Source organism: Verrucosispora sp. ts21, assembly GCF_002879555.1.
Classification (GTDB): Bacteria; Actinomycetota; Actinomycetes; order Mycobacteriales; family Micromonosporaceae; genus Micromonospora; species Micromonospora gifhornensis.
Genome location: NZ_PNOZ01000014.1, coordinates 1 through 57,029 on the forward strand (window position 1 = coordinate 1; position 57,029 = coordinate 57,029).

Consider the following 57,029-nt stretch of genomic DNA (forward strand, 5'->3'; position numbering starts at 1 on the left):
CGTGGGCGTGGGGGTGGGGTGGGTGGGGGTTAGGAGGTGGGGTCGGGGCGGCCTTGGCGCCAGTAGCCCATGAAGGCGACGGCGCGACGGTCGAGGGCGCAGTCGGAGACCAGGTGGCGGCGCAGGGTACGGATGACGCCCGCCTCCCCGGCCAGCCAGGCGTAGAGCGGGGCCGACGGCGGTACGTCGGGGACCTCCCAGAGGATCGTGGTGTCCACGTCCACGTCGTCGACCGGCGCACCGTCGGCCGCCCCGGCGCCGGCCATCGCCCCGGCGACGGCCACGGGCACGCCCGGCTGTGGGGTGGACTGCTGGTGCTGGCCACCGCCTGACGCGGCGAGCAGGTCACGGGCCGCGTCGGCGACGGCGCCGATCAGCCGGTCACCGTGCGGTGCGCCGTTGCGGGGCAGCCAGATGACCTCGACGCCGGGGGGCGCGACCAGCGGCAGGACGTCCGCCGCGTCGGGAACCTCCAGCAGCACCCGGCCGCAGGCGTCCAGCGGCAGCCGCTCGCAGATGCCGCTGATCGCCGGGACCGCCGTCTCGTCCCCGGCCAGCAGCAGGCACCCGGTCGACGGCGGGCGGAACTCCAGTCCACCGTGGTCGCCCTCGTAGCCGGCGTCCGGCCCGGCGATGGCGATCTCGTCGCCGGGGCGGACCTGCTGCGCCCACCGGCTCGCCGGGCCACCGTCGCCGTGCAGCACCAGGTCGACGTCGAGTTCGTGCAGGTGCGGCCGGACCGCTCGGGCGGTGTAGGTGCGGATCGGGTTGCGCTGGTGCTCCGGCAGCGCCCGCCACTGCGCATACCAGTCGGGGCCCTGCGGCAGGTAGACCGCCCGCTGGCCGGGCAGCGGCAGGGCCAGCTTGATCCGCTGGTCGTAGCCGTTGTCGGCGAAGCGGTCCAGGTCCGGGCCGGTGAAGGTGACCCGGACGAAGGACGGGCTGAGCCGGCGTACCGCGCGGATCTCGACGGAGAACAACCGCCACGGTGCGACGGGCAGGGTGTTGGTCATGCTGCCTTCCAGGGTGCGGGCCACGCGGACCGGTTACCGGGACTGAGGGGCTGAGGCACGCGAGCGCCACAGCAGCCAGACGAAGTACGGGGTGCCGATCAGGGCGGTGACCAGACCGGCGGGGATCTGTGCCGGGGCGATCACGGTGCGGCCGAGGGTGTCGGCGACGCTGACCAGGGCCGCGCCCAGCAGCGCGGCGACCGGAAGCACCCGGGCGTGTCGACCGCCGACCAGGGCGCGGGCGGCGTGCGGGGCGACCAGACCGACGAACCCGATCACGCCGACGGCGGAGACCGCGGTGGCGGTGAGCAGCGCCGCCGCGCCGAGCGCGACCAGTCGGGTGCGTTCCAGCCGGACTCCGAGCACCCGGGGGGTGTCGTCGTCCAACGCCATCAGGTCCAACTCGCGGCGGGCGGCGACCACGGCCGGGGTGAGCACCAGCAGCGCGATCGCCACCGGCAGCACCTGGGTGGCGGTACGGCCGTAGGTGGAGCCGGACATCCAGGTCAGCGCCTTGCCCGTGTTCCACGGGTCGTGCGAGACGATCAGGAAGGTGATCAGGGCCATGCCGCCCTGCCACGCCCCGAACCCGATCAGCACCAGCCGATCGGAGCTGAGCCCACCGCGCCACGCCACGCCGTAGACCAGGGCGAAGGCGAGCATCGCGCCGAGCCCGGCCATTCCGGAGACGGCCCAGACGCTGGCCAGCGGCACGAAGGTGATGAGCGACACCGCGCCCAGTCCGGCGCCGGCGGTGATGCCGAGGATGCCGGGCTCGGCCAGCGGGTTGCGGCAGACCGCCTGCACGGTGGTGCCGGCCACCGCCAGTGCCGCGCCGGCCAGCAGGGCGGCGGCGACGCGAGGCCATCGCTGGTCAAGCACGAAGGTGTACGCCGGCCCGGTGTTGCCGTTGACCCAGTTGACCAGGTCACCGAGGAGCACCCAGGTGTCCCCGGCCAGCATGCCGACCACCACCCCGACGGTGGCGACCGTGGCCACCACGACGACGACGGTGCGGTGGAAGGCGGCCGAGCGGACGGCGGCGTGACCGCCCGGCGGTCGGCGGGTGGGGCCGGCGTCGCGGTGCCGTCGGGCCAGCCAGATCAGGATGGCCGCGCCGAGCAGGGTGGTCACCACGCCGGTGGGAATGTCGACACCGGCCTGGGCACCCATCGCGGCCCGCAGCAGCACGTCGGAGCCGAGCACGATGACCATTCCGGCGATGCCGGAGAGCGGCAGCAGCACCCGGTGACGGTGTACGCCGGGCACCAGCGGCCCGAGCAGCCGGACGATCACCGGCGCGCAGAGGCCGACGAATCCGACCGGCCCGGTGAGGGTGACCGCCGCAGCGGAGAGCAGGACGGCCAGCACAGTGACGATCAGCCGGGTACGCCGCACATCGAGACCGAGCACGGAGGCGGTGTCGTCGCCGAGGGCGAGGATGTCGAGGCGGTGGCCGAGCAGCATCAGCGCCACGATGGCGAGGCCGATGATCGGGGCGAGCTGGGTGAGCGCGTTCAGGTCGCTCTGCACCAGCGAACCGTTGCCCCAGGCGAACAGGCCGATGGTGGCCTGCTCGAAGAGCAGGAGCAGCAGCATGGACACCGAACTGAGCGCCAGTGCGGTGGCCGAGCCGGCGAGGATCAGCCGGGTGGTGCCGGCCTGCCCGCCGGAGGACATCGCCATCACCAGTCCCGCCGCCGCGAGGCCGCCACAGAAGGCGAGCCCGCCGGCGGGCAACGCGGGCAACGCGATGCCGAACGCGGCGACCGAGACGATGGCCAGGTGGGCGCCCGCGTTGACGGCGAGGGTGTCCGGCGAGGCCAGCGGGTTGCGGGCGATGGACTGCAGGGCCGCACCGGCGAAGCCGAGCGCGACACCGATGGTCAGCCCGGCGAGCAACCGGGGCATCCGGGAGGCGACGAGCACCCGTACGGTTTCGTCGTCACCGCCGGTGAGCAGGCGCAGCAGGTCGAGCGCGCCCACGGCGGAGGTGCCCTGGGTGAGGTGTACGACGGCGACCACGAGCGCCAGCGCGGTGGCCGCGATGAAGGCCCCGACGATGCGGGTACCGGGGAGGCGTCCGGCCGGAGCCGGCCCGAGGGCCGACTCCGAACGCGGAGGCGCGGACAGCTCGGTCACACCGCGTAGGTGTTGACGAACTGGTCGATGTACTGCTTGGCGGAGAGCGGCCCGCCGAAGGTCCAGATGCCGTCCGGCATCCGGTGCAGGTTGCCCTGCTTGACGAAGGGCAGCGACTTCCAGATCGCGTTGTCGGCGAGGCCCTCGGCGAAGACGTCGGTGCCGTCCGAGGCGTTGTAGAAGAAGTGCAGGTCGGGGCTCTTGAGCCCGGTCAGGCCCTCGACGTCGGTCTGGCCCAGGCCCCATACCTCGTCGACCTTGCCGGTCCAGGCGTTGGTGAGGCCGAGCTGGATGCCGAGCTGGGAGACGAAGGCACCCTGGCCGAACATCCGGATGCTGACGGTACTGCCTTCCTTCCAGCCGTCGGCGATGGCGAACGGCTTGCCGGCGGCACCGGCGTCGGCGATCTTCTTCTTGCCGTCGGCCAGGGCGGCGTCGAAGTCGGCGAGCAGCTTCTCCGCCTCGGCGGTCTTGCCGACCGCCTTGGCGATCATGTTGAGGTCGGCGCGCATCCGGCCCACGTTGTCGGTGGCGTCGCTGCTCTTGGTCACCAGCACGGGGACGTACTTCTCCAGCTGGTCCAGCAGGGCGGCGCCGCGACCGTCCGAGACGACCACCAGGTCGGGGGCGAGGGCGACGATCGAGTCGACGCTGGGTTCGCCGCGGGTGCCGACATCCTTGACCGCGGGGTCGAGCTTGGCGGCGGTCACCCAGGTGGCGTAGCCCTTGGGGTCGGCGACACCGACCGGCATGACGCCGAGGCTGACCAGCATCTCGACCTCGCCCCACTCCAGGCCGACGACCTTGGTGGCGGGGCTGTCGAGCTTGATCTCCTTGCCGCGGCTGTCGGTCACGGTGACCGGTCCGCCGGCGGCGGAGGCGGAGGGTGCGGGCTCGGCGGTGTTCTCGGTGGTGCCGCAGGCGGCCAGCAGCAGCGCGGTGGCGGTGGCGGCGACCAGGGCGGTGACACGGGTACGGAACATGGTGTTCTTTCTCGTTGCAGGACCGGTCCGGGTTCAGACCGGGATTCGGGTCAGGTGACGTCCCACGGGGCGGGTGGTCACCAGACCGGTGAGGGGATCGGTGGCGACCTCGATGCGAATGCCGTACGTCTCGGTCAGGTCGGTCTCGGTGAAGACCTGCGCCGGGGTGCCGGTGGCACGGATCCGGCCGTTGTGCAGCAGGACCACCTCGTCGGCCACCGCGGCGGCCTGGTTGAGGTCGTGCAGCACCACGCCGACCGCGACGCCGTGCTCGTCGGCCAAGTCGCGCATCAGGTCGAGGATCTCGATCTGGTAGCGCAGGTCGAGGAAGGTGGTGGGTTCGTCGAGCAACAGCACCGCGGTGTCCTGGGCCAGGCAGGTGGCCAGCCAGACCCGCTGGAGTTCGCCGCCGGAGAGTTCGTCGACGGGCCGGTCGGCCATCGCGGTCACCCCGGTGACCGCCATCGCGCGGGCGATCGCGGCCGGGCCCTCGGGGTCGTCGGTGCGCCAGCGGCCCCGGTAGGGGTGGCGGCCGTAGCCGACCACATCACGGACGGTGACGCCGTTGGGCACCGGTCGGCTCTGGGCGAGCAGGGTGACCCGGCGGGCGAACTCCTTGGCCGGCAGGCTGGCCGCGGCGATCCCGTCGGCGCAGACCACCGTGCCGGTGTCGATCGGGTGCAGCCGGGCCAACGCGCGCAGCAGGGTGGACTTGCCGCTACCGTTCGGGCCGACGAGGGCGGTCACCTTTCCGGCACGTAGCCCGATCGAGGCGCCGTGAACCACTGCCGTACCGTGATATCCCAGGCAGAGGTCGACGCCACGTAGGCGCTGGTCAGCGTCGTTCGACGCCAGTCCGCTCGACATGCGGTTAGGTTAACCTAACCTAACTTCGTGTCAAGACGCGGACCCCCTTCACGTCCCGCGGGGCCCTGTCCCGGTCGGAGAACATCGATGCCGCCGACCGACTCCGACCCCCTTCGGTCGCCGGCCGGACACACTCGGCAACCCTCGCTGCCCACACCTGCGAAACCGCCCCTCGGGGAACGCGAAAACGTACCGGGGTGGGACGACAGATCGACACGAGCGGCGGTAGCGTTGCGCGTCATCGCCGCCGGGTCGCCGGTGCGCCGATCCGCGATCGTACGGAGGATGAGGCATGTCCATCGGCGAGGAGCCGTACGCCATCCGCGACGACCTGGCCTCACGGCCGACCTTCGAGGTGACCCTGCGCGGTTACGAGAGAAAGCAGGTCGACCGCTATGTGGAGCAGTTGGACGGTCAACTCAGCACGGTCTCGGCCGAGCGGGACCGGGCCCTGGGGCGCGCTCGGGAGCTGACCGCCAAACTCCAGGCGGCCCAGGCCGAGGTCGCCGATCTGCGGCAGCGACCGGCGCAATTGGACAAGGCGACCTTCCAGGATGTGGGCCCGATGGTCGGCCAGATCCTGGACCTCGCGGAGAAGCAGGCCGCGGCGATCATCGACACGCACACCCAGCGGGCCAACAAGCTGCAGGCGGAGGCGGAGAAGACCCTCGCCAATGCCCGGGAACGCACCGTCAAGGCGCTTGCCGACCTCGAAGAGGAGCTCGCCGCCCGCCGCGCCGAGCACGACAAGAAGTACGAGGAACTCCGGGCGGCCGCCGATGCCGAGCTGGCGGAGAGCCGGGAGCGGGCCGACAAGCTGCGCGCCGACGGCGAGGCCGCACACGAGCGCGCCCAGCAGGAGGCCCACCGCATCGGGGAACAGTGCCGCCAGCAGGTGGAGCAGGCCCGCGCGGCGGCGGAGGCGTTGACCACCTCCGCGCGTACCCAGATCCACCAGGAGATCCAGGCGGCCCGGTCGAAGAGCCAGCAGGAGCTGGCCCAGCGGCGAACGGCCGTCGAGGAGGAGCTGGCCGAGCGGCGCGCCGCGGCCGAGGAGGATCTGGCCGAGCAGCGCGCGACCGTCGAACGCGAGCTGGCCGCCCAACGCAGCGCCGCCGAGCAGCGGGTCAGCTCGATGATCGCGGACGCCCAGCAGTACTCCGCGGAGATCCGCAAGCGCGCCGACGAGCAGGCCGCCGAGGTCCGCAGGCACAGCGACGAGCAGGCCGCAGCCGCCGAGGAGCACCTGCACGCAGTGCAGCTGGAGATCGGCGAGCAGCAGGACGCGTTGGCCGGGGTGCGGGAGGAGCTGGACACCGCCCGCCGGCAGCTCGACGAGACGCGGCGGGGCAAGGAAGCCACCGAGGCCGAGCTGACCGGGCTGCGGCAACAGCTGGAGGAGACTGTCCGGGATCTCGCGGCGGAGAGCCAGCGACTGGACGAGGTGCGCCGGGCCGTCGAGGCCGCCGAACGGCACGCCAAGGAGACCCGGGCGCGGGTGCAGCGGGAGGCCAAGCGGGTCGCCGACCTCGCCGCCGCAGCCGTGATGGCCGCTGCGGCCGGTGGTGGCGAGACCGCCGAGTATCCGATGGTCGGTGCCCGCACCGGGCACCGACCGCCGACCCCGGCACCGGAGTCCGAGCCGATCGTGCCCGACGCCACGGCCGAACGCGGTGCCCGCGAGGCGACCGCGGGTGGCGCCGGGGCCGACGGCCAGCCGACGCCGGGGACGGCTGCTGAGACCCGCCCGGCCCCGCCGAGTCTGGAGGCACCCGGCGGCAGCGAACCGGCCGTCGAGGGCGATCGGGCAGGGCAGGCGCACCTCGGGCCGACCGTACCGATGCCGACCGCCGCGCTGGCGCGGGCCGAGGCGGCGCTCGCCGGCGGTCCGGCGGGCATCAACTGGTTCGCCGGGCAGCCCGAGGACCAGGAGGACGACGCGGCCGATCGCGCGCCGCAGCCGTCGACACACTGATCACGAGCCCGGCCCTACGCCGCTGTGGAGCGTGGGGCCGGGCGTTTCGCGCCTCCGGCACCGCTGAACGTGCTCGGCGCGTCAGGCGTCCGCACGATGGTCACCGGCGGTGCACGGTGCCAGAATCGCCCCATGCGGCGTGCGCTCGTCGGCCGGGACGAGGTATTCGACCAGGCCTGGCGCTCGCTGGGCGAGCCGGGGCAGGTGCTGCTGGAAGGCCCCGCCGGCATCGGCAAGACCGCGCTGTTGCGGGCGCTGACCGCCGAGGCGGCCCGGTCGGGTTGGCTCGTGCTCTCCTGCGCGCCGACCGAATGCGAGGCCGAACTCCCCTTCGCCGCCCTCGCCGACCTGCTCCGCCCGCTGGCCGACCTGGCGGCGGAGCTGCCGCGTCCGCAGCGCATCGCCGCCGAGACGGTCCTGGTCACCGGCGACAGCGACGAGACGATCGACGAACGCGTGATCGGGGCGGCCACCCGGTCGCTGCTGGAGGCGGCGCTCGCCTCGGGCCGGCCGGTGCTGCTGGCCGTGGACGACGCGCCCTGGCTCGACCGGCCGAGCGAACGTGCCCTGCGGTTCGCCCTGCGCCGGGTCGGCCCGGGACCGGCCACCCTGGTCAGCAGCCGCAGCGCGAGCGGGCCGGCGGTGCCGGCGGCCCCGCTCGGGCTCGACGCGGGTTCCGGCCGGCTGACTCGGCTGGAGGTGACGCCGCTGGGTGTGAACGCGCTGCATCATGTCCTGCGCGAGCGGGTCGGTGCCGGTCTCGACCGCCCGCTGCTGGCCCGCATCGCCCGGGAAGCCGGCGGCAATCCGCTTGTCGCCATCGAGGTGGCCCGCGCGGTGCAGCGGCTGCCGAAGCCACCGGAGCCGGCACAGGAGCTACCTGTCGCCTCGTCCATGCATCAACTCCTCGCCGACGTGCTCGCCGAACTGCCGGCCCGGTGCCGCGACGCCGTCCGGCTCGCGGCGCTGCTCAGCGTCCCCCTGCTGCGGGACCTCACCGCGGCGGGCGTGGGGCCACGCGCGTTCGACGCCGCCGAGGAGGCCGGGCTGCTGGCGGTGACACCGGCCCGGGTGGAGTTCACCCATCCGGTGTACGCGGCGGCGGTGCGGGCCGGCATTCCGCCCGGTGTCCGCCGAGGGCTGCACCGCAGGCTGGCCGGGGTGGTCGCCGACCCCGACGAACGGGTACGCCAGCTGGCCGCCTGCACCACCGGGGCCGATCCGGTGGTGGCCGACGCCCTCGCCGCAGCCGCCGTGCGGCAACACACCCGAGGTGCGCCGGACGCGGCGGCGAACCTCTACGAGGCAGCCGCGCGGCTGACCCCGGCCGACGACCGCCCCACCCTGGGGCAGCGGCTGCTGGCGGCGGCCCGGTGCCGGTTCGACTGTGGCGACCATCCGGGTGCCCGGACGGCCGCCGATGAGGTGGCCGCCAGCTTCACCGGTCACGTCCGCGCCGAGGCGCTGCTGCTGCGCGCCGTGGTCGCATGGAGCGCCGACGAGCCGGGCGGCACCGCGCTGGCGGCCGCCGGGCGGGCCCTGGCCGCCACGCAGCCCGATTCCCTGCTCGCCGGCCGGATCCACGCCCACCTGGCCCTCTTCGTCGACCTGCCGGACCCGGCGCGTACCCACGCGGAGTCGGCCATCGCCCTGCTCAGCGGCCCGGGTGGGGACCGGGAACTGCTGGCCGCGGCGCTGCTGCACCTGTTCAACAGCGAGGTACGCGCCGGTGCGCCACCCCGCACCGAGTTGCTCGACCGGGCACTGGCCATGGAAGGGCCGGAACCGTCCTGGTTGGCGGGCACCATCCCGGCGGTCTGGTGGAAGGGGATCGACGATCCCGACCGGGCCCGGGATCGGCTGACCCGGCTGTTGGACCGGGCGGCGGCGCGCGGTGACGAACCCTCCCAGTACGAACTGCTCAAGCATCTCGGTGAGACCGAACTGCTCGCCGGACGCTGGTCGATGGCGCAACGGCACATCGCGGCGGCCCGTGACCTCGGTGAGCTGCTGGGCACCGAGTTGACCGCGGAGACCTGGCTGACCGGGCTGCTCGACGCCCTGCGGGGGCGGCTCGACGCGGCGGCGCAGGTGGCGGAGGCGGGCGTACGCCTGGGCGAGGACCTCGACGACGACTGGTGCCGCCGGATCCACCTGCAACTCGGCGCGTTCGTCGCGCTCTGCGCCGGCCGGGTCGCCGACGCGGCGGCCGGTTACGGTCGGCTGGCCGCGTTGGTGGACCGGATGGGGCTGGCCGAGCCGTTGGCGCAGCGCTTCGAGCCGGACTGGATCGAAGCGTGCGTGGCCGCCGGTGATCTCGCCACCGCCCGCGTCGCCCTGCACCGGCTGACCGAACGGCACCGCCGCCTGCCGCGACCGTGGACGCTGCTGGGCCTGGCCCGCAGTCGTGCCCTGCTGGACAGCGCCGAGGGCGGGGACCCGTCGGCCGCCCTCGACGACCTCGCCGCCGCCCGCGCGGCGGTGGCGCCGCACGTGCTGCCCCTGGATCGGGCCCGCTGCCTGCTGGTCGCCGGAGTGGTGCATCGGCGGCTGCGCCGTAAACGCCCGGCTCGGGAGGCGCTCACGGCGGCAGCGGCCGAATTCGACGCGCTGGGCGCGGCGGCGTTCGCCGCGCGGGCCCGGGCGGAGGCGGCCCGGCTGGGTGGGCGGCCCCCGGCGCCGTCGGCGTTGACCGCCACCGAGGAGCGGGTGGCGCGGCTCGCCGCGCTCGGACGGACCAGCCGCGCCATCGCCGACGAACTGTTCGTCAGCCCCAAGACGGTGGAGACGAACCTGTCCCGCGTGTACCGCAAGCTGGGCATCTCCCGACGGGCCGAACTCAACGCGGCACTGGCCCGGGTCAGCGCCGACGCGGTATCGGCCGGCGGCCACAAAGGCTAGGGAAACACCGGATTCCTTCCCCGGGGGGCGGCCGTACCGTCGAGTGCACCCCGACTGTCGCAGGTGCTGATGCGCAGCGCTGCCGGCCGGGCGGAGGAGGGGGAACGGACCGGTGCGACGACTGATTCTGCCTGTGCTGCTCGCGACGGCGCTGGCACTGACCGGCTGCGGCGACAGCGAACCGGCGACACGGGGCGCCGGTCCGGACGCCGGGTCGGATGCCGGTTCGGACGCCGATCTCGACCTGCCCGTCGACGGTGCCGACGCGGTCCGGCCGGCCTGCCCCTTCACCGCCGAGCAGGTCACCGGGATCGTCGGCCAGCAACTCGACGACAAGGGCAACTGCAGCTTCGGTGACGGCATCGCCCTGCTCACCGTGACCACCGCGTCGCGGGTCGCCGGTGAGATGACCTACGACTACCAGCGCCAGCAGGCCGACCAGATCTACCAGTCGGTGACCGACCTCGGCGTCGGCGACAAGAGCTACCTGGCGGTGAAGGACATCGAGGCGGAAGCGGTGGTGATCAACGGGGCGGGCAGCTTCACCGTGACGCTGAGCAGCTTCCAGCGTCTCGGCGCTGAGCCCGACGGATATGCCCAGGCGATGCGCAAGCTGGCCGACGCCCTGCCGAACTGAAGCCCCGACGAAGGAGACACCGTGCGGCACCTGACCTCCGTCGCCCGACTCGCCGCGGCGGCCACCGTTCTCACCGTCCTGGCCGCCTGCGGCGGTACGGAGCCTGCGGCGGCACCGCCGGCACCGGCGCAGCCGTCGGAGCCCGCGCCACCGACCGAGGCCACCGAGGCACCGGAGCCCCCCGCCGCGGCGCCGGTCGACGCCTGCGCGCTGGTCTCGAAGGAGGATGCCGAGAAGCTGGCCGGTACGCCGCTGGATGACCCGCTGCCGAGCGGGGAGACCTGCTGGTTCACCGGGCCCGTCTCGGGGCCGGTGGCGCAGGTCGAGGTGCACGTCGGCGACGGGGCGAAGAAGATCCTGGACATCGACCGCGACCTGAAGCACGAGTTCGAGACGCTGTCCGGCATCGGGGACGAGGCGTACCTCGAGGAGGGGATGGTCTTCGTCAACGTCTCCGGGGTCTGGGTGGCCATCCGGCTGGTCCGCACCGACGACATGGCCAAGTACGACGAGCGGCTGACCGAGTTGGCGCGGACGGTCGCCGGCCGGCTCTGATCCGCCCCGGTCGGTCACGCCGGGCGGTCGGTCACGTCGGGTCACTCTCGGTGGTCTCGTGCTGCGCGTCGAAGCGTTTCCGGATCACGCCGCTGGCTTCCTCTTCGTCACAGCCGAGGCTGCGCAGCAGGTCGGTGGCGACGGTACGGATCTGCGCCACCACCACGCTGCCGGAGAAGCCGACCCCTTCGGCGTACGCCTCGGCGGCCCGGTCCACCGCCTTGAGGATCAGCTGTTCGGACCGGTCGGTGTGACGCCCGCTCTCCGCCTCGACCTGGAGCAGCGCGAGGGCGTCACCGAAGTAGTGCACAGCGGCGGCCAGCCCGGGTGGCACCGGCTCGTCGTCGCGGATCGCGGTGGCCGCCCGGCGCAGCATCTCCTGGCCGCCTCGGATGGCCAGGGCGAGGTAGCGGGTGCCGCGTTCGTAGTGCTCGAACTCGCTGCGCCGGTGCCACCGCGCCGGTGAGATGGCCACCGCCTCCCCGGCTCCGGAGACCGCGTCGTTGAGCAGTTTGAGCTGCGGGTCCAGGCCGCCCAGGGCGTCCCGGGCATGTGCCACGGCCGGGTAGTCACCGTGGGAGATGCCCTCCGCGGCGTCGTGCAGGTGCTGGATCAGGGCAGCGAAGAGCGGACGCGCCGCCCGCTGGATGATCCGTACCGGGTTGACCGGCAGGACGGCGACCACCACCACGGCGGTCACCCCGCCGATCACGGCGTCGACGATGCGGGGCACCTCCAGTCCGCGCTGCACCGGTGCCAGCGTGGCGATCAGCACGGCGGTGCCGCCGGCCTGGGTGACCACCTGTCCGCCCCGGCTCAGGCTCAGCGCGAGCAGGATGGCCAGGGTGACCACGGTGCCGGTCTGCCAGGGGCCGGTGCCGATGACCGCGATCAGGGCGTCGCCGACCAGCAGCCCGGCCAGCACGCCGAGCAGCAGTTCGACGGTACGCCGGGTGCGTCGGCCGATGGCCGCGGCGATGGTGCCGACGGCGGCGGTGGGGGCGAATACCGGTGACGGATGGTGCAGCAGGTTGTGCGCCACCCACCAGGCGAGCGCGGCGGCCACCCCCGCCTGCACGGCGAGGATCGCGTACAGCTCCAGGGTCCGTCGCCGCTCCCGCCAGTCGGCCCGGACGCTGAGTGCGGCAACCGTGCCCGCGACCCGGTCCCTCGCCGAGCCGGCGGCGCCACGCGCCCAGCTCCCGATCCGCTCGCCCGCCGCCACGCGGCCGACTACCCCGACGGGCCACGCTCATTCACACCGCCTGTTCCCGAACGCGTCGCACATCCAGGCGACACGGCCGAATTGCGAACTGCCGTGCCACCTGCACAGAAGCCCTTTACATCGCGGTACGTCGATTGACAAAGTTCATGATCCCAACTTATTGTGCGAGCCGGCCGGATGTTGCCGGCGGTCCGGTGACACGCGGCCAGCCACCCGTCGACACCATCACCACACGAGGAGCGTCATGGCCGGGCTGCGCGGCACACTACGAAGGACACGATGGCGACTGGGCGTGGTCGGCGCCGGGGTCGCCGCCCTGCTGGCCGGGGTCGGGTTGGTCAGCGCGGGCGCCGCCCACGCGGCGGCCGGCTGCCGGGTGGTCTACTCCGCGCCGAGCCAGTGGCCGGGCGGTTTCACCGCGAACGTCGACCTGACCAATCTCGGCGACCCGCTCAACGGCTGGCGGCTGACCTGGACCTTCCCCTCCGGTCAACGGGTGACGCAGGCGTGGAACGCCACCGTCACCGCCGCCGGTAACGACGTCACCGCCGCCAACGTCAGCTACAACGCGGCGCTCGGCACCAACCAGACGGTGTCGTTCGGCTTCAACGGCTCGTGGTCGGGCAGCAACACGGCCCCCACCTCGTTCGCGCTCAACGGGGTCACCTGCACCGGCAGCGTCGGCCCGACCACCCCTCCCCCGACCACGCCGCCGCCGACCGACCCGCCGCCGACGACCCCGCCGCCGACCGGTGACGCGATGGCCTACGTGGCCGCGATGCAGCCGGGCTGGAACCTCGGCAACACCTTCGACTCCGTCGGTGACGACGAGACCGCGTGGGGCAACCCGCGGGTCACCGAGGCCCAGTTGGACGCCATCCGGGCGCAGGGGTTCAACAGCATCCGGATCCCGGTCACCTGGAGCAACCGGCACGGTCCGGCGCCGTCGTACACCATCGACCCGGCCTGGCTGAACCGGATCAAGGAGGTCGTCGGCTGGGCCCTGGACGACGGCTTCTACGTGATGATCAACCTGCACCACGACTCGTGGCAGTGGATCCACGAGATGCCGACCAACCGGACGACCGTACTCAACCGGTACAACGCGCTCTGGACCCAGATCGCCGCGGCGTTCCGGGACGCCTCACCGAAGCTGCACTTCGAGAGCGTCAACGAGCCGCAGTTCGCCAACAGCTCCGGTGACGCCCAGAACGCGCAGCTGCTGCACGAGCTGAACGTCAACTTCCACCGGATCGTGCGCGCCTCCGGTGGCAACAACGCCACCCGGATGCTGGTCCTGCCGACCCTGCACACCTCCTCCGAGCAGGCCCGGATCAACGAGCTGACCACGACGATCAACCAGCTCAACGACCGCAACCTGATCGCCACCGTGCACTTCTACGGCTACTGGCCGTTCAGCGTGAACGTCGCCGGCGGCACCCGCTTCGACGCCACCACCCAGCAGGACCTCGTCGACGCCTTCGACCGGGTCTACAACGCCTTCGTCACCCGAGGCATCCCGGTGGTCATCGGCGAGTACGGCCTGCTCGGCTTCGACCGGCACACCGGCACCATCCAGCAGGGCGAGAAGCTGAAGTTCTTCGAGTACTTCGGCTACTACGCCCGGCACCGACAGCTCACCACCCAGCTCTGGGACAACGGCCAGCACTTCAACCGGACCACCTTCGTCTGGCGGGACGCGGAGCTGATCAACCAGATCAAGTCGAGCTGGACGACCCGCTCCGGCACCGCCTCCTCCGACCAGGTGTACGTGCCGCGTACCGGCTCGATCACCGCCAGGACGCTGACCCTCAACCTCAACGGCACCACCTTCTCCGGTCTGCGTCAGGGCAGCACCGAGCTGGTCCGGGGCACCGACTACACCGTCTCCGGCAACCAGCTGACGCTGACCGCCAGCGCGTTGACCCGACTGGTCGGCAACCGGGCGTACGGCGTCAACGCCACCCTCCAGGCGCGCTTCTCGGCCGGCGTACCGTGGCGGATCGACGTGATCAGCCACGACCCGCCGGTGTTGTCCAACGCCACCGGCACGACCGCCTCCTTCGCCATTGCGACCCAGTTCCGCGGCGACCAGCTCGCCACCATGGAGGCGCGGTACGCCGACGGCAGCAACGCCGGACCGCACGACTGGACGTCGTTCAAGGAGTTCGACGTCACCTTCTCCCCCGACTACACCGGCAACCGGATCACCCTGACCGACACCTTCTTCGGTGAGGTACGCGACGGCAGCCCGGTCACCCTCACCTTCCACTTCTGGAGCGGTGCCCAGGTGACCTACCGCGTCACGAAGTCGGGCACCAGCGTCACCGGCCAGGCCGGCTGACCCGCCGCGCGCCACCGGCCTCCCCGGCCGCCGCCTGTGGGGTGCCCGGCCCTCCCCCGGGGTCGGTGGCGCGCACCGGTCATGATTGGTTCATGATCCGATTCGTACTGAACGTGCTCTGGCTCATCTTCGGCGGCGGGCTCGTGCTGGCGATCGGCTACGGCATCGCCGCTCTGATCTGCTTCGTCCTCGTCGTCACCATCCCCTTCGGGGTGGCGTCGCTGCGGCTGGCGTCGTACTCGCTGTGGCCCTTCGGCCGCACCCTGGTCCCCAAGCCCGGCGTCGGTGTCGCCTCCGGCGTCGCCAACGTCATCTGGGTCGTGCTCGCCGGGTGGTGGCTCGCCCTGTCCCACATCGTCGCCGGCGTCAGCCTCTGCCTCACCGTCATCGGCATCCCGTTCGGGGTGGCCAACTTCAAGCTCGTCCCGGCCGCGATCTGGCCGCTGGGCCAGGAGGTCGTCCCCGCGCCGTAGGCCCGAACGACACAGCCGTCGCACGGAGCCGGGGCCGCTGGTTTCCCGACGACCCGAGCGGTTTCCCGGTTCGCCTGCCCGCCGGGCCGTCGCGAAGCGCCAGAATCAGCAGATGGACCGGGTACTGGCGGGGATCGCCGCGCTGCCGCCGTTGGTCGTGCTGGCTCTGGTGTTCCTGCTGCCCGCGCTGGAGTCCTCGACGCTGCTGGGGCTGCTCATACCCGGTGAGACCGTCGTGCTTGTCGGCGGCGTGGTGGCTCACCTCAGTGGGTTGCCGCTGTGGGCGGTGATCGTCGCCGCGGCCGTCGGGGCCTGCCTCGGCGACCAGGTCGGCTACCTGCTGGGCCGCCGGTACGGGCCCGGGGTGCTGGCCCGCGCGCCGGCCGTGCTCCGTCGTCGCCTCGACCTGAACCGGGCCCGACGCCTGGTCGCCGACCGAGGAGCTGTGGCGGTGGTGATCGGCCGGTGGGTGGCCGTGCTGCGGGTGCTGGTGCCGCTGGTGTCCGGTGCCAGCGGCATGCGGCGCAGCACGTTCGGCTGGGCCAACGTCACCGGCGGGCTCCTCTGGGCGGTGGCGGTGGCGACGCTCGGTTACCTCGGCTCGGCCTCCTACCGCTATCTGGAGCGGGAACTGGGCATCGGCACGTACACGCTGCTCGCCGTGATCGTGGTGCTCGCCCTGCTGGCGTTCTGGCGGCACCGCCGGCGGGCGCACTGACCGAGCCCACCCATTGTCAGGCGGGCGGGCTCACCAGAGGGTGGACCAGTAGTCCCAGAAGCGGACCAGGATGGCCAGCATGATCAGCACGTACCAGGCGACCAGGATGAGGCTGTGATAGCCGGCGAGACCGGAGAGCCGGGCCAGCGGCGACGTCGGCGCGACCGCGCCGAGGTTACGCAGGCTGGTGTAAAGGAAAATCGCGATGGTGACGACCCAGACCACCATGCAGTACGGGCACAGCGCCGAGATCACGTAGAGGCTCTGGTAGATGAGCCAGTGCACGAAGACGACGCCGAGGGTGGCCCCGGCCTGCAGGCCCAGCCAGCACCAGCCGGGCAGCCGCACCCGGGCCAGCAGCAGGACGCCGAGCGTGGTGACCACGGCGAAGCCGGCGATGCCGAGCAGTGGGTTGGGAATGCCGAAGGCGGCGGCCTGCGGCGTGGTCATCACCGAGCCGCAGGACAGGATCGGGTTGATGCTGCAGGTGGGCACGTAGTCGGCGTCGGCCAACAGGTTGATCTTCTCGACGGTCAGGGTGCCCGCGGCGAGCAGTCCGATGCCGCCGCCGACGGCCAGGACCCAGGCGGTGACCCGGGCGACGAATCCGGCCTGCGGCGTCTCGGGACGGCGGGCGACGGTGGCGGTCACTGGGCGAGCGCGGCGTCGATGGCGGCGACCATGTCCGACTGGGTACGGACTCCGGTCAGCTCCCGGCCGTTGAGGAAGAAGGTGGGAGTGCCCCGCACCCCGACGGTCTCACCGTCGGCCCGATCCGCGGCCACCCGTTGGGCGGTGGCCGGAGCCTCCAGGTCCTGCCGGAAACGGTCCACGTCCAGGCCGAGATCGCGGGCGTACCCGACGAACCTGTCGGTCTGCGCGGTGCTCTGGTGTCCCCACTGCGCCTGGTTCTCGAACAGCGTGGCGTACATCTCGGGGAACCGGCCCTGCTCGGCGGCGGCCTGCGCGGCGCGGGCGGCCAGGTCGGCGTTGGGGTGGCTGGCGATCGGGAAGTAGCGCACCACGAAGGTGATCCGGTCCTGGTAGGTGTCCAGGATCTCGGTGATCGACGGGTAGACCGCGCCACATGCCTCGCACTCGAAGTCGAGGAACTCCACCAGGGTGACCTTGCCGTCGGCCGCCGTGCTGAGCCGGTGGCTGTCGTCGCGGACCAGCACGGCCGGGTCGACCGGCGCGCCGCTGGCGGCGGGCCGGTTGGTGTTCCGGTTCACGGCGATCACAACGATCATGGCGAGGATGAGCACTAGGATCATCGCCAGGGTCAGTCGCGTATTCCTCGTCATGCCGGAGCCAGCCTTTCGGTGCGGGTGCGCCCCATGCTGGCCGGGTTTCCTGTCAGCTTCCTGAAAACCACGCGCCTCAGCTGAGTGACAGCCCGCGCCGCCGGCCCCGCACCGGGCGGTCGTGGCTCCGCCCGGATGTCACCAGTGCGCGCCGTGGCACACGTCTTCGGCGTCCTGCGGCTCCACCTGGAGGGTGGCGTGCTCGATGGCGAAGCGGTCGTGCAGGATCTGCCGGGCGCTGCTGAGCACCCGGCCCAGGTCCGCCCCGGCCGTCAGCTTCAGGTGCGCCGAGGCCACCTCCATGCCCGAGGTCAGGGTCCACACGTGCAGGTCGTGCACGTCGGCGACGCCGTCGAGGGCGCGCAGTCCGGCCCGTACCTCGGCGATGTCCACGTGTGGCGGCGCGGCCTGGACGAGCACCCGCAGGGCGGCCCGGCCCAGCTTGTAGGTGCGGGGCAGGATGAACACGCCCACCGCCACGGCGACGATCGGGTCGGCGTACCACCAGTCGGTCACCGCGATCACCACGGCGGCGACGATCACGCCGACCGAGGCGAGCAGGTCACCGAGGACCTCCAGGTACGCCCCGCGCACGTTGAGGCTCTCCTTGGAGCCGGAGCGCAGCAGCAGGAACGCCACGACGTTGGCGACCAGACCCGCCACGGCGACGATCAGCATCGGGCCGACCAGCACCTCCGGCGGTTCGTCGAACCGGCGTACCGCCTCGACCACCACGTAGACGGCGACCCCGAACAGCAGCACCGCGTTGGCCAGTGCCGCCAGCACCTCCATCCGGTACAGCCCGAAGGTGCGTTGGCCGTCGCGGGAGGCCTTGCTGGCCGCGGTGATCGCGGCGAGGGCCATGCCGATGCCGAGCACGTCGGTGAACATGTGCCCGGCGTCCGACAGCAGCGCCAGCGAGCCGGTCACCCATGCTCCGACCGCCTCCACCACCATGAAGACGGCAAGCAGGGCGAAAGCCGCCCACAACCGCCCACGGTGCTTCTCTCCGGCGCGCAGCACCTGCTGCCCGTGGTCGTGCCCGGCACCCATCGTGCGACCTCCCGCCCAGCCGTCGGCGATCAACATATGCGGGCATTGCAATAAGTGCAACTTTAGTGGTCGGTGGGCGGCCGGTACCGCGGTTCGCGCAAATTGCTGCGGGGCCGGCCCCGGCGTGACCAGCATGGTCACGCCGGGACGTCAGTGCGCGCCGCGCAGGTTGAGCAGGACGACGCCGGCGATGATCAGACCGACCCCGACCACCTTGGTGACGGTCAGCGGCTCACCGAGCACTGTCGCGCCGATGGCCACGATCGCCGCGGTGCCCAACCCCGACCACAGGGCGTACGCGACACCGACCTCGATGCCCTTCACCGCCTGGGCGAGCAGCGCGAACGCCGTCAGGTAGGCCACGGCCAGCCCGAGCGTCGGCCACAGGCGGGTGAATCCCTCGGTGGCCTTGAGCAGGCTCGTGCCGGTGACCTCGGCGGCGATAGCGAGCAGCAGGAAAACGTACGCCACCATGCACTCCGTTCCACTGCGGTTGAGCCGACGGCTGTCACTGTGCCGGTCGGGCGCGGCGAACACCAGCGGCGCGCCTCGTCACCGGGCCCGCAGGTTCGCCCGCAGCGCACCCAGGATGACCCCGGGCCTGGCCAGCGAGTTCGGGTGCTCGCACAGGGACACCACGTCGTTGAACCGGCGGGCGGTGGCGATGTCCGTGATCGTCGCGTCGACGATCTGCCGGCTGACCCAGCGGGAGAACCGGTAGCCACGCGGGTACGGACCGTCGACGTGCGGCAGGGCCAGGTCGGCGGAGGTCGACATCGACCACGCGGCGTCGACCACGACCTGCTGCAGGGCCAGGAACTCGCGGGCCGGCTGCCGCAGATCCGGCCCGGTGCGCAGGTACGTCGACAGGCAGGCGGCGTGCAGGGCAGCCGCCGTGATGCCCTGCCCGTACACCGGGTTGAAGGACGCGACGGCGTCGCCGACCGGGACCAGCCCGGCGGGGAAGCGGCTCAGCCTGTGGAAGTCCCGCCGCCGGCTGTCGGCGTGGCGGTAGGTCTGCACATCGCCGAGCAGTTCGCTGTCGGCGACCTCGTGGAACTCGGGCGGGAACTCGCGCAGCCGGCGAACGAAGTCCTCGGGCGTGCGGCCCGGACGATTGTCCGCGTACCCGGCCATCATCGCCATCCACCTGCCGTCCTCGATGGCGAAGAACGCCGCCCCGGCCACCGCCGCCGAGGTCCGCGGGCTGTTCAGCGCCAGCACGACGGTGTGCTGCGGCTTGTCCTCCCGCCGCCGGAACAGCGCGGTGGCGTAGTTGAGGTGCACGCTCATCCGCCCCATCTCGGGCCGTTCCCAGCCCGCCTGCTCCAGCCAGTCGGAGAGCCGGCTCGACCGGCCCATGGCGTCCACCACGAGATCCGCGTTCTCCGTGCCGGATGCGCCACCGGCCTCGTAGCGGACCCCGGTGGTGACGACGCCGTCGAAGACCAGACCGGTGGCGCGGGCGGTGATCGTCTTGACGTTTGGCAACCGCAGGACCTGCTGCCGGATCAGCCCTTCCAACAGCGGCCGGCTGCCGGCCAGGCTGTCGGCGTCGTCCGGCACGACGATCTTCAACCGCCCGTCGAGGTAGGAGCGGCGGGCCTCGGGCGGCGCCTCGATCGCTCCCTGGGCCACGGCCTGCCTGCCGAACCCGGGGAAGAGCCGCTCGAGTTGCAGGAAGCCGCCCGGCAGCAGGGCATGCAGTTGCGTCCCCTGCGGAACGCCGGGCCGGTGGCCCGGGACGTGCAGGTTGTCCCGATCGATGACGACGACGCTGTGCGCGTGCTCCGCCAACGCCCGCGCGGCCAGCAGACCGGCGACACTGCCGCCGAGCACGACGGCCTTGTCGATGAACGGCGACGGCTGGTCGAGAGGTCGCACCGCGTTCAACGTGGCGAAGACCTGGGCCGGAGAGAGGGACATGGGCTCTCCAAAGAGGGGTCCGGGACGGTGCTGCCCGCGCACGCCTGCCGTGGCGTCACGGCAGCGACAGAACGGCGGAAGCGGGTGATGGCATGAACGTTCAACGATCGTTGTACCCGCACGGGGCGTCACCCGTTGCCCCGCGGATTGTCAGCGTCACGACAGTCGCCTACCTCAAACGGCGGTGGCACCGCTTGCAGAGGTGCTGGTCCGGGTGCCGACGCGATTCACCAGATAGCCGAAGGCGGCGGCGGTGAAGAACATGACGACGCCGTAGACGGCTGCCGGGATCGCCATCTGGCTGCTGTTGAGCAACGCCGGGCTGAGCGCGATCGTGATGGCCAGCGTGCTGTTGTGGATGCCGATCTCGAATCCGGCCGCCTTGGCGGCAGCGCGGTCGGTGCCGGCCAGCCGGGGCACTCCGTAGCCGATCCCGAGGCTCACCAGGTTGAACGCGAGCACGGCGAGACCGACCGAGACGAAGTAGTCGGCCAGGTTGTCCCGCTCACCGATCACGGCACCGGCGATCACCGCGACGAGCACGACGACGGACAGGATGCGCACCGGGCGGTTCAGGCTCTCGGCGACGCGGGGAACCCAGGCGCGGACCAGCATGCCGATGGCGACCGGGACGAGCACGATGGCGAAGACCTGGAGCACCTTGTCGAACTGGAGACCGATGCTGCGCGCGTCGCCGAGGAAGTACGCCGCCGACAGGTTGACCACGATCGGCAGGGTGAACACGGCGAGCACCGAGTTGATGGCGGTCAACGTGATGTTGAGCGCGACGTGCCCGCCGAAGAGGTGGCTGTAGAGGTTGGCCGTGGTGCCGCCGGGCGATGCTGCGAGCAGCATCATCCCGACGGCCAGTTCCGGCGGCAGACCGAAGGCGAGCACCAGGCCGAAGCAGAGCGCCGGCAGCAGCAGCACCTGGCAGGCCAGCGCGATCACGGCGGCCTTCGGATGGTGGGCCACCCGGCGGAAGTCGGCGACGGTCAGGCCGAGACCCAGACCGAGCATGATGACGCCGAGGGCGATGGGTAGTCCGATCAGGGTCAGGGCGGAGTCCATGACACAACATCGTTACCACCCGGTAACGCATTCACCATCATCCGTGTGGCCGGATACTGCGGCAGTTGTCAGGACCACCGCTCGCAGCTGAGCGTGAGCCCCGTCGGCACGCTGCTGGTCGCGGCCAGCAGACCGAAGGTCGTCGACGCACTCGGTGCCAGGACGCGGTTGTACTCGGCGTGCCGCGCCGTCACCTCGGTCGACGTCGTCTCCACCACCGCGTTCCAGATCGACTGGACGCTGCCGCCGCCGGGCCAGCTCAGGCGCACGCGCCATCCGTTGAGCTGGTCGGCACCGGTGTTGCGGACGGTGACCGTGGCGACAAAGCCGCTTCCCCATCCACTGTCGACGGTGGCGGTCGCGGTGCACGGTGCCGGCAGCCCGGTCCGCGCCGGCCCGCCGATGACGTACCGGTCCCGTACGCCGTGCGCGTCGCTGATCCGGAACCAGTACTCGGTGCCCGGGGTCAACCCGTCGATGGTGACCGTGCCGGAGCGTTCCGGTCCCGAGGTGCCCTGGGCGATCGGGTTCTGCCAGTCGATGGCGTCGTCGTGGCTGCCGAACAAATGGAACGTGATCGGCGGGTCGTAGCCGCAGGGCGGGACGACGAACGCGCTGTAGGTGATGGACACGCTGGTGGCGGTCGTCCCGGTCACCATGGCGTTGATCGGCAGCACCGGTGGGCAGACCGGGGTCGGCGACGGCGTCGGGGTCGCCACGGGTGCGGTCTGCGCGACGGCGGGCGTGACGAGCCCGGCGGCCAGGGTCAGGGTCGCGGTGGCCAGCACCACGCCGAACATGCGTTTCATCCGTACCTCCCGAGTCGGCCACCGCTCGCGGCGGCCGGTTGTTCCTACTGGAGGAGGACGGCCCGGCACGGGGTTTTCCCGTGCGTCCCCTTGCCCTGTAACGAATCGCGCGGCTCCCCACGCGATCCGCACCAAGTCTTTCAGTCGACGATCGTCGATACAACGGTTGTCGTGACGACGATCCGGGGCCCGACCGGAGACGGCCATCGACCGAACGGGCCTTGCGCCGGCCGCATGGTCGCCGGATCAGGGCAACAGGACGACGTGCAGAGTGCGTGGCCCGTGCACGCCCTCCACCCGGCTGAGTTCGATGTCGCTCGTGGCCGACGGACCGCTGATCCAGGTCAGCGGCCGTTGCGGGGTGAGCCGGGCGAGCGCCTCGGGCACGGTCGCCACCACCTGGGCCGTCCGCAGCACGCAGACGTGCCGGTCCGGCAGCAGGCTGAGCACGCGCCGCCCCTGGTCGGGCGAGCCGTCGAGGACGACCGTGCCGGTCTCGCCGACGGCGACCGCCGCAGCGGTGACCACCGCGTCCGCCGCCGCGATCCGTCCATTGTCGAGGTCGTGGTCGGGTCGGACGGTCACCGTCGACGGCAACCAGCCCGACGGCAACCCCGGCGGTACGACGACTGTCGCTCCCGCCGGCAGGATCGCGGCGATCGTGTCGGCGACGGCGTCCTCACTCACCCGGTGTACCTGGGCCCGGTAGTCGATCAGCCGCGCCACGAACCGGTCCAGGTCGAGCGGGCCGCCGTGCCGGTAGTCCCGGGGCACCTCGACGGGGACTTGCGGGCCGCCGGCGGCGAGGGCGGCGCGTAACCGGCCGAGCAGCAGGTCCCGGGAGCTCATCGCCCGGCCCACCACTGGCGGAACGTCTGCGCCGGCGGGTCGGGCAGATCACGACTTGCGGTCCAGCCGTCCAGGGGCGGTGGCAGCGCGCGCCCACGCCGCCCGGCGAGCCGGCTCAGCCGTACGGCCCGTTGCGCCGCCTCGTACAGCCGCGGATGGTCCATCGTGTACGCGGCCGCCGCCATCGCCGCCGCCTCGGCGCGCGGGTGGGGCGCCTGGTCCCGCAACTGCACAAGCAGCTCCGGGATGTTGATCTTCACCGGGCACGCGTCGTAGCAGGCGCCGCAGAGCGACGAGGCGTACGGCAGCGACGCGTTGTCGGCCACCCCGGTCAGTTGCGGGGACAGCACCGCCCCGATCGGCCCCGGGTAGACCGACCCGTAGGCGTGTCCGCCGGTGCGCTCGTACACCGGGCAGACGTTCAGGCAGGCCGAGCAGCGGATGCAGTGCAGCGCCTGCCGGCCGGTCGGGTCGGCCAGTACGGCGCTGCGCCCGTTGTCCAGCAGCACCAGGTGGAACGCCTGCGGCCCGTCACCCGGCGTCACGCCCGTCCACATCGAGGTGTACGGGTTCATCCGCTCCCCCGTCGACGCGCGGGGCAGCAGTTGCAGGAACACCTCCAGGTCCTGCCAGGTCGGCACCACCTTCTCGATGCCCATCACGGTGATCAGCGTCTCCGGCAGGGTGAGACACATCCGTCCGTTGCCCTCGGACTCCACCACCGCGAGGGTGCCGGTCTGCGCCACGGCGAAGTTGGCCCCGGAGACGGCCACCTTCGTGGTGAGGAACGTCTGCCGCAGGTAGTTACGGGCGGCGGCGGCCAGGGCGGCCGGCTCGTCGGTCAGCCCGGGATCCACGCCGGGCATGGCCCGCAGGAAGATCTCCCGGATCTCGGCCCGGTTGCGGTGGATGGCCGGGACCAGGATGTGGCTCGGGCGGTCGTCACCGAGTTGGACGATCAACTCGGCCAGGTCGGTCTCCACCGGCGCGATCCCGGCGGCGACCAGTGCCTCGTTGAGCCCGATCTCCTGGGTGACCATCGACTTGACCTTGATCACCCGCTCGCTGCCGGTGGCCCGCACCAGGTCGGTGACGATCCGGTTGGCCTCGGTGGCGTCGGCAGCCCAGTGCACCACCGCACCGGCCTCGGTCACCCGCGCCTCCAGCTGCTCCAACAGTTCCGGCAGACGGGCCATGACGTCGGTCTTGATCGCCCGGCCGGCCTCGCGTAACTGCTGCCAGTCCGGCACCTCGGCGATCATCCCGGCCGATCTGGCCCGGATGGTCGCGGTGGCGTGCCCGAGGTTACGCCGCAGCTGCGGGTCGGCGAGGCTGCGCCGGGCCGCGCTCGGGAACGGCTCCGTGCCGCGCAGGTGCCCCACGCCGGGCGGCGCGGTCGACGGCATGCCGAGGAAGGTGTGGGTCACGGCCGCACCGCCGTGCGCTCACCGGTGATCGCGCTGCGCTCGGTGGCGGCCAGGATCTCGGCGAGGTGCACCGTCCGGACCCCGGTACGCAGCCGGGACAGGCCGCCGCCGAGGTGCATCAGGCACGAGGCGTCGCTCGCGGTGCAGACGTCCGCCCGGGTGGACAGCACGTGACGCATCTTGTCGGCGAGCATCGCCGTCGAGGTGTCGGCGTTCTTCACCGCGAAGGTCCCCCCGAATCCGCAGCACTGCTCGGCGTCCGGCAGCTCGACCAGGTCCAGACCGCGTACCGCGCGCAGCAGTCGCAGCGGCCGGTCCCCGACCCGCAGCATCCGCAACGAGTGGCAGGTCGGGTGGTAGGTGACCCGGTGCGGGTAGTAGGCACCCACGTCGGTCACCCGGAGCACGTCGACAAGCAGTTCCGACAGCTCGTACGTCCGCGCCGCCACGTCCTCGGCCCGGCCGGCCAACCGGTCGTCACCGGCTCGTCGGGCCACCAGCGGGTGCTGGTGGCGCACCGACCCGACACACGACCCCGACGGGGCCACGATCACGTCGTACGGATCGAAGGTCCGTACGTGTCGACGGATCAACGGCAGCGCCTCGCGTTGGTAGCCGGTGTTGACGTGCATCTGCCCGCAGCAGGTCTGCTCGGCCGGGAAGACCACCTCGTGACCGAGCCGCTCCAGCAGCCGTACCGTGGCCTTCGCCGCCTCGGGGAACACGGTGTCGGCCAGGCAGGTCACGAACAGCGCGATGCGCATCTCCCACCTCCCGCCGGGTGACCGGCCGCGCGGCGGTGCGGCCGCGCGATCTCCATGAGTCTGCCGCACCGACCGCCGCCAGGCGAGCGAGGCGGCTCCGCGTGACGGTGCGGCCGGGACGGCTATTGACCGCAGGCGATGATCCGCCTAGCTTCATCAATCAGGAAGGTCTCTTTACTGATTTCGCTTCATCCCTCGTGGGAGTGCCGATGCGACCGTTCCGCCACCGCCGCCTCACCGCCCTCGTCGCCCTGACCACCCTGCTGATCACCGCCGCGCCGCCGAGCACCGCCAGCGCGGGTGAGCACCGCCGTGCCGGGTACCACCGGGTCGGCTACTTCACCCAGTGGGGCATCTACGGCCGGGCCTTCCCGGTCAAGAAGCTCGACACCTCGGGTGCGGCCGCCCGGCTCACCCACATCAACTACGCCTTCGGCAACGTCAGCGAGGACGGTCGCTGCTTCGTCGACGGTGGACCGGGCGAGGGCGACGCCTGGGCCGACTACCAGCGGCCGGTACCGGCCGAGGAGAGCGTCGACGGCGTCGCCGACGCCTGGGGCGAGCCACTCAACGGCAACTTCGGCCAGCTGGCCAAGCTCAAGGCCAAGCACCCCGACCTCAAGGTGCTGATCTCGCTGGGCGGCTGGAGCTGGTCGACGTACGTCTCCAACGCCGCCCGCACCGACGCGAGCCGCAAGGCGTTCGTGGCCTCCTGCATCGACCTCTACCTCAAGGGCAACCTGCCGATCCTCGACGGCGGCAGCGGCGGACCGGGTGCCGCCGCCGGAGTGTTCGACGGCATCGACCTCGACTGGGAGTGGCCGAACTGGCCCGGCGAACCGGGCAACGTGATCCGCCCGGAGGACCGGGAGAACTTCACCAAGCTGCTCGCCGAGTTCCGCCGGCAACTCGACGCCTACGGTCGCACGACCCGCAGGCACCACCCGCTCACCGCGTTCCTGCCGGCCAACCCGGCGACCATGGACGCCGGGTACGAGGGCCGCAAGATCTTCAAGTACCTGGACTTCGCCACGGTGCAGGGTTACGACTTCCACGGCACCTGGGAGACGGTGACCAACCAGCAGTCGGCGCTGCGGGTGCCGCGCGGCGCTCCGGGCAGCCCGGACTTCTCCGTCGAGGTGGCCGTCGACGGCTGGCTCGCCCGCGGCGCGCCCCGGGCCAAGCTGGTCCTCGGCATCCCCTACTACGGTCAGGGCTGGACCGGCGTCACCGGCGGCGGCAACGGCCTGTTCCAGCCCGCCACCGGGCCCGCACCGGCCGTCCACGGTGCCGGCTACGAGGACTACAAGCAGCTGAAGACCCTGACCGGCAAGGGCTTCGCCGTGCACCGCGACCTGCGCGCCGGGCACGCCTGGCTGTTCGACGGTACGACCTTCTGGACGTACGACGATCCGGCGGTGGTGCTGCAGAAGACGCTGTACATCCGGCGGACCGGCCTGGGCGGGGCGATGATCTGGTCGCTGGACGGCGACGACGACAACGCCACCCTCACCAGGACGATCAGCCTCGGACTGACGACGCGGTAGCCGTCACCGGGGCCGGCCGGCATCGCTGGCCGACCCCGGTCTCCGGCTACCATCGCCCGATGGATCTTCGAGGAACGGTCAGCCCTGATCGCCCGCTGCTCGTGCTGGCCCTCGCGGAGGAGGCCGCCCACCTCGATGCGCGCCTGCCGGTGCTGCTCACCGGCATGGGCAAGGTCAACGCGGCCTCCGCCGTCGCGGCGACCCTGGCCCGCACACCGCTGCCCGCGGCGGTGATCAACCTCGGCACCGCCGGCGCACTGCATCCCGGCTGGGCCGGCACCCACGAGGTGGGCAGCGTCCTGCAACACGACCTGGACACCGACTTCCTCCGCCGGTTGACCGGTCAGTCCGTCGGCGCGCCGCTGGCCCTCGGCGACGGTCCGGTGCTCGCCACCGGCGACCAGTTCATCGCCGACGACACCGCCCGCGCCGCCCTGGCCACCCGCGCCCACCTGGTCGACATGGAGGGCTACGCGGTCGCCTCGACCGCCCAGCGGTTCGGCGTACCGGTCCGTCTGATCAAGCAGGTCAGCGACGAGGCCGGCGACGGGGCGGCGCGTACCTGGCAGGAGTCGGTGGACCACTGCGCCCGGCTGCTCGCCGACTGGGTCCGCGACCACCTCTGAGCCACCCGGCGGCGGCCGACGCCACCGGGACGCGGCCCGGGCCGGTCAGAGCGCCATGCAGCTGGCCTGGTTGCCGCCCGCCCGCTTGGCCGCGTACATCGCGCTGTCGGCGTGGCTGATCGCCTGATCCAGGCAGTACGCCGGGCCGTGGGCGACCCCGACGCTCACCTGCGCCGGCCAGGCGGTCAGGCCGGCGACGGCCTCCACGGTCCGCTGCGCCACCAGCCGGGCCAGCGTGGCGTCCGCGCCCGGCAGGATGGCGACGAACTCGTCCCCGCCCAACCGCGCCACGAAGTCGCCCTGCCGCACGTTCGTCGTGAGCAGCTGCGCCACCGCCCGCAGCACGTCGTCGCCGGTGGAATGGCCGAGCGAATCGTTTATGTGCTTGAACCTGTCGATGTCCACGGCCAGCACCGCCACGGGGTGGTCGGCGGCGTCGGGACGGGCCAGGTCACGCAGGAACTTGTCGAGACCACGACGGTTCGCCACACCCGTCAGCGGATCGGTCCGCGCCGCCCGCTCGGCCTGCTCGTGCTGCCACCGCAGCGCGTCGTACGACTGCATCGTCATCGCGGTGTGCAGCCAGTGATGCCGTTGCCGCCACAGCAGCTCGGCGAGGGTGTCGCCGTAGGTGAGCCCGGGCCGCGCACCGGCCGAGCCGGTCGCCGCCAGCAGCACCGCGTGGGTACGGTGCACCGCCGCCGAGATCAGGCAGTCGGTCTCGGGTGACAGCAGGGCGACGGCCTCCTCGATGACGCGCAGCGCCTCCTCGGGTCGCCCGGACCGGCGCAGCGCGACGGCGTGGAAGGGCCGGCACAGCAGGATCTCCTGATGCTGTTCGGGCAGGCCGTGGATGCGCAGCAGGTTGGTGTAGCGGGGGATGTCGACGGCCGCACCGGCCGGGTCCTGCCGGTCGGCGCGGGAGCACGCCTCGTACAGCAGGGCCGAGAGCCGCCACACCTCCGCCTTGGGGCCGGACGCCTCGGCGACCGCCCGCGTCGCGTACTCCTGCGCGGCGGCGCTGTGCCGTTCCGCCTCGGCGATCCGACCGACCTGGTACAGCTCCAACGCCCAGATCAGGTTGAGTTCGGCGAGGTTGCACAGCCACATCGCCCGGTTGCCGTTGTCCGGATAGGACGCGTGCCGGGTCGCCTGGTAGGCCGCCTCGAACTGGGGTGCGGCCAGTTCGTAGAGGCGAAGCTGGGCGTAGCCGATCGCGATCCCGGTGTGCGCGTTGCCCGTGATCACCGGGTTGGGTTCGTCGGCCAGCAGGGCGGTTTCCGCGCTGACGAGGTCGCGGAGCACCGCTTCGATGTCGTACTCGGCGATGTCCTGACCGCCGAGGCGAAGCCGCCGGGTCGCCCGCAGCGACAGCGCACAGGATCGCCAGCCGGCGCTGCCCTCACGGTCGGCGGCGGCCAGCATCAGGTCGGCGGCGTCGATCGCGGCCCGCAGGTCACCCAGGCGGGTCAGGGCCACCACGCGGGCGAAGTGCATCGCCGCCGGGCCGTCGCCGATCTGCCCGGTGGGTTCGCGGAGCGCCGACTCGGCGGCGGTCAACACCTGCGCCGCCCCGCCGGCCTGCGCCTCCTCAAGGAGGCGGAGCGCCCCGAGGGTCACCTCGTCCATGCGGCCTCCGCACCGGCCAGGTAGGAAATCAGCCCGATGGTACGGCAACGGCCTCAGTTCGGGGAGCCACCGACATCGACAACTGGGGACCGTCCAGGCGCGACAGTTGTCATTCCGGTGACGGGGGCGGTGGCAACGGCAGTTCGACGGCGGCGGGCTCACCGAGCCGTACCGCGGAGTGGGCCGGTGGCTGCTTCTCGGCCCGGGGCAGCCGGCTGTGCACCCGGCCTCGTCCGGTCGGATCCGGCCGGGCGGTCACCTCGCAGGTCACCATTTGGATCGGTGGCGGCGGTGGGGTGAAGCGGCCGGTGCCCCATCGCAGCCAGAGCGGTATCCGTCCGGCTTCCGCCTCGGCGAGCAGCTTCTCCCAGGTGCGGCGGCGCGTGCCGTGGTCGATCTCGACGACGACCGGTGGCCCGTCGGGGCGGGCACAGGCCACGTCGAGCACCGACTGCTGGGCGGACATCGGCGGCGGCAGCGGCAGCACGCTCGGCGCCCGCCGGTAGACCCGCCAGCCGCGCCCCTGCGCCCAGTCGGCCACGGTGTCGGCCAACAGCGCGGTGACCTGGTCAGTGGTCAGATCGGTGAAGACGAGCCGGTCGACCCGCTCCGCCAGCCACTGCCCCTCCTCGCCCACCCCCGCAGCCTAACCACTCCCCCATTCCCACCCCGCCCACTGGTTGTGGCAGTGGAGCTGGTCGGCACCCGATGATGCGGACCCCACTGCCACAACGACGGCTGCGGTGGGTTCAGGGCACCTGTTGGATGCGGACGAGGTTGCCGGCGGGGTCGCGTACGGCGCAGTCGCGTCGCCCGTACGGCTGGTCGGTCGGCTCCTGGACCACCTCGACGTCGGCGGCCTGCAGCCGGTCGAAGGTCTTGTCCAGCTCCGGGGTGGCCAACAGGATGCCGGCGTAGGTGCCCTTGGCCATCATCTCGGCGATGGTGGCACGTTCCTCGGCGGTGATGCCGGGATCGACCGCCGGCGGCGTCAGGACGATGGAGGTGTCGGGCTGCCCGGGCGGACCGACGGTGATCCAGCGCATCCCACCGTGCCCCACGTCGAGGCGGACCTCGAAGCCGAGGACGTCGCGGTAGAAGGTCAGTGCCGCCTCCGGGTCGGTGTGCGGCAGGAAGCTCGCGTTGATGGTGATGTTCATGCTGGTCACGCTAATCGCGCCCGGACCGGTGCCGCTTCTCGATTCCTGACCACCTGCCTCACCGGCCGACATAGCCGGCCAGGTGCTCACCGGTGACGGTGGAGCGGGTGGCGACGAGATCGGCGGGGGTGCCCTCGAAGACGACCCGGCCGCCGTCGTGGCCGGCGCCGGGACCGAGGTCGATGATCCAGTCGGCGTGCGCCATGACCGCCTGGTGGTGCTCGATGACGATCACCGACTTGCCGGCGTCGACAAGCCGGTCGAGCAGCCCGAGCAGGTGCTCGACGTCGGCCAGGTGCAGGCCGCTGGTCGGCTCGTCGAGCACGTAGACGCCACCCTTCTCGGCCATGTGGGTGGCCAGCTTGAGCCGCTGCCGTTCACCACCGGAGAGGGTGGTGAGGGGCTGGCCGAGGCTGAGGTAGCCGAGCCCGACGTCGGCCAGCCGGGCCAGGATGGCGTGCGCGGCCGGGGTACGGGCCTCGCCGGTGCCGAAGAACGCCTCGGCCTCGGTGACGGACATGGCCAGCACCTCGCTGATGTTCCGCCCGCCGAGGTGGTATTCCAGCACCGCGGGCTGGAACCGCTTGCCCTCGCAGTCCTCGCAGGTGGTGGCGACCCCGGCCATCATGGCCAGGTCGGTGTAGATGACGCCGGCGCCGTTGCAGGTCGGGCAGGCGCCCTCGGAGTTGGCGCTGAACAACGCCGGTTTCACCCCGTTGGCCTTGGCGAACGCCTTGCGGATCGGTTCGAGCAGCCCGGTGTACGTGGCCGGGTTGCTGCGCCGCGAGCCGCGGATCGGCGTCTGGTCGACGGCCACCACGCCGTCGCGCCCGGACACCGAGCCGTGGATCAGGGAACTCTTGCCCGAGCCGGCCACCCCGGTCACCACGACCAGCACGCCGAGCGGGATGTCCACGTCGACGTCGCGCAGGTTGTGCGTCGCCGCGCCACGGACCTCCAGCGCGCCGGTGGGGGTCCGTACGCTCTCCTTGAGGCTGGCCCGGTCGTCGAGGTGCCGACCGGTGAGGGTGCCGCTGGCCCGCAGACCCTCGACGGTGCCCTCGAAGCAGACCGAGCCGCCGGCCGTACCCGCGCCGGGGCCGAGGTCGACGACGTGGTCGGCGATCGCGATGGTCTCCGGCTTGTGCTCGACCACGAGCACCGTGTTGCCCTTGTCCCGCAGCCGCAGCAGCAGGTCGTTCATCCGGGCGATGTCGTGCGGGTGCAGCCCGACGGTCGGCTCGTCGAAGACGTAGGTGACGTCGGTGAGCGACGACCCGAGGTGCCGGATCATCTTGGTGCGTTGCGCCTCGCCACCGGAGAGGGTGCCCGACGGCCGGTCGAGGGAGAGGTAACCGAGGCCGATCTCCACGAACGAGTCGAGGGTGTGCCCGAGCGAGGTCAGCAGCGGTGCCACCGACGGCTCGTCCAGCGACCGGACCCATTCGGCCAGGTCGCTGATCTGCATCGCGCAGAGGTCGGCGATGTTGCGTCCGTCGATCTTCGAGGACCGGGCCAGCTCGCTGAGCCGGGTGCCGCCGCAGTCGGGGCAGGTGCCGAAGGTGATCGCCCGGTCGACGAAGGCGCGGATGTGCGGCTGCATCGCCTCCCGGTCCTTGGACAGGAAGGACTTCTGGATACGCGGGATCAGACCCTCGTACGTCACGTTGACGTTGTCGACCTTGATCTTGGTCGGTTCCTTGTAGAGCAGGTCGTTCAGCTCGCGCTTGGTGAACTTGCGGATCGGCTTGTCCGGGTCGAAGAAGCCGCTGCCGCCGAAGATCCGGCCGTACCAGCCGTCGACGCTGTAGCCGGGGATGGTCAGGGCGCCCTCGTTGATCGACTTGCTGTCGTCGTAGAGCGCGGACAGGTCGAAGTCGCTGATCCGGCCCATTCCCTCGCAGCGGGGGCACATGCCGCCGGTGACGGTGAAGCTGCGCCGCTCCTTGGTCGTGGTGCCGCCGCGCTCGATGGTGACTGCACCCGCGCCGCTTATCGACGCCACGTTGAAGGAGAACGCCTGCGGCGAGCCGATGTGCGGCTGACCGAGCCGGCTGAACAGGATCCGCAGCATGGCGTTGGCGTCGGTGACCGTGCCGACCGTCGAGCGGACGTTCGCGCCCAGCCGTTCCTGGTCGACGATGATCGCGGTGGTCAGCCCGTCGAGCACGTCGACCTCGGGGCGCGCCAGGGTCGGCATGAACCCCTGGACGAAGGCGCTGTACGTCTCGTTGATCAGCCGTTGCGACTCGGCGGCGATCGTGCCGAACACCAGCGAACTCTTGCCCGAGCCGGAGACCCCGGTGAACACCGTCAGCCGACGCTTGGGGATCTCGATGCTGACGTCCTTGAGGTTGTTCTCCCGTGCGCCGTGCACCCGGATCAGGTCATGGCTGTCGGCGACGTGCGACGACGGGGCGTCGGCGCTCGTGGTCCTGCTCATCGATCTCTCCATCCCCGTAAGCGTTCGTGTGCGCCGGTCACGCTAGCTGCGGCCGGCCCGCCGACGCTTCTCGAATCCTGATCGGCCGGGTCACCTGCTTCGACACGCACGCGGGCAGCTCGGCGGCGCCGGCGAGCGCCTGACGCCGGTAGGCGCTCGGCGGCACGCCGACCAACTCGGTGAACCTGGTGCTGAACGTGCCCAACGAGCCACAACCGACCGCGAAACAGACGTCGGTGACGCTGAGGTCGCCGCGACGCAGCAGCGCCATCGCCCGCTCGATGCGCCGGGTCATCAGATAGGAGTACGGCGACTCGCCGTAGGCGAGCCGGAACTGGCGGCTGAGGTGACCGGCCGACATGTTCACCCCACGGGCGAGCGCCTCGACGTCGAGCGGCTGAGCGTACTCACGATCGATCCGGTCCCGGACCCGACGCAGCCGAGCCAGGTCCCGTAGCTGCTCGGCCGAGGCTCTGCTGGTCACCCGCGGAATCGTGCCACGGCGCACCGACAGTTGCCCACTTCCGGCGACGGCCCCGCCGTGTCGTCTTCATGCCGGCCGGTGGCGAGGGGTCAAGAACCGGATCGCGCAGGTGAGGCGAAGACACCAAAAGGTTTTGTGTGGTTCCTACAACCGGGCCGCGCAGGGTTGGGCGGTTACGGCATGGCGCTGCCCGCTCTCAGGCAGAACAGTGTTCACTGCCGGGGCTGCCATCCTCGGCGCACCGTACGTCACAGGTCTACCGGAGGGGTCGGTCGGGTGTTCAGCCGTATCGCCATCGTCAACCGTGGTGAGGCCGCCATGCGGCTCATTCACGCGGCCCGAGAACTGGCTGCGCAGACCGGGACACGGATCGAGACCGTCGCCCTCTATACCGACGTCGACCGCACCGCCACATTCGTACGCGAGGCGGACCTGGCCTACGATCTCGGCCCCGCCTCCGCGCGGCCATACCTCAACCTGGCGACCCTGGAGCGCGCCCTGGTGGCGACCGGGGCCGACGCGGCGTGGGTCGGTTGGGGCTTCGTCGCCGAGGATCCGGCCTTCGCGGAGTTGTGCGAGAAGATCGGTGTCACCTTCATCGGTCCGAGCCCGGAGGCGATGCGCCAACTCGGCGACAAGATCGGTGCGAAGCTGCTCGCCGAGCAGGTCGGTGTGCCGGTCGCGCCGTGGAGCCGGGGCGCGGTGGAGAACCTCAACGCCGCGCGGGCCGCGGCTGCCGAGATCGGCTACCCGCTGATGCTCAAGGCGACCGCCGGCGGTGGCGGGCGCGGCATCCGGGTGATCACCAGCGAGGCCGAGCTGGCCGACGCGTACGAGCGCACCAGCCAGGAGGCGGCGCGGGCCTTCGGCAGCGGCGTGGTCTTCCTGGAGCGCCTGGTCACCGGCGCCCGGCACGTCGAGGTCCAGGTGATCGCCGACGGTCAGGGCACCGCCTGGGCGCTGGGCGTACGCGACTGCTCGGTGCAGCGGCGCAACCAGAAGATCATCGAGGAGTCGGCCTCGCCGGTCCTCAGCACGGAGCAGGCCGCCGAGCTCAAGGCGTCGGCCGAGCGGCTGGCGCTGGCCGTCGGCTACCGGGGAGCGGCGACCGTCGAGTTCCTCTACCACCCCGGTGACCGGCTGTTCGCCTTCCTGGAGGTCAACACCCGGCTCCAGGTCGAGCACCCGATCACCGAGTCCACCACCGGCTTCGACCTGGTGAAGGCACAGCTGTGGGTGGCGGCGGGTCGACGGCTGGAGGGCGAGGCGCCCGTCGAGCGGGGGCACGCCATCGAGGCCCGGCTCAACGCCGAGGATCCCGACCGCGATTTCGCCCCCTCCCCCGGCCGGGTTGCCCGGCTGGACCTGCCCGCCGGGCCGGGCATCCGGGTGGACACCGGCATCAGCGAGGGTGACACCATCCCCGCCGACTTCGACTCGATGATCGCGAAGATCATCGCCTACGGTCGGGACCGCGACGAGGCGCTCGGTCGACTCCGTCGGGCGATGGCCGAGACCACGGTGATCATCGAGGGTGGCGCGACGAACAAGAGCTTCGTGCTCGACCTGCTCGACCAGCCCGAGGTGATCGACGCCAGCGCGGACACCGGCTGGATCGACCGGGTCCGTGGTGCCGGCGGGCTCGTCGGGCACCGGCACTCCGCCGTCGCCCTGGCCGCCGCCGCCATCGAGGCGTACGAGGAAGAGGAAAGCGGCGAGCGGCACCGGCTGCTGGCCACGGCGGCCGGCGGACGCCCGCAGGTGCAGCACGTCGGCGGCCGACCGTTGGACCTCAAGCTGCGCGGCGTCGGCTACCGCATGCGGGTGGCGCGTACCGGTGCGCACCGGTTCCGCGTCGGGATCGAGGCCGGCGGCGAGGTCCGTACCGCGGACGTCGAACTCGACCGTTTCGACAGACACACCGGGCAGATCGTCGTCAACGGCGCTCAGCACCGCCTGCTCACCGCCACGCACGGGCCGATCCACCTGGTCGAGGTGGACGGGGTGACGCACCGGGTCAGCCGGGACGAGGGCGGCGTGCTCCGGGCACCCATGCCCGCGCTTGTCGTCGCCACCCCGTTGGCGGTGGGCGCGGAGGTCGAGGCGGGCGCGCCGGTGCTGGTGCTGGAAGCCATGAAGATGGAGACGGTGCTGCGGGCGCCGTTCCGGGCGCGGCTCAAGGAGTGCGCGGTCTCGGTGGGCAGTCAGGTGGAGGCGGGCGCGCCGCTGCTGCGGCTGGACCCGATCGCCGACGACGACGCCGAGCCCGGTGCCGAGACGGCCGGCCCTGCCGTCGAACTGGATCTGCCGACCGCCCCCGGGCAGGTCCCGGCGCTGGCTCGCGCCCGGCGCGGCCAGGAGGATCTGCGTGGTCTGCTGCTCGGCTTCGACGTCGACCCGCACAACGACCGGCGGGTGCTCGACGACTACCTGGTCGCCCGGCAGGAGGCCACCGAGGACGGTCACCGGCCGCTGGCCGAGGAGATGGACCTGCTCAACGTCTTCGCCGACCTCGCCGAGCTGAGCCGCAACCGTCCCACCGGCGAGGACGGCGGCAGCGCCCACGTGCACAGCGACCGGGAGTACTTCCACACCTACCTGCAGAGCCTCAACGTGGAGCGGGCCGGCCTGCCGGCCACCTTCCAGGGCAAGCTGGCCCGGGCCCTCGCCCACTACGGCGTGACCGAACTGGACCGCTGCGGCGACCTCGAATCCGCCGTCTTCCGGATCTTCCTCGCCCAGCAGCGGGCCTCCGCCGACGCCGCCGTCGTCACGGCGTTGCTGCGCGCGTGGCTCCAGGAGCCGCCGCCGGAGGAGTCGCTGCGCGAGCCGATCGGTCTGGCCCTGGAGCGACTGCTGGCCGCCACGCAGGTCCGCTTCCCGGTGATCGCCGACCTCGCCCGGGGAGTGGTCTTCGCCTGGTTCGCCCAACCGCTGCTGCGCCGCAATCGGGCCCGCGTCTACGCGGAGGTCCGCAAGCACCTGCGTCACCTGGACGCCCACCCGGACGCGCCGGACCGGGCCGACCGGATCGCCGCGATGGTGCGCAGCACCGAGCCGCTGGTCCGCCTGCTCGGCCAGCGTCTGCTGCGCGACCACCTCGACAACACGGTGATGCTGGAGGTGCTGACCCGCCGGTACTACGGCAACAAGCAGCTCATCGGCGTACGCGCCCACGAGGTGGGCGGCTGCACCTTCGTGGTCGCCGAGCGGGCCGACTCGTCGCTGGTCTCCGCCGCGGTCGGCTTCGACGCGCTGGGCGACGCGCTGCGCGGGCTCGCCGAACTGGCCGCCGACGAGGAGGCCGTCAACGCCGACATCTACCTGGCCTGGGAGAACCAGCCGGAGGACTTCGACGCGATGGCGGCGGCACTGCTCGCGGTGATCAACGCGCAGCCGTTGCCACCGCAGGTACGCCGGCTCACCGCCACCGTGGCGGGCAGCGGCGGGGCGGTCATGCACCACCACTTCACGTTCCGTCCGGCGAGCACCGGGATGGCCGAGGAGCGGTTGATCCGCGGCCTGCACCCGTACATCGCGCAGCGGATGCAGTTGGAGCGGCTGCGCAAGTTCGACCTGACCCGGCTGCCGTCGGCGGACGAGGAGGTCTACCTGTTCCAGTGCGTGGCCCGGGAGAACCCGTCCGACGACCGGCTCGTCGCGTTCGCGCAGGTACGCGACCTGACCGAGCTGCGCGACCACGACGGTCGACTGGTCGCGCTGCCGACCACCGAGGACGCGGTGGCGGCCTGCCTCGACTCGATCCGTCGGGCCCGGGCCCTGCAACCGTCGAAGACCCGCTTCAACACCAACCGCATCGTGATCTACGTGTGGCCGCCGAGCGGCCTGACCCGCGCCGAGATGGAGATGATCGCCGGTCGGGTACGCCCGACGACGGCGGGTGCCGGGCTGGAGGAGATCCTGTTCATCGCGCGGCAGCGCGACCGCGCCACCGGTCAGCTGACAAAGGTCGGGATCCGGATCACCTTCGACGCCACGGGTGGTGCGGAGCTGACCGTCGGTGAGCCGCCGATCGACGCGATCGAGCCGCTCGACGACTACCGGCTGAAGGTGCTGCGGGCCAGCAGCCGCAACACCGTCTACCCGTACGAGCTGACCCGGCTGCTCGGCGACTTCGTCGAGTACGACCTCGACGAGACCCACACGCTCGTGCCGGTGGACCGGCCGAAGGGCCGCAACAGCGCGGCGATCGTCGCGGGTGTGGTCAGCACGAAGACCGCCCGGCACCCGCAGGGCATCAGCCGGGTGATCCTGCTCGGCGACCCGACGAAGGCGCTGGGCGCGTTGTCGGAGCCGGAGTGCCGCCGGGTGATCGCCGCGCTGGATCTGGCCGAGCGGATGCAGGTGCCGCTGGAGTGGTACGCGCTGTCCGCCGGTGCCCGGATCTCGATGACCTCGGGCACCGAGAACATGGACTGGGTGGCGGCGGCGCTCAAGCGGATCGTCGAGTTCACCCAGGACGGCGGCGAGATCAACATCGTGGTGGCCGGCATCAACGTCGGTGCGCAACCGTACTGGAACGCCGAGGCCACGATGCTGATGCACACCAAGGGTGTGCTGGTGATGACGCCGGATTCGGCGATGGTGCTCACCGGCAAGCAGTCGCTGGACTTCTCCGGTGGCGTCTCCGCGGAGGACAACTTCGGCATCGGCGGCTACGACCGGGTGATGGGCCCGAACGGGCAGGCGCAGTACTGGGCGCCGAACCTGCCCGCCGCGCGGGACGTGCTGATGGCGCACTACGACCACACGTACGTCGTGCCGGGTGAGGCGGCGCCTCGGCGTACGGAGACCACCGACCCGACCGACCGGGACATCTCGAACTTCCCGCACTCGGTGGCCGGCAGCGACTTCACCACGGTCGGCGAGATCTTCTCCGCCGAGGCCAACCCGGACCGCAAGAAGCCGTTCGACATCCGTACGGTGATGCGGGCCCTGTCCGACCAGGACCACCCGGTCCTGGAGCGGTGGGCGGGGATGGCCGACGCGGAAACCGCAGTGGTGCAGGACGTCCACCTCGGTGGCATCCCGGTGTGTCTGCTCGGCATCGAGTCGCGGTCGGTGCCCCGGCACGGCTTCCCGCCCACCGACGGCCCGGACACCTACACGGCCGGCACCCTGTTCCCCCGGTCGTCGAAGAAGGCCGCGCGGGCGATCAACGCGGCCAGCGGCAACCGACCGCTTGTGGTGCTGGCCAACCTGTCCGGCTTCGACGGCTCGCCGGAGTCGATGCGCAAGCTGCAACTGGAGTACGGCGCCGAGATCGGCCGGGCGATCGTCAACTTCCGTGGGCCCATCGTGTTCTGCGTGATCTCGCGGTACCACGGTGGCGCGTTCGTGGTCTTCTCCAAGGCGTTGAACCCGAACATGACGGTGCTGGCGCTGGAGGGCTCGTTCGCCTCGGTGCTGGGCGGCGCCCCGGCTGCCGCCGTGGTGTTCTCCCGCGACGTCGACGCCCGCACCGCCGCCGATGCCCGGGTACGGGACATGCAGGCCCGGGTCGCCGCCGCCGCCGGCACCGACCGTGCGGAGTTGACCGCGGAACTCGACGAGCTGCGCTCGTCGGTGCGGGCGGAGAAGCTCGGTGAGGTGGCCGCCGAGTTCGACCGGGTGCACAACATCCACCGCGCGGTCGAGGTCGGCTCCGTCGACGCCGTCATCCGCGCGGCCGAGTTGCGCCCCCGCATCATCGAGGCCATCGAGACGCACCTGCGGTAGGTCGCTCGTGGCGGGGCCGGCTCTCGCGCCGGCCTCACCAGAGCCGACGACAGCCGCCCCCACCGACATCGGTGGGGGCGGCTAAAGTGCGACCCTGTGTCGTCGCCCGAGGTCCTGACCGCCACTGCGGCGGATCGCCCGCAGGTGGTCAGCGCTCTCGTCGCCGCTTTCGCAGACGACCCGGTGCTACGTCATCTCTTCCCCGACCCGCAGGACTACCCGCGCTTCGCCGCCGTGTTCTTCGGCAATCTCTTCGACAAGCGGGTCGGGCTGGGCACGGTCTGGACGATCGGGCCGGGCGCCTCGACCGCGGTCTGGCAGCCGCCCTCCGGCGGTGATCCCGCCTCGACCGACCTGCTCGAAACGCACCTGCCCGCCGACGCGCTGGCCCGCACCCGCGCCTACGACGACGCGGTGCACGCCGCCCTGCCGGCCGAGCCGTTCTGGTACCTGGGTGTACTGGGGACCCGCCCGGACAGCGTCGGGCGTGGGCTGGGGCGGGCGGTGATGGCGGCCGGGTTGCGTCGGGCCGCCGCCGACGGCCTGCCCGCGATCCTGGAGACCAGCAACCCGGCCAACGTCGAGTTCTATCGCCGGGCCGGGTGGCAGGTCGTACGCCAGATCGACGAGCCCCTGCCGATCTGGGTGATGCGCCAGTGATCAGCCCGACTGCCGGCCGGGCCGGCAACCGGATCGGCTGAGCCGGCGACCGGATCGGTCAGGCCAGCGACAGGAAGAGCTTCTCCATCTGGTCGAGGTTGGCCTTGCGTTCCTCGCCCGGTGCGGCGGTGACGCACTGCTGGAGACCACTGGCAATGATCTTGAAGCCGGCGCGGTCCAGGGCCCGCGACACGGCGGCGAGCTGAGTCACCACCTCTGAGCAGTCCCGCCCGTCTTCGAGCATGCCGATGACGCCTCGGATCTGCCCCTCGGCACGGCGCAGTCGCTTGATCACGTCATCGACCGCATTCTCGTCGACCTGCATGTTCCCCCCTCTCGATCGGCCCGAATCCACGGTACACCCGGGGGTATACGCCCGACCTGCGCCCATCGGTGGTCTTCGTCGGTTTGCCGTCGCTGACCTGCTCGGACATACTCGATTCAGATACCCCGGGGGGTATCCATGTCCACGGATCATCAAGGAGTAGCCAGATGAGTGCCACGAATGCTTCACGCACTGTCGACGTCGCCACCGCCCGCGCCCTGATCGCCAACAACCCCGACACGTTGATCGTGGACGTGCGCACACCCGGGGAATACGACAGCGCTCACGTGCCCGGCTCGATCAACCTGCCGCTGGACCAGGTCGACGCGCACCTGGGGCGGATCGTCGACGACGCCGGTGGCCGGATGCTGCTGATCTGCCAGTCCGGCGCCCGGGCCACTCAGGCGTGCACCAAGCTTGTCAACGCCGGACTGCCCGCGGCCACCGTGGTCACCGGCGGAATGAACGCCTGGATCACCGCGGGCGGCCCGGTCGAGCGGGGCCGTGAGCGGTGGGGCCTGGAGCGCCAGGTGCGCCTGGTGGCCGGTGCCATCGTCCTGCTGTCGATCGTGATCAGCATCTGGGTGCCGGCGGCGCGGTTCGTGGCCGGTTTCATCGGGGCCGGCCTGACCTTCGCCGCGCTGAGCAACACCTGCGCCATGGGCATGATGCTGTCCAAGCTGCCGTACAACAGGGGTGCCGCCTGTGACGTCGACGCCTCCCTCGCCCGGCTGCGCGCACCGGGGCTGCGGGCATGAGCTCGCCCTATCCGATCCAGGACCGCTCGGGCCTGGCCCGAGTGGTGCCGTTGGTGGGGTGGTTGCGCCACTACGACCGGAAGATCCTGCGCCACGACCTGGTGGCCGGTCTGACCGTGGCCGTCATGTTGGTGCCGCAGAGCATGGCGTACGCCACCCTGGCCGGAATGCCACCGGTGACCGGCCTGTACGCCTCGATCGTGCCGTTGGTGGTCTACGCCCTACTGGGCACCTCCGGCTCCCTCGCCGTCGGCCCGGTGGCCATCACCGCACTGATGACGAGCGCGGCGCTGGCCGGTCGGGCCGACGGTGACCCGGCCCGGTACGCCGCGCTTGCCGCTCTGCTCGCCCTGCTGGTCGGCGGCATCCAGGTGCTGCTCGGGGTGCTGCGTCTCGGGGTGCTTGTCAACTTCATGTCCCATCCGGTGCTGTCGGGGTTCACCTCGGCAGCCGCGATCGTCATCGCCGCCAGCCAGGTCAAGGACCTGTTCGGGCTGAACATGGGCCGCGCGGAGACCTTCCCCGAGATCGTCGCGGCGTTGTGGGGCGCGGCCACCACCGCACACGGCCTGACCATCCTCGTGTCGCTGGTCAGCGTCGCCGCGCTGGTGCTGCTGCGCCGCTACGCACCACGGCTGCCCGGCGCGCTGCTGGTGGTCGCCGGCGTCACCGCGGTCAGCGCCGCGTTCTCGTTCGGCGACCGAGGCGTCAAGATCCTCTCGTACGTGCCGGCGGGCCTGCCGGTGCCCGCGCTGCCGACCCTGTCCGGCCAGGACGTCCAGGCACTCCTGCCGGCGGCGATCGCCATCGCGCTGGTGGCGTACCTGGAGGGCATCGCGGTGGCCAAGACGCTCGCCGCGAAGTCCCGCCAGCAGGTCGGCCCGGACCGGGAACTGGTGGCGGTGGGCGCGGCCAACCTGTCGGCCGGGTTGTTCCAGGCGTTCCCGGTGGCCGGCGGGCTGTCCCGCAGCGCGGTCAACTTCTCCGCCGGCGCTCGTACGCCGGTGGCGACGCTGGTGACCGCGGCGATGGTGGCGGTCACCGCGCTGGTGCTGACACCTGCCTTCCACCACCTGCCTCGGGCGGTGCTCGCCGCGATCGTGGTGGTCGCCGTGCTGGGCCTGGTGGACCGCAAGGGTGCGGCCACCACCTGGCGGGTACGTCGTGCCGACGGTCTGGCGCTGGCCCTGACCTTCCTGGTCACCCTGCTTGTCGGGGTCGAGCCGGGGCTCGCCGCGGGCGTGGCGTTCAGCCTCGGGGTCTTCGTGTGGCGCTCCGCCCGGCCGCACACCGCCGAACTCGGCCGGGTGCCGGACACCGACCGGTACCGCAACGTGCAGCGGTTCCCCGGCCTGCTCACCGACCCACGGTTCGCGGTCGTACGGGTCGACGGCCCGCTCTACTTCGCCAACGCCCAACGGCTGTCCGACCAGTTGCTCACCATGGCCGGACAACGCGCCGGACTGGTGGCCATCGTGTTGGACGCCAGTGCGATCACCGACATCGACACCGACGGCGCGACCGCCCTGGCGGAGCTGCGCGAACGACTCGCCGGGCACGACGTGGTGCTGCACCTGGCCACCATCCGGGGACCGGTCCGCGATCTGCTCGATCGCGCCGGCGTGTGGCGGTCGGTACGCGACGCGGGTCACGTGCACCCCGACATCCCCACCGCCCTGGCGGCGGCCGAGGGCACCGCAGCCTTCGCAGCGGACGGGGACCGGGCCACGTTCGCGATGGCCGGCAGCAGCACGGATGACACCCGGGAGGTGCGATGAGCACGCCACAGCGGTTCGCCACGATGGTCACCTGCATCGACGGGCGCATCCAGCGTCCGCTCGACGAGTGGGTACGACGACACCTCGACGTCGACTACCTCGACACGATCACGGAGCCGGGACCTGAGGCGGTGCTGGCCGCGACCGGCGAGCAGCGGCTGACCGCCGTGCTGGAGAAGGTGGCGGTGTCGCAGCAGGCTCATGGCAGCGGCACGCTCGTCATCGCCGGGCACGCCGACTGCGCGGGCAATCCGGTGTCCGTCGAGGAGCATCGCGACCAGCTCCGCCGGAGTGTGGCCCGACTCGCGCGACGGTTGCCCGACACCCGGATCCTCGCGGTGCACGCCGGTCAGTGCGGGGAGCGCTGCTGGGATCCCGAACTCGTCGCCGAGGTGTCGCCCGCGCCCCGGCCGGCGGCGTAGCGCGACCCCTCCGGGCTGCCCGAAGTTGCGTTGGTCACGACTGTCGTTCGCATACCCCCCGGGGTATAGATTTGGAGCGGTACATCAGCCGCCATCACTGTGAAGGAGCTGGCAGAAATGCTGTTCACCCAGTACTACCTGGACTGTCTGTCCCAGGCGTCGTACCTGATCGCCGACGAGAGCACCAAGCGTGCCGTGCTTGTCGACCCGCGCCGGGACATCGACGAGTACCTCGCCGACGCCCGGGCCCGCGGCCTGACCATCGACGGGGTGATCAACACCCACTTCCACGCCGACTTCCTCGCCGGCCACCTGGAGGTGGCGGCGGCCACCGGCGCCTGGATCGGCTACGGCCACCGGGCCGAGACCGAGTACCCGATCCGCAAGCTGCGCGACGGGGAGCGGATCAGCCTCGGCGAGGTGACCCTGGAGATCATGGAGACCCCGGGCCACACCCCGGAGTCGATCAGCATCCTGGTCCGCGAGCACGCCGACGACCCGGTGCCGTACGGGGTGCTGACCGGCGACGCACTGTTCATCGGTGACGTCGGCCGCCCCGACCTGCTCGCCTCGCTCGGCGTGACCGCCGACGAGCTGGGCCGGATGCTCTACGACAGCGTCCAGAGCAAGCTGATGGGCCTGCCCGACGAGGTGCGCGTCTTCCCGGCCCACGGTGCCGGTTCCGCCTGCGGCAAGAACCTGTCCACCGAGCGGCAGTCCACCATCGGTGAGCAGCGCCGCACCAACTACGCCTGCGCGCCGATGAGCGAGGAGCAGTTCGTCGCCCTGGTCACCGGCGGGCAGCCGGCCGCACCCGGCTACTTCGCCTTCGACGCCGTGCTCAACCGCAAGGCCCGCGAACTGTTCGACCCGCAGCGGGCCGCCCGCCCGCTCACCGCGGCGCAGTTCGCCCAGGCCCACGCCGAGGGCGCGGTGGTCGTCGACGCTCGCGACCCGCAGGAGTTCGCCACCGGCCACCTGCGGGGTGCGATCAACATCCCGGCGGACGGACGGTTCGCCGAGACCGCCGGCAGCGTCCTCTCCCCGCAGCACCGGGTGCTGGTGGTGGCGCCGCAGGACCGCGAGGAGGAGATCGTCGTACGCCTCGCCCGGATCGGGTTCGACCAGGTGCTCGGCTACCTCCGCGAGCCGGAGGCCGCCTTCCTGGCGATGATCGCCGAGATGACCCGGGCCAGCCGGGTCACCGCCACCGAGCTGCGCGAGGCGCGGGAACGCCCCGAGCCGCCCGTGGTGCTCGACGTGCGCAACGCGGGCGAACGCGAGCAGGGTGCCGTCGAGGGCTCGCTGCACATCCCCCTGGCCGAGTTGACCCGCCGCCTCGACGAGGTGCCGACCGAGCGGCCGATCGTCGTGCACTGCGCCGGTGGCTACCGGTCCTCGGTCGCGGCCAGCCTGCTGCGCAGCGCCGGCCGGGTCGACGTCTCCGATCTGCTCGGCGGGTACGCCGCCTGGCAGTCACTGCACGCGGCCGCGCGCTGAGGATGTGGTCGGTTCGGGGGTCGGGTCGCTACGCCGCCCGGCCCCGACCGGCCGCCCTGCTCAGCAGCCGCGCCACGACCAGCGGCACCACGTGCAGCACGCCGCCGAGCAGCAGCGCCAACGTGAGGATCTGGCCGACGGCGAGCCCGTGCAGCGCCAGCACCAGGGCGGTGCAGGCGCCGGTGGACAGCAGGTGCCACCCGAGACGTCGCACGATCGACCAGGTGGTGGGTGGTTCCGGCCGGTCGGCACGGGTACGCAAGGCACTCACTGCCGCGCCGATCGCGAGCAGCACGGCCACCTGCCCGGCCCAGAGGGCGACCCGGCCGACGCCGGCGTCGTCGGTCACCGACGGCGCGACGAGGGTCGTGGCCGTGAAGACGACGAAAGCGGGCAGCGCGACGAAGATGAACGCCGTCGTCGCTGCCCGCCCGGCCCGCCCCGGCAGGCTCTGCTGCGGCTGGACCTGTTGCTCGATGCCGACGCGCACGTCGTCGGGGGCCCAGACGAGATTAGTCGCCGCGTGCGGTTCGCGCCCCGAAGCTGACATGTCGCGAGACTAGTTCCGGCTGTCAATGTCCGGCCGTCCGATTTGCCGGACATCGCCGTCGAGCATCACCGCCGGGCGCGATCAGCCCTGACGGCTCTTCCACTGCGGGTTGGCGCGGTTCACCACGACCACCCGGCCCCGGCGGCGTACCACCACCGAACCCGGCTTCTGCTTCAGCGAGCGCAGGGAGCTGCGTACCTTCATGGTGTCCCTCCTCGGTTCGAATGCCTGGGGGAACGCCTCCTCGACCTGCGGGATTCCCCCGCCGCACCCGAACCGGATAACCTGCCGGGGAGGGCGCGACCTGGTGAGTGGGTGTCGAGTACGGGTGGGGTTGTTGTGGCTGAAGTGGGAAAGATAATCCGGTTTGACGAGGTTCGCGGCTACGGGTTCATCGCACCGTCCGCCGGCGGGGAGGACGTCTTCGTCCACGCCAACGACTTCGGCGAGCACCGCCATCTGGTGCGGGTCGGCCTACCTGTCGAGTTCGAGGCCGTGGACAGCGACCGTGGCCTGAAGGCCGCCTCGGTGCGGATCATCGAGGCGGAGCCGGCGGCGGTCGGTGGCGAACGGCGGCTGCGCCCGCGCGTCGAGGGCGACGACGAGTTGTGCGACGTCCTGTCCCCCACCGAGTTCACCACCGCGGTGACGGAAGTGCTGCTGCGCTGCTCACCGTCGTTGACCGGCGCCCAGATCATCGCGGTACGGGAGCGGTTCGCCGAGTTCAGCCGCGCCCACGGCTGGGTCGACGGCTGACCGGTCAGGCGTCGCTCGGTCCGGGCGTCCAACCGATCCGCTGCGCCCACCCGTCGGCACGCCGAACGATCTGCCAGACGAACGGATCCTTGGCCTCCACATACGCCTGCCGATCGTGCCGGAACTGTTGGGCGTACCGGCGCTTCACCGTGGCGTACTCGGCGGCCGCAGCGGGATGGGCTCGCAGATAGTCGCGAAACAGCAGTGGCAGCTGCTGCGAGAAACTACCGAGCTGTCGTACGTGCACATGCGTGCGACGGCGACCCGGCGGTTCCCGGAAGTAGCGTTTCGTGCGCTCCGGATTGTCGGCTCGGTAGACGTAACCCAGCTGCTCCAGCGGCAGTCGGAAATCGTCGACCGGCTCCAACGTGAGTACGGAGATCTGGATGTCGATGACGGGCTTCGCGGCCAGGCCCGGTACGGCGGTGGAACCGATGTGGTCGATCCGCTGCGCACCGTCGCCGAGCGCGAGGCGCAGCGCCCGGCCCAACTCGGTGAAGTCCACACCCCAGGCGGGCTGGTAGTCGACGATCTCCACCGCGCTGGACACCGCTTCATCATGCCAGCGATGCACCGCCGCCGGGGCGACCAGGGCCGTCCGTCGCGGCTACGTGACCACCACCGGTGCCACGTCGGACGCCCAGACCAGGCGCGGCTCGTAGCGGGAGAGCAGGTCGACGACGGCCTGCTCGGCTTCCGCGGGCACCAGCACGTCGAGCCGTAGGCGCGCCAGCAGTGGCTGCTCCTGCAAGTAGCCGCGCGGCAGCACCTGGCGCACCGTCCCCTCGGTCGCCGCCGTGGTGTCGGAGACGGTAAGCGAGATCGCGCCGGCACCGAGCAGTTCCTCGCGCAGCGTCCCGCTGTCGGACACCCGGGACGGGTCGAGCAGCGCGCTGACCAGCTTGACCGGATGCCCGGCCGGCATCGGGGCCGCACCGGCACCGTCCGGCCTGGGCCGTCGCTGTGGTCCGCCCGGCGCGGCCAGGCTCGTCACGCCGCCCAGGTGGTAGGCGTCGGTGCCCTGCTGCGCCTGGTCGAGCCGGTCCTGGTCCTTGTCGGCCACCCGCAGGCCGATCACCGCCTGGATTCCGGCGGCGATCAGCCAGGTCAGCACGAACGAGAAGGCCACCACGCTGACCACCCCGACGAGTTGGTCCCACAGCAGACCACCGCCACCGCCGAGGAAGAGACCGTCGCGGCCGAGCGGGTTGATGCCGTTGTCGCCGAACAGGCCGAGCAGCAGCGAGCCGAGCATGCCGCCGACGAAATGCACCGCAAGCACGTCGAGCGCGTCGTCGAGCCGCAGCAGATACTTCAGGCGCAGCGCGAAGTGGCAGACCAGGCCGGCGATCGCACCGATCGCGATGGCGGAGAGCGTGTTGACGTACCCGGCGGTCGGGGTGACCGTCGCAAGTCCCGCGACCGCCCCCGACACCCCGCCGACCACCGTGCTGTGGCCGTCGGAGAGTCGTTCCACAAGCAGCCAGACGAGCATCCCGGCGGCGGCGGCGAGATGGGTGTTGAGTACCGCCTGGGCGGCAACCCCGTTGGCCTGGAGCCCGTCGCCGCCGTTGAAGCCGAACCAGCCGAACCAGAGGATCCCGGCGCCGAGGATGGTCAGCGGGATCGAGTTGGGTGGTGCCGCCGCGTGCGGCCAGTTCCTGCGTCGACCGACGACCAGCAGTACGGCGACGACCGCCGCGCCGGCACTGGCGTGCACGACCATTCCGCCGGCCCAGTCCTGGGTGCCGAGCTTCGCCAACCAGCCACCGGGATGCCAGAGCCAGTGCGCGATCGGCGCGTAGACCACGATGGACCAGATCGCCAGGAACAGCACCCAGCCGCCGAACTTCAACCGGCCCGCGGTGGCCCCGGTGACCAGCGCGGGTGTGATCACCGCGAACATCATCTGGTACGCGACGAAGGCCAGTGCCGGAATGGTGATCCGGGCGTCGACCACGTGCAGGTGCGGGGCGGGGGGCACCTTCAGATCGGTCAGTCCGAACAGTTCGAGGTTGCCGAACAGGCCGCTGCCGGCGTCGTCGCCGAAGGCGATCGTGTAGCCGACGAACACCCAGGTCAGGCTGACCACCCCGAGGGCGATCATGTTCTGCTGGAGCATGGCCAGCACGTTGCGGCTGCGCACCATCCCGCCGTAGAAGACGGCCAGGCCGGGCGTCATGAACAGCACCAGCCCGGTGCAGACCAGCACCCAGGCGGTGTCGCCCGGGTTCACGGCGACATCAGCGGACACGACCTGCCCCTTTCTGCGTACGGTCGCTCAGACCGAACGCCGTACGGACGACACGACGGTCTCTTTGACCCGCTCGTGATTGGGCACCGGCGCGAAATGCCGGTCGGGCAGCAACAGCAGCCAGGTGGCGACGTTGAACGGGCCGGTCAGCACCGGGATGCCCAGCGGGGTCAGCACGGAGGCCATCGCCATCTGGATGAACAGCGTCAACGCGATCCCGAACAGGGTGTAGCCGGTCACCAGCAGGCCCGGCCGGTGCAGCACCGCACCCACGGCGATCGCGGTCAGTACGGCGTTGAAGCCGAACAGTCCCTTGTCGAGGCTCGTGCCGTCGGCACCGAACCAGAGCGCGAGCAGCGTCGCGCCGACCGCGCCGACGATGGCGAAGACCGCCGACCAACGGGAGTTGATCAGCAGCGCGATGATGATCAGCAGGCCGCTGACCCAACTGTTGATCAGGAAGACCTGGGAGATTCCGCGCAGGAAGATCGGCACCAGGTCCCAGTTGAAGTGCCCGCCGGTCAGCGTTCCCTCGCCGGGGAACTTCGGCGTCAGCTGGGTCAGCACAGTGAACCTGTCGAACTGGTACGCGGCCAGCAGCAGCACCCAGGTGGTGAGCACGAACGGGAAGGTGAACGCGGTCAGACCCCACCGTTTGAACACGGCGTTGAGGGCGAGCGTCACCACAGTGGTGCCCGCGGCGCCGAGCACCAGGTAGAGCCACATCAGGGGTCGTTGGTCCAGGAACGTCGGCACGGCGATGCCGGTCAGGAAGGGGCTGAAACCGAACAGCCCCTTCCGCCAGGAGGCCCGGTCGACCTGGAGTGCCAGCGCGGTCGCGGTGCCGACGACCAGCCCGAGCACGCCACCACCGAAGATCCGGGGCTGCCCGCTGTCGAACGCGCCCCAGGCGACCGCGATGAGGATGACCACGCCGGTCAGGGGATTGTTCTGGAACACCACCTGAGCCGGTCCCCGCAGGCATGCATCGATGAACTGGACGAGCGGGTTGCGGTCGGCCAACCCGTCCCAGCGCCGCGCGATCGCCGTCACATCGGTCTCCTGTCCGATCAGCGCCAGCTGAAGGCGGGTGGGAAGGTGCAGCCGACCACCTCTTCGCGGGCGGCGGTGCAGAACGCCCGGACCGCCGCCCGGACCGGCTCGGTCTCCTGGCCGAGGACCTTGAAGACCAGACCCGCGTCGTTGGGCAGTCGGCTGACCGCGCTGGCCAGTGGGGTCTGCTCGTCCCAGACGGGGGTGGCGGTCCGTTCGTAGACGCGCGCGGCCCGGTCGGTGTCGGTCAGCAGCATGACGTTGCCGAAGACGTGGAAGCGGTCCATCATCGCGATCCGGTCGACCGGGAACTGGCCGGGCGAGATGACGAACTTCTCCACGAACAGTCCCCGCCCGTCGGGCCGCTCCGCCCGCAGTTGGGAGGAGAACAGGTCGTAGGCGAAGAGTTCCCCGTCGCGGTAGTACTTGCGACCGGGTTGGAGCACCTCGGCGTAGAGCAGGGTGGCGCTGGTCGGCAGCCGTACCCGGGTGTGCGAGACGAACCGGCTGCGTCGGAACGGGATCACCGGCTCCGGCAGGAACTCCAGGTAGGCGTCGTCGGCGAGGGTGATGTTCTGCTGCTGGGTGCCGTAGTTGGCGTCCATCTCCTGGATCTTGGTGGCGGCCTGGGTGACCAGGTGCGCCTGCGCCTCCGGGCCCAGGTCGACGTCCATGGACAGCCGGTCGCCCTGGAGTACCCCGCCGGAGGTGGTCAGGATCATCACGCACGGCAGGCCGGGCATCTCCTCGTCCCAGTACAGCGCCCGCTGCACCAGCAACGGCGACTGCCGGTAGAGGTCGCGCAGGATGGTCCGGTCGCCGCGCCGTTCGAAGCCCAGCCGCAGCATCCCGACCTTGCCGTTCGCGGCAGCGGGTAGTTGAGCCGGCTGATCCTGGTACGGCGCGAGTTCCCGGACCAGATCCAGGGATACGGTCATGCCAGCACTTCGGCGTCGAACAGCACGTTGCGACGCACCAGGTCGACCAGCTCGTCGATGCCCTCACCGGTCTTGCAGTTGGTGAAGACGAACGGCTTGCCGTTGCGCATCAGCTCCGCGTCGTGGGCCATCACGTCCAGGTCGGCGTCGACGTACGGCGCCAGGTCGGTCTTGTTGATCACGAGGATGTCGGACTTGGAGATCCCCGGACCGTTCTTGCGCGGGATCTTGTCGCCGGCCGCGACGTCGATCACGTAGATGAAGTAGTCGACAAGCGCGGGGCTGAAGGTCAGGGTGAGGTTGTCGCCGCCGCTCTCGATCAGCACGACGTCGCTGTCGGGGAACTTCGCCTCCATGTCCTCCACCGCCGCCAGGTTCATGCTCGGGTCCTCGCGGACGGCGGTGTGCGGGCAGGCGCCGGTTTCCACGCCGACGATGCGCTCCTCGACCAGCACCCCGGTCAACGCGCGCCGGACGTGCTTGGCGTCCTCGGTGGTGACCACGTCGTTGGTGATGACCAGGATGCGCAGTCCCTGTTCCACCAGGCGGGGCACGACGGTCTCGATGATGGCGGTCTTGCCGCTGCCCACCGGGCCACCCACGCCGATACGGCTTGCTGACTTCATCTCTGCTCGACCCTTCTCGAACGGTTTCAGCTCATGAACATGCGGACGTGCGCGTGCTGGTGTGCGGCGGCGAGGATGTCCAGGTGCGGGGCGAAGCCCTGCATGTCGTCGAGGGTGGCGCCGCGAATGTCCTGGTAGTCGTCGTCGACCCGCTCGTTGACCGCGAACAGGATCGACTGTGCGTCGAGGTGGTCCACCCGCAGCAGCCGGATCGCCGCGCTCAACACCATCGACGCCGCACCGTACTGGTGGGCTGCGAAGGCGCCCTGCTCGTCGACGCCGAGTTCGGCGAAGAGCACGCCGAGTGCCACGGGATAGGTCACCGGAACGAGGTTGTCGCTCTCGCCGGCCCGCTTCTTGAGCAGGGACTCACCGATGACCCGGTTGGCCGCCTCGGCGAGCTTGCGACCCATGCGTACCGACATGGTGCGCATCTCTTCGTTGATCTTGCGGAGGTGGACGGCCTCGTCCGCCCGCCGGATCTGGTCGAGGTCGCCGAGGGCCGCGCCGCGGTGCCCGACGAGTACGCCGACCCCGTCGCCCGTCGCGGCGAGCCGGGTGATCGTCCGGACGTACTCCTGCAGGCTGCTCCGGTCGTGCACGGTCCCGTGCTGCACGGCCATCTCCAGACCGTTGGAGAAGGAGAAGGCGCCGACGGGGAACACCGAGTCGCCGAACTGGAGCAGCCGCAGCGCCTCGGCCATGCTGGGCACAAGAGGCTCCTTCAGTTGAGCTCGGCGGGCAGGTGCGTGTGCGGGGTGGAGTCCGCTCCGCCGAACAACCGCCGCGACTCGTGCGGGGCGAGGTAGGCGATGACCTCCGTACCGGCGATGAACTCGTGCGTGATGCCGGTGAACGAGTGGGTCCGCATCACCGAGTCCATGACCTTGCGGTCCACGGTCAGCGGCACGTACATCTCGGTGCCCTTCACCACGGCCGGCCAGTGCTGGTTGCCGATGGCGTGACCGAGTTCCACTGCCGAGCGGATCACCATGTCCAGGGATTCGCCGTGCAACTTGTCCAGGTGCACGACCATCACCTCGCCGAGCGCGATGCGGGCCACCACCGCCGTCGCGGTGAGTTCGTCCCAGGCGAGGATGTCGCCGTCGCGCAGGCGTACGCCCCGGGACAGGGAGAGCGCGAGTTCGGTGCCGAGGCTCGTCGCCTTGCGCAGCCGACTCTTCTGGGCCTCCCACTGGTCGAGAACCAGGTCGTCGACCTTGGCCTGGCTCAGCCGCTCGGTCCAGTCCGGCTCGGCCACGTTGCCGAGCACCGCTTCCACGATCATGTGTCGTCCTTTCACGCGATCCGCACGCGGGCGGTACCGCGTACGCGTCAGCTGAAGAAGTAGAGCTGGCTCATCGGGAGGTTCTTGGCCGCCGGCACGGTCGCGTGGACGCCGTCCATCGTCACCGCGAAGGTCTCCGGGTCGACCTCGAGCTTCGGGGTCCGGTCGTTGCGCACCATGTCCCGCTTGGTCAGGTTGCGGCACTGGTAGACCGGCATGACCTGCCGTTGCAGGCCCAGCTGTTCGGCGATGCCGTTCTCGTGGGCGGCCTTGGAGACGAAGGTGACGCAGTTCTTGGCGACCTGGGTCCCGGTCGCGCCGAACGAGGGTCGGTAGTAGACCGGCTGCGGCGTGGGCAGCGAGGCGTTCGGGTCGCCCATGATCGACCAGGCGATCATCCCGCCCTTGAGCACCATCTTGGGCTTCACCCCGAAGAAGGCGGGCTCCCAGAGCACGAGGTCGGCCAGCTTGCCCGGGGTCACCGATCCGATGACGTGGGAGACGCCCTGGGTGATGGCCGGGTTGATGGTCATCTTGGCGACGTAGCGCAGCACTCGGAAGTTGTCGTTGCTCGACGAGTCCTCGGCGAGCTTGCCGCGGACGTTCTTCATCTGGCCGGCGAGCTGGATGGTGCGCAGCCAGGTCTCCCCCACCCGGCCCATGGCCTGCGAGTCGCTCTGCATCATCGAGATGACGCCCTCGTCGAGCAACACGTCCTCGGCCGCGATGGTCTCGGTGCGGATGCGGCTCTCCACGAAGGCCACGTCGGAGGGGACCTTCGGGTTGAAGTTGTGACAGACCATGATCATGTCGTACAGCTCGGACTGGCTGTTGATGCCGTACGGCACGGTGGGCGTGGTCGAGCCGGGCAGCACGTTCATCTGACCGGCTACCTTGATGATGTCCGGTGCGTGGCCGCCGCCGGCGCCCTCGGTGTGGAAGGTGTGGATGGTCCGGCCCTCGAAGGCGGCGATCGAGTCCTCGATGTAACCGCTCTCGTTGAGGGTGTCGGTGTGGATGCTGACCTGTACGTCGTACTCGTCGGCGACGGCCAGGCACGAGCGGATCACCGCCGGAGGCGCGCCCCAGTCCTCGTGGATCTTGAAGCTCGGCACCCCGGCCATGATCTGCTCCACCAGCGGCGCGCGACCGCTGCTGTTGCCCTTGCCCAGCAGGCCGATGTTGATCGGCAGGTTCTCGAAGGCCCGCATCATGTTGTGGATGTTCCACGGGCCCGGCGTGATGGTGACGCCGTTGGTGCTGTCGGTGGGGCCGGTGCCGCCACCCCAGAGGGTGGTCACCCCGTTGCTGAGCGCCGTCTGCACCTGGAACGGCGTGACCAGGTGGACGTGGGCGTCGATGCCACCGGCGGTCAGGATCAGGTGTTCGCCGGAGATGGCGTCGGTTCCCGGCCCGGTCACCAGGCCGGGGGTCACCCCGTCCATGATGTTCGGGTTGCCGGCCTTGCCGATCCCGGCGATCCTGCCGTCCTTGATGCCGACATCGGCTTTGATCACGCCGAGCAGCGCGTCCACGATGGTGACGTTGGTGATCACCAGGTCGACCACCCCCTCGGCGTTGGTGGCCTGGCTGCTGCTGCCCATGCCGTCGCGCAGGGTCTTGCCGCCGCCGTACATGACCTCGTCGCCGAGGACCCGCAGGTCCTTCTCGATCTCGATGTAGAGGTCGGTGTCGGCCAACCGGATCTGGTCGCCCGTGGTGGGGCCGTACATCCCGGCATATTCTTGCCGCGAAATCTGACTCATTCTCTTCCGCTCCAGGTTCCGTACGCGCTCGTCGGCGCCTACTGCGTCTTGTTGTCGCCCTGGTCCTGCGCGCTGAACTTGAAGCCGCGTGTCCTGGCGTTGTGCAGCGACTCGGCACGATCCGGTCGGTAGTCCGGCGGCGTCGGGTCGTCGCCGGTCCAGCCCTGGACCAGGCCGTTGAACCCGTACACGCGTTGCAGACCACCGAACGGGATCAGTTGCACGGTCTTGCGGTCACCCGGCTCGAACCGGATCGACGTGGTCGCCGGGATGTTGAGTCGTTTGCCGAAGGCGGCCGGTCGATCGAATTCGAGGTACCGGTTCGCCTCGAAGAAGTGGAAGTGGGAGCCGACCTGGATGGGCCGGTCACCGGTGTTGTGCACGACGACTTCGATCACCGGACGGCCGGCGTTGAGCTCCAACGGCTGGTCGCTGAGCTTGTATCCACCGATCGGGCGCAGGTGCTTGGAGTTCGGTCCCGGATGTTGTTTCGCCATTTCTGCCTCGCTCTGTCACGAAAGGGAGCGCCTCATTGAATGGGCGAGTGGATGGTGATCAGCCGGGATCCGTCGGTGAACACCGCCTCGACCTGGAGCATCGGGATCATGTCCCCCACGCCGGGCATCACGTCGTCGGCCTTGAGCACGGTGCGTGCGTCGTTCATGACCTCTTCGACGGTCTTGCCCTCGCGGGCGCCCTCCAGGGCCGCGGCGCAGATCACCGCCACCGACTCGGGATGGTTGAGCTTCAGACCCTTTGCCCGTCGGGCATTGGCCACCATCGCCAACGAGAGGATGGTGAGCTTGTCGAATTCTCTCGGAGTGAGATGCATTTCCTGATCCTTCTCAGCAGTCGCCGGATGGCGTCGCCGGCCGGTTGGGGCGGACCCGTCGGTACGGGTTCGCGCCGAGCCACCCTGCTGCCGCGTCTGGCGTTCCCGCTCATCGACCTACCGAATGCCACGTCCGACTGTAGGACTGGTTATACCGGTTTGCGGTGTTTTGATCCGAGAGACAGGATTTAAGGCTTTCGGTGACCGTGGGCCCTGCCGCCGGCGGCCCACATGTCCTGGATCTGTTCCAGCGTCTTGCCTCTGGTCTCGGGCAGGTACCGCCAGACGAACACGAACCCGAGCGCGCACAGCCCGGCGAAGAGCGCGAACACACCGGCCCGGCCGAGCGCGTCGAGCAGGCTCAGGAAGAACTGCGTGATCACGTACTCGGCGCCCCAATGGGTCGCCGAGGCGATGGCGACGCACCGTCCCCGGATCGGGCCGGGATAGATCTCGTTGATGATGGTCCAGGTCGCCGGGCCGATCGTCATGGCGTAGAAGGCGATGAACAGGATCACCCCGGACAGCAGGAAGACACCCGCGTCGGGCAGCCCCGGCGTCTCGGTTCCCGACCGCCCGGAGCCGAGCTTCAGGAAGCTCACACTCACCATGACCAGCGCGGCGGCCATGCCCAACAGCCCCACCAGCAGCAGGGGACGTCGGCCGACCCGGTCCAGCAGACCCACGGCCACCACGGCGAAGACGGTGTTGACGGCGCCGATCGCCCACGTCGTGGCGGACAGTTGCGCCTCGGCCGTCCGGAAACCGGCCGCCGCGAAGATCGAGTCCGCGTAGTAGATGATGCCGTTGATGCCTGTCGTCTGCTGGAACAGCGCCAGCCCGATGCCGAGAGCCAACGGCCGCCGCCACTGCGCGGACAGCAGTTCCCGCCAGCTCGCCCGCCTGCCCCGCAGGCTCTGCTCCATGTCCTGGAGGCGGGACTGCACCTTTGCCCGCGGCACCGTACGCGCCAACGAACGCTGCGCCCGATCCCGGTCGCCCCGGCGCAGGTACCAGCCACCAGCCCGCCCCGGATCCGCTCGGGGGCGGCCTCGGCCGCGAACATCGGCCCGGCGACCGACGCCACCCCGATACCCACGCCGAGCACCAGCCGCGCACCGGACAGTACGGCGATGCTCGGCGCGGCAGCCTGGACGACCGTGCCGACGATGTACGTGGCGGCGGCGACCCACAGGGCGCCCCGCCGACCTATCCGGTCCGCGAGATGACCACCGACAAGCGCACCGACCAACGCGCCGATCGTCACCCAGCTCGCCGCCGCCTCGACGGCGAAGGTGTCCGCGTGGAAGGCCTGACGGATGTCACTCAGGGTTCCGCTGATGACGCCCTGGTTGTAGCCGAAGAAGGCACCGGACAGCACGACGATCGCGATGATCGCCACGAGATTGCGTCTGGGGGGCTTGGTTCGACCGGCCGCGCTGTCGCCCGCTGTCACGGTCACCTCTTCCGCCCGGAATCACCACCTCATCCCTTTTGTAGCAAGAATGAGAGTTTTACGGATCTGGACGGAAAAGTCCCTGTCAGTGGCCGGGCGCGGGCCGCCGGGTCAGCACCTGCGGGCCGGCGTCGGTGATGGCGACGGTGTGTTCGGAGTGGGCGGTGCGGGAGCCGTCGGCGGAGCGGATCGTCCAGCCGTCGCTGTCGTACCTGATCTTGTCGGTGGATCGGCAGAACCAGGGCTCGATGGCCAGGGTCAGGCCGGGGTCGAGCTTCAGCCCGCGGCGGGGACGGCCGTTGTTGGCCACGTGCGGGGCCTCGTGCATGGTGCGGCCGATGCCATGTCCACCGAACTCGGCGTTGACCCCGTAGCCGTACGCCTCGGCGACCTCGCCGATCGCGGCGGAGATGTCACCGAGGCGACCGCCGGGCTGGGCGGCGGCGATGGCGGCCTCCAGTGCGACCTCGGTGGCCTCGATCAGCCTCAGGTCGGCCGGGTCGGGTGTGCCGACGACGAAGGAGAGCGCCGAGTCGGCGACCCAACCGTCGATGCCGACCGCCATGTCGATGCTGAGCAGGTCGCCGTCGCGCAACACGTAGTCGTGGGGCAGGCCGTGCAGCACCGCGTCGTTTACCGACAGGCACAGCACGTTGCGAAACGGCCCCCGACCGAACGAGGGAGCGTAGTCCCAGTAGCAGGATTCGGCGCCGCGTTCGGCGATGCGGCGACGGGCATGGTGTTCGAGGTCCATCAGGTTGACGCCGACTGCGGCGACAGTGCGCAACTCGGCGAGCAGTTCGCCGACGAACTGGCCGGTCACCGCCATCCGGCCGATCTCCTCGGCGGACTTCAACTCGATCACGACACCCCCCCCTCGATGAAGCGGTATTTTTATACCACGACGGGTCGGGGCGTCGGCGGACTATCCTGCTGGCATGGTTCGCCAACCACTCACCGCCGAACAGATCGCGGCGGGCCAGCGCCTCGGAACGGCGCTGCGGGCCGCGCGCGCCGGCCGCAGCCTCGTCGAGGTGGCCCTGGCAGCCGGTATCTCCCCCGAGACCCTGCGCAAGATCGAGGCCGGTCGCCTGCCCGCACCGGCGTTCGGCACGGTGGTCTGCCTCAGCCAGGCCCTCGACGTGCCGCTCAACGAGCTGGCGGACGTCTGGCTGGCCGACATGCCGACCCGTCGGGCGTCCTGAACCCCGTTGAACCGGTGAGCCGGCGGCACGTCATGCCAGACCTTGCGTCACCTACCGAGAGTCAGGTTGTGCTCCTCAAGCGCACTCTCGATGATCCCGAGTGCCTTCGGTCCCATGCCGTGCAGCTCGGCCAACTCGGCGCGCGACACCCCGACGAGATCGCGCAGCGTCGTATAGCCGGCGTTGTGCAGCGCCCGC

Annotated in this window: 53 protein-coding genes and 1 pseudogene (1 of these 54 running past the window's edge); 17 read left to right on the forward strand and 37 right to left on the reverse strand. The window is 71.1% G+C overall.

Translation table 11 applies throughout. The features are described from left to right. Positions 1-29 precede the first annotated feature (29 nt). The 4 genes from C1A38_RS08220 to C1A38_RS08235 are packed head-to-tail and all read right to left on the reverse strand — an operon-like array spanning position 30 to position 5,005. Positions 30-1,013, reverse strand: coding sequence for a siderophore-interacting protein (locus C1A38_RS08220; protein WP_102657321.1), 984 nt, complete (start codon positions 1,011-1,013; stop codon positions 30-32). A gap of 33 nt (positions 1,014-1,046) precedes the next feature. Next, positions 1,047-3,155 carry an iron ABC transporter permease gene (locus tag C1A38_RS08225; protein WP_233196705.1) on the reverse strand — a complete coding sequence of 703 codons (2,109 nt, stop codon included), beginning with the start codon at positions 3,153-3,155 and terminating at the stop codon, positions 1,047-1,049. Then, entirely contained in the window at positions 3,152-4,138 is a 987-nt protein-coding gene (locus tag C1A38_RS08230; protein ID WP_102657237.1) for an ABC transporter substrate-binding protein, read from the reverse strand. The genes C1A38_RS08225 and C1A38_RS08230 overlap by 4 nt, the downstream gene beginning before the upstream one ends. Before the next feature lie 33 nt (positions 4,139-4,171). Next, positions 4,172-5,005, reverse strand: coding sequence for an ABC transporter ATP-binding protein (locus C1A38_RS08235; protein WP_102657238.1), 834 nt, complete (start codon positions 5,003-5,005; stop codon positions 4,172-4,174). A gap of 292 nt (positions 5,006-5,297) precedes the next feature. Here C1A38_RS08235 and C1A38_RS08240 point away from each other — a divergent pair, with 292 nt between their 5' ends. The 4 genes from C1A38_RS08240 to C1A38_RS08255 all read left to right on the forward strand — a co-directional run bounded on the left by C1A38_RS08240 (position 5,298) and on the right by C1A38_RS08255 (position 11,073). Continuing rightward, a complete protein-coding gene (locus C1A38_RS08240; RefSeq protein ID WP_102657239.1) occupies positions 5,298-6,980 on the forward strand; it encodes a hypothetical protein in 1,683 nt (560 codons plus the stop codon). A 132-nt stretch (positions 6,981-7,112) separates the two neighbouring features. Then, entirely contained in the window at positions 7,113-9,881 is a 2,769-nt protein-coding gene (locus C1A38_RS08245) for a helix-turn-helix transcriptional regulator (RefSeq protein WP_102657323.1), read from the forward strand. 112 nt (positions 9,882-9,993) lie between these two features. Next, a complete protein-coding gene (locus C1A38_RS08250) occupies positions 9,994-10,518 on the forward strand; it encodes a hypothetical protein (protein ID WP_146017483.1) in 525 nt (174 codons plus the stop codon). 21 nt (positions 10,519-10,539) lie between these two features. Next, positions 10,540-11,073 (forward strand): DUF3558 family protein, encoded by a 534-nt coding sequence (locus C1A38_RS08255; protein WP_233196706.1) that lies wholly within the window; start codon positions 10,540-10,542, stop codon positions 11,071-11,073. A gap of 31 nt (positions 11,074-11,104) precedes the next feature. On the opposite strand, the gene C1A38_RS08260 is transcribed toward C1A38_RS08255, so the two are convergent. Further along, the gene (locus tag C1A38_RS08260; protein ID WP_102657241.1) at positions 11,105-12,298 is read right to left on the reverse strand and encodes an FUSC family protein; all 1,194 of its coding nucleotides are present in this window, start codon (positions 12,296-12,298) and stop codon (positions 11,105-11,107) included. 244 nt (positions 12,299-12,542) lie between these two features. Between C1A38_RS08260 and C1A38_RS08265 the strand changes: the two genes are divergently transcribed. The 3 genes from C1A38_RS08265 (at position 12,543) to C1A38_RS08275 (ending at position 15,833) form a co-directional block, all read left to right on the forward strand. Beyond that, complete coding sequence (locus C1A38_RS08265) at positions 12,543-14,642, forward strand: cellulase family glycosylhydrolase (protein ID WP_102657242.1); 2,100 nt, start codon at positions 12,543-12,545, stop codon at positions 14,640-14,642. 92 nt (positions 14,643-14,734) lie between these two features. After that, positions 14,735-15,115 (forward strand): YccF domain-containing protein, encoded by a 381-nt coding sequence (locus tag C1A38_RS08270; protein WP_102657243.1) that lies wholly within the window; start codon positions 14,735-14,737, stop codon positions 15,113-15,115. Between the two features lie 112 nt (positions 15,116-15,227). Then, on the forward strand, positions 15,228-15,833 hold the full coding sequence (locus C1A38_RS08275; RefSeq protein WP_102657244.1) for a DedA family protein: 606 nt from the start codon (positions 15,228-15,230) through the stop codon (positions 15,831-15,833). Between the two features lie 30 nt (positions 15,834-15,863). On the opposite strand, the gene C1A38_RS08280 is transcribed toward C1A38_RS08275, so the two are convergent. The 10 genes from C1A38_RS08280 to C1A38_RS08325 form a co-directional block, all read right to left on the reverse strand. Continuing rightward, positions 15,864-16,484: a vitamin K epoxide reductase family protein gene (locus C1A38_RS08280; protein WP_102657245.1), complete on the reverse strand. Its 621-nt coding sequence runs from the start codon at positions 16,482-16,484 to the stop codon at positions 15,864-15,866. After that, positions 16,481-17,137, reverse strand: a complete 657-nt coding sequence (locus C1A38_RS08285) for a DsbA family protein (protein ID WP_102657246.1) — start codon at positions 17,135-17,137, stop codon at positions 16,481-16,483. The genes C1A38_RS08280 and C1A38_RS08285 overlap by 4 nt, the downstream gene beginning before the upstream one ends. A gap of 138 nt (positions 17,138-17,275) precedes the next feature. Further along, positions 17,276-18,190: a cation diffusion facilitator family transporter gene (locus C1A38_RS08290; protein WP_102657325.1), complete on the reverse strand. Its 915-nt coding sequence runs from the start codon at positions 18,188-18,190 to the stop codon at positions 17,276-17,278. 150 nt (positions 18,191-18,340) lie between these two features. Continuing rightward, positions 18,341-18,661: a DMT family transporter gene (locus tag C1A38_RS08295; protein WP_102657326.1), complete on the reverse strand. Its 321-nt coding sequence runs from the start codon at positions 18,659-18,661 to the stop codon at positions 18,341-18,343. 81 nt (positions 18,662-18,742) lie between these two features. Next, the gene (locus C1A38_RS08300) at positions 18,743-20,116 is read right to left on the reverse strand and encodes an FAD-dependent monooxygenase family protein (RefSeq protein WP_102657247.1); all 1,374 of its coding nucleotides are present in this window, start codon (positions 20,114-20,116) and stop codon (positions 18,743-18,745) included. A gap of 174 nt (positions 20,117-20,290) precedes the next feature. Then, positions 20,291-21,187: a bile acid:sodium symporter family protein gene (locus tag C1A38_RS08305; protein WP_102657248.1), complete on the reverse strand. Its 897-nt coding sequence runs from the start codon at positions 21,185-21,187 to the stop codon at positions 20,291-20,293. 68 nt (positions 21,188-21,255) lie between these two features. Next, positions 21,256-21,996 (reverse strand): cellulose binding domain-containing protein, encoded by a 741-nt coding sequence (locus C1A38_RS08310; protein ID WP_233196707.1) that lies wholly within the window; start codon positions 21,994-21,996, stop codon positions 21,256-21,258. Between the two features lie 246 nt (positions 21,997-22,242). Continuing rightward, positions 22,243-22,845 carry a LutC/YkgG family protein gene (locus C1A38_RS08315; protein WP_102657328.1) on the reverse strand — a complete coding sequence of 201 codons (603 nt, stop codon included), beginning with the start codon at positions 22,843-22,845 and terminating at the stop codon, positions 22,243-22,245. Beyond that, positions 22,842-24,251 (reverse strand): lactate utilization protein B, encoded by a 1,410-nt coding sequence (locus C1A38_RS08320; RefSeq protein WP_102657327.1) that lies wholly within the window; start codon positions 24,249-24,251, stop codon positions 22,842-22,844. Before C1A38_RS08320 ends, C1A38_RS08315 begins: the two co-directional genes overlap by 4 nt. Positions 24,252-24,268: 17 nt before the next feature. Continuing rightward, positions 24,269-25,036: a (Fe-S)-binding protein gene (locus C1A38_RS08325; RefSeq protein WP_102657250.1), complete on the reverse strand. Its 768-nt coding sequence runs from the start codon at positions 25,034-25,036 to the stop codon at positions 24,269-24,271. Positions 25,037-25,245: 209 nt separating this feature from the next. Between C1A38_RS08325 and C1A38_RS08330 the strand changes: the two genes are divergently transcribed. Continuing rightward, positions 25,246-26,583, forward strand: a complete 1,338-nt coding sequence (locus C1A38_RS08330) for a glycoside hydrolase family 18 protein (RefSeq protein ID WP_102657251.1) — start codon at positions 25,246-25,248, stop codon at positions 26,581-26,583. A 59-nt stretch (positions 26,584-26,642) separates the two neighbouring features. Beyond that, on the forward strand, positions 26,643-27,209 hold the full coding sequence (locus C1A38_RS08335) for a nucleosidase (protein WP_102657252.1): 567 nt from the start codon (positions 26,643-26,645) through the stop codon (positions 27,207-27,209). Between the two features lie 45 nt (positions 27,210-27,254). On the opposite strand, the gene C1A38_RS08340 is transcribed toward C1A38_RS08335, so the two are convergent. The 5 genes from C1A38_RS08340 to C1A38_RS08360 all read right to left on the reverse strand — a co-directional run bounded on the left by C1A38_RS08340 (position 27,255) and on the right by C1A38_RS08360 (position 32,925). Next, the gene (locus tag C1A38_RS08340) at positions 27,255-28,838 is read right to left on the reverse strand and encodes a GGDEF domain-containing protein (RefSeq protein ID WP_102657253.1); all 1,584 of its coding nucleotides are present in this window, start codon (positions 28,836-28,838) and stop codon (positions 27,255-27,257) included. Positions 28,839-28,947: 109 nt separating this feature from the next. Then, positions 28,948-29,475, reverse strand: a complete 528-nt coding sequence (locus tag C1A38_RS08345) for a hypothetical protein (protein ID WP_102657254.1) — start codon at positions 29,473-29,475, stop codon at positions 28,948-28,950. A 112-nt stretch (positions 29,476-29,587) separates the two neighbouring features. Further along, positions 29,588-29,998 carry a VOC family protein gene (locus C1A38_RS08350; RefSeq protein ID WP_102657329.1) on the reverse strand — a complete coding sequence of 137 codons (411 nt, stop codon included), beginning with the start codon at positions 29,996-29,998 and terminating at the stop codon, positions 29,588-29,590. Between the two features lie 58 nt (positions 29,999-30,056). Beyond that, a complete protein-coding gene (locus tag C1A38_RS08355) occupies positions 30,057-32,441 on the reverse strand; it encodes an ATP-binding cassette domain-containing protein (protein ID WP_102657255.1) in 2,385 nt (794 codons plus the stop codon). A gap of 37 nt (positions 32,442-32,478) precedes the next feature. Further along, positions 32,479-32,925, reverse strand: coding sequence for a helix-turn-helix transcriptional regulator (locus C1A38_RS08360; protein ID WP_102657256.1), 447 nt, complete (start codon positions 32,923-32,925; stop codon positions 32,479-32,481). 276 nt (positions 32,926-33,201) lie between these two features. Here C1A38_RS08360 and C1A38_RS08365 point away from each other — a divergent pair, with 276 nt between their 5' ends. Both C1A38_RS08365 and C1A38_RS08370 read left to right on the forward strand, forming a co-directional pair. Continuing rightward, entirely contained in the window at positions 33,202-38,664 is a 5,463-nt protein-coding gene (locus C1A38_RS08365; protein WP_102657257.1) for an ATP-binding protein, read from the forward strand. 96 nt (positions 38,665-38,760) lie between these two features. Beyond that, entirely contained in the window at positions 38,761-39,324 is a 564-nt protein-coding gene (locus tag C1A38_RS08370) for a GNAT family N-acetyltransferase (protein ID WP_102657258.1), read from the forward strand. Between the two features lie 58 nt (positions 39,325-39,382). Here the strand turns inward: C1A38_RS08370 and C1A38_RS08375 are convergent, their stop codons facing one another. Continuing rightward, positions 39,383-39,649 (reverse strand): metal-sensitive transcriptional regulator, encoded by a 267-nt coding sequence (locus C1A38_RS08375; RefSeq protein WP_102657259.1) that lies wholly within the window; start codon positions 39,647-39,649, stop codon positions 39,383-39,385. Positions 39,650-39,816: 167 nt separating this feature from the next. Between C1A38_RS08375 and C1A38_RS08380 the strand changes: the two genes are divergently transcribed. The 4 genes from C1A38_RS08380 (at position 39,817) to C1A38_RS08395 (ending at position 44,107) form a co-directional block, all read left to right on the forward strand. After that, positions 39,817-40,407 (forward strand): rhodanese-like domain-containing protein, encoded by a 591-nt coding sequence (locus C1A38_RS08380; RefSeq protein WP_102657260.1) that lies wholly within the window; start codon positions 39,817-39,819, stop codon positions 40,405-40,407. Further along, positions 40,404-42,185 (forward strand): SulP family inorganic anion transporter, encoded by a 1,782-nt coding sequence (locus C1A38_RS08385; protein ID WP_102657261.1) that lies wholly within the window; start codon positions 40,404-40,406, stop codon positions 42,183-42,185. Before C1A38_RS08380 ends, C1A38_RS08385 begins: the two co-directional genes overlap by 4 nt. Continuing rightward, the gene (locus C1A38_RS31700) at positions 42,182-42,607 is read left to right on the forward strand and encodes a carbonic anhydrase (RefSeq protein ID WP_233196708.1); all 426 of its coding nucleotides are present in this window, start codon (positions 42,182-42,184) and stop codon (positions 42,605-42,607) included. The genes C1A38_RS08385 and C1A38_RS31700 overlap by 4 nt, the downstream gene beginning before the upstream one ends. A gap of 117 nt (positions 42,608-42,724) precedes the next feature. Next, the gene (locus tag C1A38_RS08395) at positions 42,725-44,107 is read left to right on the forward strand and encodes a rhodanese-like domain-containing protein (RefSeq protein ID WP_102657262.1); all 1,383 of its coding nucleotides are present in this window, start codon (positions 42,725-42,727) and stop codon (positions 44,105-44,107) included. Between the two features lie 28 nt (positions 44,108-44,135). Here C1A38_RS08395 and C1A38_RS08400 read toward each other — a convergent pair whose 3' ends face one another. Both C1A38_RS08400 and C1A38_RS08405 read right to left on the reverse strand, forming a co-directional pair. Then, positions 44,136-44,657 carry a hypothetical protein gene (locus C1A38_RS08400; protein WP_146017484.1) on the reverse strand — a complete coding sequence of 174 codons (522 nt, stop codon included), beginning with the start codon at positions 44,655-44,657 and terminating at the stop codon, positions 44,136-44,138. 81 nt (positions 44,658-44,738) lie between these two features. Next, on the reverse strand, positions 44,739-44,861 hold the full coding sequence (locus C1A38_RS08405; protein WP_091591861.1) for a 50S ribosomal protein L36: 123 nt from the start codon (positions 44,859-44,861) through the stop codon (positions 44,739-44,741). 135 nt (positions 44,862-44,996) lie between these two features. On the opposite strand from C1A38_RS08405, the gene C1A38_RS08410 reads away from it, so the two are divergent. Further along, positions 44,997-45,413, forward strand: coding sequence for a cold shock domain-containing protein (locus C1A38_RS08410; RefSeq protein ID WP_102657264.1), 417 nt, complete (start codon positions 44,997-44,999; stop codon positions 45,411-45,413). Between the two features lie 4 nt (positions 45,414-45,417). Here the strand turns inward: C1A38_RS08410 and C1A38_RS08415 are convergent, their stop codons facing one another. From C1A38_RS08415 to map, 13 genes and pseudogenes are all read right to left on the reverse strand, one after another. Then, a complete protein-coding gene (locus tag C1A38_RS08415; RefSeq protein ID WP_102657265.1) occupies positions 45,418-45,963 on the reverse strand; it encodes a GrpB family protein in 546 nt (181 codons plus the stop codon). Between the two features lie 57 nt (positions 45,964-46,020). Continuing rightward, positions 46,021-47,667, reverse strand: coding sequence for an ammonium transporter (locus C1A38_RS08420; protein WP_233196709.1), 1,647 nt, complete (start codon positions 47,665-47,667; stop codon positions 46,021-46,023). 27 nt (positions 47,668-47,694) lie between these two features. Further along, positions 47,695-48,720, reverse strand: coding sequence for an urea transporter (gene yut, locus C1A38_RS08425; protein ID WP_102657266.1), 1,026 nt, complete (start codon positions 48,718-48,720; stop codon positions 47,695-47,697). A gap of 17 nt (positions 48,721-48,737) precedes the next feature. Next, the gene (locus C1A38_RS08430) at positions 48,738-49,658 is read right to left on the reverse strand and encodes an urease accessory protein UreD (RefSeq protein ID WP_102657267.1); all 921 of its coding nucleotides are present in this window, start codon (positions 49,656-49,658) and stop codon (positions 48,738-48,740) included. Continuing rightward, positions 49,655-50,284 (reverse strand): urease accessory protein UreG, encoded by a 630-nt coding sequence (gene ureG, locus C1A38_RS08435; protein ID WP_102657268.1) that lies wholly within the window; start codon positions 50,282-50,284, stop codon positions 49,655-49,657. The genes C1A38_RS08430 and ureG overlap by 4 nt, the downstream gene beginning before the upstream one ends. Before the next feature lie 26 nt (positions 50,285-50,310). Continuing rightward, on the reverse strand, positions 50,311-50,988 hold the full coding sequence (locus C1A38_RS08440; protein WP_233196713.1) for an urease accessory protein UreF: 678 nt from the start codon (positions 50,986-50,988) through the stop codon (positions 50,311-50,313). 20 nt (positions 50,989-51,008) lie between these two features. Continuing rightward, on the reverse strand, positions 51,009-51,572 hold the full coding sequence (locus C1A38_RS08445; protein ID WP_102657270.1) for an urease accessory protein UreE: 564 nt from the start codon (positions 51,570-51,572) through the stop codon (positions 51,009-51,011). Positions 51,573-51,619: 47 nt separating this feature from the next. Then, complete coding sequence (locus tag C1A38_RS08450) at positions 51,620-53,338, reverse strand: urease subunit alpha (protein ID WP_102657271.1); 1,719 nt, start codon at positions 53,336-53,338, stop codon at positions 51,620-51,622. A gap of 38 nt (positions 53,339-53,376) precedes the next feature. Next, positions 53,377-53,835: an urease subunit beta gene (locus C1A38_RS08455; protein ID WP_102657272.1), complete on the reverse strand. Its 459-nt coding sequence runs from the start codon at positions 53,833-53,835 to the stop codon at positions 53,377-53,379. Positions 53,836-53,867: 32 nt separating this feature from the next. Beyond that, a complete protein-coding gene (locus tag C1A38_RS08460; RefSeq protein WP_013732461.1) occupies positions 53,868-54,170 on the reverse strand; it encodes an urease subunit gamma in 303 nt (100 codons plus the stop codon). Between the two features lie 188 nt (positions 54,171-54,358). After that, positions 54,359-55,132, reverse strand: a complete 774-nt coding sequence (locus tag C1A38_RS31705) for an MFS transporter (RefSeq protein ID WP_233196711.1) — start codon at positions 55,130-55,132, stop codon at positions 54,359-54,361. 83 nt (positions 55,133-55,215) lie between these two features. Beyond that, positions 55,216-55,632, reverse strand: a pseudogene (locus C1A38_RS31710) (MFS transporter); the annotation flags it as partial. Between the two features lie 79 nt (positions 55,633-55,711). Next, positions 55,712-56,491, reverse strand: a complete 780-nt coding sequence (gene map / locus C1A38_RS08470) for a type I methionyl aminopeptidase (RefSeq protein ID WP_102657273.1) — start codon at positions 56,489-56,491, stop codon at positions 55,712-55,714. Between the two features lie 73 nt (positions 56,492-56,564). Between map and C1A38_RS08475 the strand changes: the two genes are divergently transcribed. Continuing rightward, positions 56,565-56,831, forward strand: coding sequence for a helix-turn-helix domain-containing protein (locus tag C1A38_RS08475; protein ID WP_102657274.1), 267 nt, complete (start codon positions 56,565-56,567; stop codon positions 56,829-56,831). A 47-nt stretch (positions 56,832-56,878) separates the two neighbouring features. Here the strand turns inward: C1A38_RS08475 and C1A38_RS08480 are convergent, their stop codons facing one another. Continuing rightward, a protein-coding gene (locus tag C1A38_RS08480) for a helix-hairpin-helix domain-containing protein (RefSeq protein WP_102657275.1) crosses the window boundary here: on the reverse strand, positions 56,879-57,029 show its 3' portion. The gene runs 47 nt beyond the window's last position; only the last 151 of its 198 coding nucleotides appear in the window; its start codon lies beyond the right edge, outside the window; it ends in the stop codon at positions 56,879-56,881.

What these genes read in the sequence shown, in the direction of transcription:
- C1A38_RS08220 (WP_102657321.1), bottom strand. Translation starts at nt 1,013, where the DNA reads ATGACCAACACCCTGCCCGTCGCACCGTGGCGGTTGTTCTCCGTCGAG.
- C1A38_RS08230 (WP_102657237.1), bottom strand. Translation starts at nt 4,138, where the DNA reads ATGTTCCGTACCCGTGTCACCGCCCTGGTCGCCGCCACCGCCACCGCG.
- C1A38_RS08235 (WP_102657238.1), bottom strand. Translation starts at nt 5,005, where the DNA reads ATGTCGAGCGGACTGGCGTCGAACGACGCTGACCAGCGCCTACGTGGC.
- C1A38_RS08240 (WP_102657239.1), top strand. Translation starts at nt 5,298, where the DNA reads ATGTCCATCGGCGAGGAGCCGTACGCCATCCGCGACGACCTGGCCTCA.
- C1A38_RS08245 (WP_102657323.1), top strand. Translation starts at nt 7,113, where the DNA reads ATGCGGCGTGCGCTCGTCGGCCGGGACGAGGTATTCGACCAGGCCTGG.
- C1A38_RS08265 (WP_102657242.1), top strand. Translation starts at nt 12,543, where the DNA reads ATGGCCGGGCTGCGCGGCACACTACGAAGGACACGATGGCGACTGGGC.
- C1A38_RS08270 (WP_102657243.1), top strand. Translation starts at nt 14,735, where the DNA reads ATGATCCGATTCGTACTGAACGTGCTCTGGCTCATCTTCGGCGGCGGG.
- C1A38_RS08275 (WP_102657244.1), top strand. Translation starts at nt 15,228, where the DNA reads ATGGACCGGGTACTGGCGGGGATCGCCGCGCTGCCGCCGTTGGTCGTG.
- C1A38_RS08285 (WP_102657246.1), bottom strand. Translation starts at nt 17,137, where the DNA reads ATGACGAGGAATACGCGACTGACCCTGGCGATGATCCTAGTGCTCATC.
- C1A38_RS08290 (WP_102657325.1), bottom strand. Translation starts at nt 18,190, where the DNA reads ATGGGTGCCGGGCACGACCACGGGCAGCAGGTGCTGCGCGCCGGAGAG.
- C1A38_RS08300 (WP_102657247.1), bottom strand. Translation starts at nt 20,116, where the DNA reads ATGTCCCTCTCTCCGGCCCAGGTCTTCGCCACGTTGAACGCGGTGCGA.
- C1A38_RS08305 (WP_102657248.1), bottom strand. Translation starts at nt 21,187, where the DNA reads ATGGACTCCGCCCTGACCCTGATCGGACTACCCATCGCCCTCGGCGTC.
- C1A38_RS08310 (WP_233196707.1), bottom strand. Translation starts at nt 21,996, where the DNA reads ATGAAACGCATGTTCGGCGTGGTGCTGGCCACCGCGACCCTGACCCTG.
- C1A38_RS08315 (WP_102657328.1), bottom strand. Translation starts at nt 22,845, where the DNA reads ATGAGCTCCCGGGACCTGCTGCTCGGCCGGTTACGCGCCGCCCTCGCC.
- C1A38_RS08320 (WP_102657327.1), bottom strand. Translation starts at nt 24,251, where the DNA reads ATGCCGTCGACCGCGCCGCCCGGCGTGGGGCACCTGCGCGGCACGGAG.
- C1A38_RS08325 (WP_102657250.1), bottom strand. Translation starts at nt 25,036, where the DNA reads ATGCGCATCGCGCTGTTCGTGACCTGCCTGGCCGACACCGTGTTCCCC.
- C1A38_RS08330 (WP_102657251.1), top strand. Translation starts at nt 25,246, where the DNA reads ATGCGACCGTTCCGCCACCGCCGCCTCACCGCCCTCGTCGCCCTGACC.
- C1A38_RS08335 (WP_102657252.1), top strand. Translation starts at nt 26,643, where the DNA reads ATGGATCTTCGAGGAACGGTCAGCCCTGATCGCCCGCTGCTCGTGCTG.
- C1A38_RS08340 (WP_102657253.1), bottom strand. Translation starts at nt 28,838, where the DNA reads ATGGACGAGGTGACCCTCGGGGCGCTCCGCCTCCTTGAGGAGGCGCAG.
- C1A38_RS08350 (WP_102657329.1), bottom strand. Translation starts at nt 29,998, where the DNA reads ATGAACATCACCATCAACGCGAGCTTCCTGCCGCACACCGACCCGGAG.
- C1A38_RS08355 (WP_102657255.1), bottom strand. Translation starts at nt 32,441, where the DNA reads ATGAGCAGGACCACGAGCGCCGACGCCCCGTCGTCGCACGTCGCCGAC.
- C1A38_RS08375 (WP_102657259.1), bottom strand. Translation starts at nt 39,649, where the DNA reads ATGCAGGTCGACGAGAATGCGGTCGATGACGTGATCAAGCGACTGCGC.
- C1A38_RS08380 (WP_102657260.1), top strand. Translation starts at nt 39,817, where the DNA reads ATGAGTGCCACGAATGCTTCACGCACTGTCGACGTCGCCACCGCCCGC.
- C1A38_RS08385 (WP_102657261.1), top strand. Translation starts at nt 40,404, where the DNA reads ATGAGCTCGCCCTATCCGATCCAGGACCGCTCGGGCCTGGCCCGAGTG.
- C1A38_RS31700 (WP_233196708.1), top strand. Translation starts at nt 42,182, where the DNA reads ATGAGCACGCCACAGCGGTTCGCCACGATGGTCACCTGCATCGACGGG.
- C1A38_RS08395 (WP_102657262.1), top strand. Translation starts at nt 42,725, where the DNA reads ATGCTGTTCACCCAGTACTACCTGGACTGTCTGTCCCAGGCGTCGTAC.
- C1A38_RS08400 (WP_146017484.1), bottom strand. Translation starts at nt 44,657, where the DNA reads ATGTCAGCTTCGGGGCGCGAACCGCACGCGGCGACTAATCTCGTCTGG.
- C1A38_RS08405 (WP_091591861.1), bottom strand. Translation starts at nt 44,861, where the DNA reads ATGAAGGTACGCAGCTCCCTGCGCTCGCTGAAGCAGAAGCCGGGTTCG.
- C1A38_RS08430 (WP_102657267.1), bottom strand. Translation starts at nt 49,658, where the DNA reads ATGACCGTATCCCTGGATCTGGTCCGGGAACTCGCGCCGTACCAGGAT.
- ureG (WP_102657268.1), bottom strand. Translation starts at nt 50,284, where the DNA reads ATGAAGTCAGCAAGCCGTATCGGCGTGGGTGGCCCGGTGGGCAGCGGC.
- C1A38_RS08440 (WP_233196713.1), bottom strand. Translation starts at nt 50,988, where the DNA reads ATGGCCGAGGCGCTGCGGCTGCTCCAGTTCGGCGACTCGGTGTTCCCC.
- C1A38_RS08445 (WP_102657270.1), bottom strand. Translation starts at nt 51,572, where the DNA reads ATGATCGTGGAAGCGGTGCTCGGCAACGTGGCCGAGCCGGACTGGACC.
- C1A38_RS08450 (WP_102657271.1), bottom strand. Translation starts at nt 53,338, where the DNA reads ATGAGTCAGATTTCGCGGCAAGAATATGCCGGGATGTACGGCCCCACC.
- C1A38_RS08455 (WP_102657272.1), bottom strand. Translation starts at nt 53,835, where the DNA reads ATGGCGAAACAACATCCGGGACCGAACTCCAAGCACCTGCGCCCGATC.
- C1A38_RS08460 (WP_013732461.1), bottom strand. Translation starts at nt 54,170, where the DNA reads ATGCATCTCACTCCGAGAGAATTCGACAAGCTCACCATCCTCTCGTTG.
- C1A38_RS08475 (WP_102657274.1), top strand. Translation starts at nt 56,565, where the DNA reads ATGGTTCGCCAACCACTCACCGCCGAACAGATCGCGGCGGGCCAGCGC.